This window comes from Pseudomonas sp. C5pp (genome assembly GCF_000814065.1).
Lineage (GTDB): Bacteria > Pseudomonadota > Gammaproteobacteria > Pseudomonadales > Pseudomonadaceae > Aquipseudomonas > Aquipseudomonas asiatica.
Genome location: NZ_JWLN01000033.1, coordinates 1 through 55761, shown reverse-complemented (window position 1 = coordinate 55761; position 55761 = coordinate 1). Strand labels below are relative to the sequence as shown.

The window sequence follows — 55761 nt, the reverse complement described above, 5'->3', positions numbered from 1 at the left end:
ATTCTCGAACAGGACGACCAGTTCGCCCTGCCGATCTACATGGAAACCCTGTTCGACGCCTTCGGCATCGACAGCGAAGACCATTCCGAGAACGCCCTGATCCTCAAGCCGAGCGAAAAGATGCTCGACGCCAGCTTCCCGCTGGGTGACGACGAAGGCGTGACCATCACCTACGACCGTGGCCAGGCGCTGTCGCGCGAGGACATGCAGTTCCTCACCTGGGAACACCCGATGGTACAAGGCGGCATGGATCTGGTGCTGTCCGGCTCGATGGGCAACACCGCCGTGGCGCTGATCAAGAACAAGGCGCTCAAACCCGGGACCGTGCTGCTTGAACTGCTGTTCGTCAGCGAGGTGGTGGCACCGCGCAGCCTGCAACTGGGGCGTTACCTGCCACCGGCGGCATTGCGCTGCCTGCTCGATGCCAACGGCAACGACCTGGCGTCCCGCGTGGCCTTCGAAACCCTCAACGACCAGCTGGAAAGCGTGCCACGCGCCAGCGCCAACAAGTTCGTCCAGGCCCAGCGTGACGTGCTGGCCCAGCGCATCGGCAGCGGCGAGGCCAAGGTCATGCCGGCCCACGTCGAGCGCGTGGCCGAGGCCCAGCGCCGCCTTAAAGCGGAGGCCGACGAAGAACTGGCCCGTCTGGTCGCCCTGCAAGCGGTCAACCCGAGCGTGCGCGACAGCGAGATCGAAGCGCTGCGCAAGCAGCGCGAAGAGGGCCTGGCGATGCTGGAAAAGGCCGCCCTGCGCCTGGAAGCCATTCGCGTGCTGGTGGCTGGCTAGTCTTTCCCCGCACCCGTGTAGGAGCGGCCTTGTGTCGCGATGGGCTGCGCAGCAGCCCCAGCATTTTTGCGGTAGTGCAGAAATCTGGGGCTGCTGCGCAGCCCATCGCGACACAAGGCCGCTCCTACAAAATGCGAGCCAATATTCTTGGCGGCGATTGATTCCATAACCAAATCGTAGGAATCAATGTGCCATTAGTCAGGAAGGCTTAAACACCTCTTCCTATACTGCCTCTGGACAGTCTGCACAGGGTTTAGCGCAGACGAGTGAAAACTCGATCATGAGGCATTCCATGGAATGGCTGGGGCTGCAACTGTTCGCCGACCTGCCGGCAACCGGGCGCATCGTCATCGATTGCCGGCATGAACCGTTCCTGGTTCTGCTTGCCTACCTCGTCGCCTGTGCGGCCTGCTTCGCCACGCTGGACATGGCCGAGCGACAATCCCACAGCGAAGACCCCACCGCCCACCGACAATGGAACATGCTTGGTGCCTGCTGCCTGGCAGGAGGTATCTGGGCCATGCATTTCATCAGCATGCTGGCCTTCCAGGCGCCAGTAGAAATGCACTACGACGCGTCCCTGACCATCCTTTCGCTGCTCATTGCACTGGCCGTCGCCTGGCTGGCCATGCACAGCCTCGACCGCAGCCAGATGCGCACAATCCATTACCTGCGAAGTGCAGTACTGATCGGCCTGGGCATCATCCTGATGCACTTCGTAGGCATGGCCGCCCTGGAAACCGGTGCCCGCCAGTACTACCAGACCGGCCTGCTGCTGGCCTCTGCCACCATTGCCCTGCTCACCAGCCTGACCGCGCTATACCTGGCCCGCTACTTCCGGCAGGGCAGCGGTACCTTGCACCAGGCCATGAAATACGGCGCCAGCCTGCTGATGGCTGGTGGTATCGTTGCCACCCACTTCACCGCGATGTCGGCCATGACCCTGGTCATCCCGGCCGACACCGCCCTGCGCCTGCCCTCTGGCGACAACAGCCTGCAACTGGCGCTGGGCATCGGCTTCATCACCATGCTGATCAGTGCTGCCAGCATCAGTAGCGCACTGGCCGACAAGAAGCTGCAAAGCAAGGAGCACGACCTGCGCCGGGTCAGCGTGCTGCTCAGCCAACTGGACCAGGCCCGCGCTTCGCTGCAGCAGGCCGCGCACTACGACGCCCTGACCAACCTGGTCAACCGCCGCGGTTTCAACCAGGTGTTCGCCGAACGCCTGGCCGAGCACCAGGCCACGGACAGCCACCTGGCGGTGATGTTCCTCGACATCGACCATTTCAAGCGCATAAACGACAGCCTCGGTCACGACGCCGGCGACGAACTGCTCAAAGTGATCGCCGGACACATCAAGGCCGCCACCCGAAACCACGACCTGGTCGCACGTCTGGGCGGCGACGAGTTCTGCGTGGTCACCAGCCTCACCAACCGCGACGAAGCCCGCCACCTGGCCCAGCGCATCATGCAGAGGATGAAAGAGCCCATAAACCTGGGCGGCCGGCGCATGGTCATGACCACCAGCATCGGCATCAGCATCTTCCCCGACGACGGCACCACCGCCGAAGAGCTGCTCAAGCATGCAGACCTTGCGCTGTACCAGTCCAAGGGTAACGGGCGCAACAGCCTGAACTTCTTCAACGACAGCCTGAAGACCCAGGCCTCGATTGCCCTGCAACTGGAAGAGGAACTGCGGGTGGCGCTGCTCGAGGAGCATGGGCTATGCGTGCACTACCAGCCGATCTTCGACCTGCGCAGCAGGCAAGTGGCCAAACTGGAGGCCCTGGTGCGCTGGCAACACCCGCAACACGGCCTGCTCGGGCCTGATCGTTTTGTCGCCATCGCAGAGGCCAACGGGCTGATCATCGACCTCGATCTGTGGGTGCTGCGCCACGCCTGCGCCGACCTGGCCTATCTGCAGCGCCACGGTCATGGAAACCTCAAGGTCACGGTCAATTGTTCGGCCGTCACCCTCAGCCACGACGAACTGCCCAACGAAGTGGAAAAGGCGCTGTTCCACGCCGGGCTCGCACCCCGACAGCTGGAACTGGAAGTGACCGAGAACGCCTTGATGGGTGACATCCAGCGCACGGTAAACCTGCTCACGCGCATACGCGCCCTGGGCGTGGCGCTGTCGATCGATGACTTCGGCACCGGCTACTCGTCGCTGGCCTACCTCAAGCGCCTGCCGCTGGACGTGCTTAAGGTCGACCGCAGCTTCCTGCAGGATGTGCCGGGTAGCCAGAAGGATCGCGAAATTGTCCAGGCGATCATCGTCATGGCGCATACCCTGCATCTGCAGGTGGTCAGCGAGGGCGTGGAAACCGCCGAACAGCTGGCGTTTCTCCAAGCCCACGGCTGCGACTACCTGCAGGGCTACCTGCTGGGCCGCCCGGAGCCGCTGGCCGAACTACGCTCGCTACTGGAGCGGGTTCGGCACAAGGGCGGCGTGTTCAGCCCTTGCTGCGATACAGCTCAACCAGTGTCGCCGGATCCTTTTGCAGGTACCCCTGGCTTGCGTGCAGGCGCATCAATTGTGCGGCAAGGCCACTGAGCGGCGTCGCCGAGCCTTGCTCGCGGGAGAATTTGACCGCGCCGTCGAGGTCCTTGAGCAGCGTGCGCACATGCCACTTGATCGGCTCGAAGCGGCTCTCGGCCATTTGCGGAGCGAGGATCTGCAACGGTCTGGAGTCGGCAAAACCGCCCGCCAGCGCTTCGGCGATCAGCGTCGCGTCGACACCGGACTGTTCAGCCAAGGCAACCACTTCGGCGATTACCAGAGCATTGCAGGCCACGATCATCTGGTTGCAGGCCTTGGTCACCTGGCCTGCGCCCACCGCGCCCATATGCGTCACGCGCTGGCCAAGTACCTGCAGTACCGGGCGCGCACGCTCCAGGTCGGCTGCCTCGCCACCGACCATGATCGCCAGGGTGCCGGCTTCGGCCCCGGGGGTGCCCCCGGACACTGGCGCGTCCAGCCAGGCCATGCCGCACAGCGCTGCCAGTTCGGCGGCCATTTCACGAGTGGCAGTTGGCTCCAGGCTGGAGAAATCGACCAGTAACTGGCCGCTGCGTCCGCCTTGGGCAATGCCTTGCTCGCCGAACACCACCTCGCGGACCACGGCCGTGTCGGCCAGGCACAGCAGCACCATGTCGCTGTCGCGGCACAGTTCGGCAGGGCTGCTGGCCAGGCGCGCGCCAGCCGCGACCAGTGCAACGCACTTGTCCGGGCTGCGGTTCCATACCGTCAGCGGGTAACCCGCTGCCAGCAGGCGCCGACACATGGGCAGGCCCATCAGGCCGATGCCGGCGAATCCAAGCGAAGGTAGTTTTGAGTTCATCAATGACTCCGGACAAATTCGATATCGATCCGGGCCGCTTTGCGGCCTTCGCGGGCGCGCCCTCTCCCACAGCACCAGCGCTGGTCTGAAGAGCAACATCTGACCTGTGGGAGCGGGCATGCCCGCGAAGGGCTGCAAGGCAGCCCCCCATTACGCATCCCGTAAACTGTTACCGCCACGCCGAATTGTTACTTCCCTCTACCCGCCTTGAACGCCTTCAAGCACCAAAACGGGGCTGCTGCGCATTTTCGCGCACCAAAAACGATCACGCCTCTGTCGGGCGCTTTGCCTGAATCACGATGAACGGCGAAACCACCACCGCCCAGATCTCTGGATCGCGGCTTTGCAGGTCCAGGGCTTGCTCGGCGGTTACCGGACCAACAGTGCCATCACTACGCCACTTGGCGAAGATCTCGCTGCGATTCTCGGCCATCGCCTCGGCAACGGCAATCAGGTCGAGGCTCGGGTCGACCCAAATCAGGTCACCCTTGGCCCAGAAACGCTCCAGCGCTTTCCACTCGATGATTGCCGTCTCGCCAAGCAATTTGGCATAGAGGGTGCTTGTTTGATCAGTCATGGGTGGTTTCCGCAAAAAATCGGCCAATAAAAAAGGTCGGCATTTTTGCAGAAAAACCCGGTTTCAAATATGTAATTTGGTCGATTGATCCCGAACTTGTGGGGCGGGGTCGCAGATGCAGGCAGTTTGATGGCGCCTTTCTGTATCTTTGTGTCGACCATGCGACAACCCAGGAAGCAGGCACTTTTCGACCGCTTTTCAAGCGCTCGAACAGCGCTCTACACTGTACCGGTACAGTTCCGGGACATGTTCCGGGGGAAGGTGGGCTTGCGCGTTGGCATGGCCACGCCGCAAATCCCGCCCGGTCTGTAGCCCTGGCCGCCAGGACTATAAGAATTACAACAGAATGAGTGGAGCACTATGATCAAGATTTCCAAGCTGTTCGCCGCAATGGTTCTGGCAGGGGTAGCCAGCCATTCGTTTGCCGCCGATACCATCAAGATCGGGATTGCAGGTCCCAAGACCGGCCCTGTGACCCAGTACGGCGACATGCAGTTCATCGGCGCAAAGCAAGCCATCAAGGATATCAACGCCGCGGGCGGCGTGGATGGCAAGATGCTCGAAGCCAAGGAATACGACGACGCCTGCGACCCTAAACAGGCCGTTGCAGTCGCCAACAAAGTGGTCAACGACGGCGTCAAGTTCGTCATCGGTCACCTGTGCTCCAGCTCCACCCAGCCTGCGTCCGACATCTACGAAGACGAAGGCGTGATCATGATCACCCCGGCCGCGACCTCCCCGGAAATCACCGCACGTGGCTACAAGCTGATCTTCCGCACCATCGGTCTGGACAGCGCCCAGGGCCCGGCTGCCGGCAACTACATCGCCGACCACGTCAAGCCGAAGGTTGTCGCCGTCCTGCACGACAAGCAGCAGTACGGTGAAGGCATCGCCACCGCGGTCAAGCAGACCCTGGAAGGCAAAGGCACCAAGGTTGCCGTGTTCGAAGGCCTGAACGCCGGTGACAAGGACTTCTCCTCGATCATCCAGAAGCTCAAGCAGAACAACGTCGACTTCGTCTACTACGGCGGCTACCACCCAGAGCTGGGCCTGATCCTGCGCCAGGCTCAGGAAAAGGGCCTGAAAGCCAAGTTCATGGGCCCGGAAGGCGTGGGCAACGACTCCATCTCGCAGATCGCCCAGAACGCCTCCGAAGGCCTGCTGGTGACCCTGCCGAAGTCGTTCGACGCGGACCCTGCGAACAAGAAGATCGTCGACGCCATCAAGGCTGACGGCAAGGACCCAAGCGGCCCGTTCGTGTTCCCGGCCTACTCGGCTGTCGAGCTGATCGCCCAGGGCATCAAGGAAGCCAAGTCCGAAGATGCCGACAAGGTGGCAGCCGCCATCCACAAAGGTACCTTCAAGACCCCGACCGGTGACCTGTCGTTCGACGACAAAGGCGACCTGAAAGACTTCAAGTTCGTGGTCTACGAATGGCACTTCGGCAAGCCGAAGACCGAAGTCTCCCCTCAGTAACTGCGTGACTAATAGCTGACCGTAGAAGCCCACTGTGCGAGCAGTGGGCTTTGTTTTACGAGGTTCATGGGCCTGATCCCCGCGATCCGGGGGCGGGCTCACCTGAAAATCTTAAAACCGTCACCCGCGGTTTCCTGGCCTACCCCCGCCAGCGAAATGCAAATCAGGTTTTTAGGAGCGCTGTAATGCCTGAGATCTACCATTTCTTCCAACAACTGGTTAATGGATTGACCATCGGCAGCACCTATGCCTTGATCGCCATCGGCTACACGATGGTGTACGGCATCATTGGCATGATCAACTTCGCCCACGGCGAGGTGTACATGATCGGTTCCTACGTGGCCTTCATCGCCCTGGCGGGCCTGGCCATGATGGGTATCCATTCGCTGCCTGTCCTGATGACCGTCGCCTTTGTCGCGACGATCTTCGTCACCAGTGCCTATGGCTACAGCATCGAACGGGTTGCCTACCGCCCCCTGCGCAACAGCAACCGCCTGATCCCGCTGATTTCCGCCATCGGCATGTCGATCTTCCTGCAGAACACCGTCCTGCTGTCGCAAGATTCCAAGGACAAGTCCATCCCCAACCTGATCCCCGGAAGCTTCTCGTTCGGGCCAGGCGGCGCGGAGGAAGTACTGATCAGCTACATGCAGATCCTGGTGTTCGTGGTCACCCTGGTGGCCATGACCTGCCTCACCCTGTTCATCTCCCGTTCCCGCCTGGGCCGCGCCTGCCGCGCCTGCGCCGAGGACATCAAGATGGCCAACCTGCTGGGCATCAACACCAACAACATCATCGCACTCACCTTCGTCATCGGTGCCGCCCTGGCGGCGGTGGCGGCCGTGCTGCTGAGCATGCAGTACGGGGTGATCAACCCCAACGCCGGTTTCCTGGTGGGCCTGAAGGCCTTCACCGCGGCGGTGCTGGGTGGCATCGGCAGCATTCCGGGCGCCATGCTCGGCGGCCTGGTGCTGGGCGTGGCCGAAGCGTTCGGTGCCGATATCTTCGGCGACCAGTACAAGGACGTTGTGGCATTCGGCTTGTTGGTTCTTGTCCTGCTATTCCGGCCGACCGGCATCCTGGGCCGCCCGGAGGTTGAAAAAGTATGAACAGAAATCTCAAACAGGCGTTCTTCAGCGCCTTGCTGGTATGGGCCGTGGCCTTCCCGGTACTGGGCCTGAAACTGAGCATCGATGGCATCAGCCTGGTAGTGCACAGCCAGGGTTCGTTCACCATCGGCATCATCGCAGTGTGTTCGGTGCTGATGTTCCTGCGCGTGCTGTTCGACAAGCAGTGGAGCTCGGTAATGGGCCGCCGCTCGGATCGCAAGCTGATCCCGCCGGCGGTCAGCAACTATCTGACCCTGCCGAAAACCCAGCGCTACGTGATCATGGGCCTGATCGTCGCGGCACTGGTGTGGCCGTTCTTCGGCTCGCGCGGCGCGGTCGACATTGCCACGCTGATCCTGATCTACGTGTTGCTGGGCCTGGGCCTGAACATCGTGGTCGGTTTGGCAGGCCTGCTCGACCTCGGTTACGTCGGCTTCTACGCGGTCGGTGCCTACAGCTACGCCATGCTCTCGCACTACCTGGGCTGGAGCTTCTGGGTATGCCTGCCGATCGCCGGCCTCATGGCCGCTACCTTCGGTTTCCTGCTCGGCTTCCCGGTGCTGCGCCTGCGCGGTGACTACCTGGCGATCGTGACCCTCGGCTTCGGCGAGATCATCCGCCTGTTCCTGCGTAACCTCACCGACTGGACCGGCGGCCCCAACGGCATCAGCAACATCCCCAAGCCAGAGTTCTTCGGCCTGACCTTCGAACGCCGTGCCGCCGAAGGCATGCAGACCTTCCATGAGTTCTTCGGGCTGGAATACAACTCGATCAACAAGGTCATCTTCCTCTATCTGGTGGCCCTGCTGCTGGCCCTGCTGGCGCTGTTCGTGATCAACCGCCTGCTGCGCATGCCGATCGGCCGCGCCTGGGAAGCCCTGCGCGAAGACGAGATCGCCTGCCGTGCTCTGGGCCTGAACCCGACCGTGATCAAGCTGTCGGCATTCACCCTAGGCGCCTGCTTCGCCGGTTTCGCCGGCAGCTTCTTCGCTGCGCGCCAAGGCCTGGTGACGCCGGAGTCGTTCACCTTCATCGAGTCGGCGATCATCCTCGCCATCGTCGTGCTCGGCGGCATGGGCTCACAACTGGGCGTGATCCTCGCGGCCATCGTGATGATCCTGCTGCCCGAGCTGATGCGTGAGTTCAGCGAATACCGGATGCTGATGTTCGGTGCGCTGATGGTGTTGATGATGATCTGGCGTCCGCAAGGCCTGCTGCCTATGCAACGTCCACACATGGAGCTGCGTCGATGAGCCGCGAAATTCTGCAAGTCAGCGGCCTGAGCATGCGCTTCGGCGGCTTGTTGGCGGTCAACGGCGTGGGCCTGACCGTCAAGGAAAAACAGGTGGTGGCACTGATCGGCCCGAACGGCGCCGGCAAGACCACCGTGTTCAACTGCCTGACCGGCTTCTACAAGCCCAGCGGCGGCACCATCCTGCTCGATGGCCAGCCGATCCAGGGCCTGGCCGGGCATCAGATCGCCCGCAAGGGCGTGGTGCGGACATTCCAGAACGTGCGCCTGTTCAAGGAAATGACAGCGCTGGAAAACCTGCTGATCGCCCAGCACCGCCACCTCAACACCAACTTCTTCGCCGGCCTGTTCAAGACCCCAAGCTTCCGCCGCAGCGAGAAGGAGGCCATGGAGCGCGCGCAGTACTGGCTGGAGAAGGTCAACCTGACCGAGTTCGCCAACCGTACCGCCGGCACCCTCGCCTACGGGCAGCAGCGCCGCCTGGAAATCGCCCGCTGCATGATGACCCAACCGCGCATCATCATGCTCGACGAACCGGCTGCGGGCCTGAACCCGAAGGAAACCGAAGACCTCAAGGCGCTGATCGCCTACCTGCGTGAGTCGCACAACGTCACCGTGCTGCTGATCGAGCACGACATGAAGCTGGTGATGAGCATTTCCGACCATATCGTGGTGATCAACCAGGGCACACCCCTGGCCCACGGCACACCGGAAGAGATCCGCGACAACCCTGATGTGATCAAAGCCTACCTGGGGGAAGCGTAAATGCTGAAGTTCGAGAACGTTTCCACCTTCTACGGCAAGATCCAGGCGCTGCACAGCGTCAATGTGGAGATCAACCAGGGCGAGATCGTCACCCTGATCGGCGCCAACGGCGCCGGCAAGTCGACCTTGCTGATGACCCTCTGCGGCTCGCCGCAGGCGCACAGCGGCAGCATCAAGTACCTGGGTGAAGAACTGGTCGGCCAGCCATCCTCGCACATCATGCGCAAGAGCATCGCGGTGGTACCGGAAGGCCGCCGCGTGTTCTCCCGCCTGACCGTCGAGGAAAACCTGGCGATGGGTGGTTTCTTCACCGACAAGGGCGATTACCAGGAGCAGCTGGACAAGGTGTTGCAGCTGTTCCCGCGCCTGAAGGAGCGTTATATCCAGCGTGGCGGCACCATGTCCGGTGGCGAGCAGCAGATGCTCGCCATTGGCCGGGCGCTGATGAGCAAGCCCAAGCTGCTGCTGCTCGACGAGCCATCGCTGGGTCTGGCGCCAATCATCATCCAGCAGATCTTCGACATCATCGAACAGCTGCGCCGTGATGGCGTGACGGTGTTCCTGGTGGAGCAGAACGCCAACCAGGCGCTGAAGATCGCTGACCGGGCGTATGTGCTGGAGAACGGCCGGGTGGTGATGCAGGGTACTGGGGAAGCACTGTTGACCGACCCGAAGGTGCGCGACGCGTACCTGGGAGGTTGACCAGAAAAAGGGCCATCTACTGGCCCTTTTTTCTACCTGTCAGAAATGTGTTGCCTGTACTGGCCCTATCGCCGGCACAGGCAACCATTAACTTGTGATCCAGCGCCAGCCTGAGTAACGTGGCCGGCTTTCATGGCAAAGATTTCCCCGGAGCCCGCCCCATGCGCCTCACCCCCACCCTGCTGCTCACCGCCCTGCTGCCCCTGTTCGCCGGCTGCCAGCTCATGGCTGACGCCCCCAGCGACCCGAACATCGGCACTACGCGCCTGCAGGGCGAGTTGCGTGCCGGCGGTGGCCAACTGCTGTTCAAGCCGTGTAGCGAAAACCGCACTTTCGTGATCAGCGACGTCGCCGCAACCGGCATCCTGCAGGAAGCCGCCAACCTCGCCAAGGACGCCAACGACAAACTGTTCGCCGACGTCCGTGGCCGCCTCACCGGCAGCAGACAGGCCAACAACGACGGCCAGCTTGAAGTTCGCCGCCTGTACCGCCTGGAACCTTCCACCCGGGCCTGTGAAGACCCCAACTTCAAGCAGCTGACCCTGCGCGCCAACGGCCATGAGCCGGAATGGGACATCAAGGCCAGCGGCAAAGGCATGGTGCTCAACCGCGTCGGCCAGGCCCCCCTGCCCCTGCCCTTTCTGGAAGAAGAAGTGCCCGGCGGCGGCCTGACCCTGACCAGCGAAGCCAACGGCCAGCACGTGGAGCTGTGGGTCGCGCCACAACGCTGTGTAGACACCGCCACCGGTGCCATCCACCACTTGCGTGCCGAACTGCGCATCGACGGCAAGACCCTGCTGGGCTGCGGTTACTATGGCGGTGCACGCGACAACTGATCGCCGGGCGCTTTTATCCTGCCAGTCGGGGCGGCGAACAGCTTATACTTGGCGGTTTGTGTAAAGCCGCCGGCCGCCCATGGCCGGGATACTGGACCCTGCCATGCTACGAATCACCGAACTGAAGCTGCCCCTGGACCATCCCGACGAAGCCCTGCGTGAAGCGATCGTCCAGCGCCTGGGCATCCGCGACGAGCAACTGCTCAGCTTCAACCTGTTCAAGCGCAGCTACGATGCGCGCAAGAAGAACAGCGAACTGCTGTTCATCTACACCATCGACCTGGAAGCCAGCAACGAAGCCGAGCTGCTCAGCAAGTTCGCCGACGATCGCAATATCGGCCCGGCGCCAGACGTAACCTACAAGTTCGTCGGCAAGGCCCCTGCCGATCTGCAGGAGCGCCCGATCGTGGTCGGCTTCGGCCCGTGCGGCATCTTCGCCGGCCTGTTGCTGGCACAGATGGGCTTCAAGCCGATCATCCTCGAGCGCGGCAAGGAAGTACGTCAGCGCACCAAGGACACCTGGGGCCTGTGGCGCAAGAGCGTGCTCAACCCCGAGTCCAACGTGCAGTTCGGCGAAGGCGGCGCCGGCACCTTCTCCGACGGTAAGCTGTACAGCCAGATCAAGGACCCGCAGCACCACGGCCGCAAGGTGCTGGAAGAGTTCGTCAAGGCCGGTGCGCCGGACGAGATCCTGTACATCAACAAACCGCACATCGGCACCTTCCGCCTCACCGGCATGGTCGAGCAGATGCGTCAGGACATGATTGCCCTCGGCGCCGAAGTGCGCTTCCAGCAGAAGGTCACCGACCTGCTGATCGAGGATGGGCAACTGACCGGCGTGGTGCTGGAGAGCGGCGAACAGCTGCACTCGCGCCATGTGGTGCTGGCGCTGGGCCACAGTGCTCGCGACACCTTCCGCATGCTGCACGCCAAAGGCGTGTACATGGAAGCCAAGCCGTTCTCGGTGGGCTTCCGTATCGAGCACCCGCAAACGCTGATCGACAAGGCTCGCCTGGGCAAGTACGCCGGTCACCCGAAACTCGGTGCCGCCGACTACAAACTGGTGTACCACGCCAAGAATGGCCGCTCGGTGTACAGCTTCTGCATGTGCCCGGGCGGCACCGTGGTCGCAGCAACCAGCGAGCCAGGTCGGGTGGTTACCAACGGCATGAGCCAGTACTCGCGTAACGAGCGCAACGCCAACTCCGGCATCGTCGTCGGCATCGACCCCGAGCGCGATTACCCGGGCGGCCCGCTGGCCGGCATCGAGCTGCAGGAACGCCTGGAAGCCCACGCCTACGTGATGGGCGGCAGCAACTACCAGGCCCCGGCACAGCTGGTGGGTGACTTCGTCGCCGGCCGGCCGTCGACTGCACTGGGCAGTGTCGAGCCGTCCTACAAACCGGGCGTGACCCTGGGCGACCTGGCGCCGAGCCTGCCGGACTTCGCCATCGAAGCCATTCGTGAGGCGCTGCCAGCGTTCGACCGGCAGATCAAGGGCTACAACCTGCATGATGCAGTGCTGACCGGGATCGAGACCCGCACCTCCTCGCCGCTGCGCATTACCCGCGGTGAGGACTTCCAGAGCCTGAACCTCAAGGGGCTGTTCCCGGCGGGTGAAGGGGCCGGGTATGCGGGCGGGATCCTGTCGGCGGGTGTCGATGGGATTCGCATCGCCGAGGCGGTGGCGCGGGATATGCTCGGCCTCTGAGCCTTTTACATGCCAGGGCCTCTTCGCGGGTAAACCCGCTCCCACAGGTACTGCACGGTATTGAAGACTGTGAAGTATCTGTGGGAGCGGGTTTACCCGCGAAAGGGCCACTGCAGACATCAAAAAAATCCACAACAATCATCAGATTTCCCCTCCCCACTCCTTCCCCATCTGCGTCTAGGCTTTCCCGCAGCCCAGCCGGCAATACCATATAACAAAAACGAATATGGTTTTTGTTTGAAAGCATATCGCCAAAGGCTAGGGTGTACGCCCGTTCCATTGTCAACTGCTCATGGAGAGCCTATAGCCCGTGCGTAGCCTGTTCACCCGCTTCTTCCAGCTCGAAGCCGCCAGTGGCCTGTTGCTGATCGCTGCGGCCATCCTGGCCCTGATAATCAACAACTCGCCGCTGTCCTACCTGTACAGCGGCCTGCTCGACGTTCCCGTCGCCGTTCAGGTCGGTGCGCTGCACATCGCCAAACCGCTGTTGCTTTGGATCAACGACGGCCTGATGGCCCTGTTCTTCCTGCTGATCGGCCTGGAGGTCAAGCGCGAGGTGGTCGACGGTCACCTGTCCAAGCCCTCCCAGGTGATCCTGCCAGCCACCGCCGCCGTGGGCGGCATGGTGATACCGGCACTGATCTACTGGTTCATCAACCGTGACAACCCTGCCGCCATAGCCGGCTGGGCTATCCCCACAGCCACCGACATCGCCTTCGCCCTCGGCGTACTGGCCCTGCTGGGCAAGCGCGTGCCGGTGTCGCTGAAACTGTTCCTGATGACCCTGGCGATCATCGACGACCTGGGTGCGATCATCGTCATTGCCCTGTTTTATTCGGGCACCCTGTCGAGCATGTCGCTGCTGCTGGCTGCCGCCTGCCTGGTATTGCTGGTGTCGATGAATCGGCTTGGCGTGGTCAAGCTTGGGCCGTACATGGTCGTTGGCCTGATCCTGTGGGTCTGCGTGCTCAAGAGCGGCGTGCATGCCACCCTGGCCGGCGTCGCCCTGGCCCTGTGCATCCCGCTGCGCACGCGCCATGCCGAACGCTCACCACTGCTCGCCCTGGAACACGCCCTGCATCCTTGGGTTGCCTACGCCATCCTGCCGCTGTTCGCTTTCGCCAACGCCGGTGTATCGCTGGCAGGCATGACCGTAGAAAGCTTCACCCACCCGGTGCCACTGGGCATCGCCGTGGGGCTGCTGCTGGGCAAGACCGTGGGTGTCTTCGGCCTGACCTGGATCGCGGTCAAACTGCGCCTGGCCGCGCTGCCTGCAGGCGCCAGTTGGGGGCAATTGCTGGGTGTGGCGATACTTTGCGGTATCGGCTTCACCATGAGCCTGTTCGTCGGCTCGCTCGCCTTTGTGCCTGGCAGCAGTGATTACGCCGGGATGGACCGCATGGGTATTCTCACCGGCTCGTTCTTCGCCGCCGTGTTCGGCTATGCGGTAACCGCCATGGCCAGCCGCAAGTCCAACGTCGGCTGACCTGGCCGCAGCATGAAAAAACCCCGACTGGCGAGCGCCATGTCGGGGTTTTGTCTTGTTGGGCTACGGTCAGTGCGTGACGCGGCTGGTGCCATCGACGGTCATGATGCGCACGCGGTCGCCAACGCGGAAGATCTCGTTCTGCTGCACGGCCTGCACATAGGCACGCATGCTGCCATCGTCCTCACGCACGGTGATTTCGACACCCTGGGTACGGGTCAGGCCCTCTTCGGCTGCGGAACCGGCCAGGCCACCGGCAACGGCACCGATCACGGCGGCGACGATGCTGCCACGGCCACCACCCACGGCGCTCCCGGCCACGCCACCGACGATGGCGCCAGCACCGCCACCGATCGGGGTCTTGGTGCCTTCGATCTTGACCGGACGCAGGGACTCGATAGTGCCCATGCGCACGGTTTGCACGCGGCGGGCCTCATCACGGGAGTAGCTGTCACCGGTCAGGCTCGAGGCACAGCCACCCAGCAACAGCGACATGGTGGTAAAGGTCGCCACCAGCAAAGCGGATTTACGCATGGGTAAGGTCTCCATAAGTCAGGTGCTCATTAGACGCTGCACGTTGACGGCTGTCACGGTACAAACGTAATAAAATTGTTTTCATTCAGCCAAGGGACAGCCTGCACGGCTGTGTCGAGGCCTTTCAAAGTGAGACCAAGGATAGCCATGGATTACTTCATCGTCGTGGTCACCACCGTTGCGGGGCTGTATTTCCACTGGTGGCTGTATGTGCGCATGCGCCGCTGGATGGACCGTGACCTGGCGTTGTCGCTGGCAGGGTCGGACCCGGAAAAACGCGCGTATATGCTGCGAAGGCTGGAGCAGGCGCGGGTGGAGAAGGTGGGGCGCAAGCAGTTGGCGGGGTGGCTGGAGCGGGAAGCTGCGGGGTATCCTGGGTAGCCTGATGGAGTGCCGGGGCTGCTGCGCAGCCCCCGGAATCTCAGGGCGCCAACCGCTCCCGCAGCCATTGCCCATCCACCAGCCGGTAGTTCAGTCGGTCATGCAGGCGGCTGGCCCGCCCCTGCCAGAACTCGATGCGCTCAGGTAGCAAACGATACCCACCCCAATGCTCCGGACAATGCGGCTGGGTGTCGGAAAAGCGCGCCTCAGTGGCCTTGACCAGCCCCTCCAGCTCCTCACGGCCGGCAATCACCCGGCTCTGCGGCGAAGCCCAGGCCCCCAGGCGGCTGCCCAGCGGGCGCACCTGGTAGTAGGCGTCCGACTCCTGGGGCGTGACCTTTTCCACCCGCCCTTCGATGCGCACCTGGCGCTCCAGTGCCGGCCAGAAGAAGGTCATGGCGGCGAAAGGGTTGACCTGCAGTTGCTGGCCCTTGGCACTATCGTAGTTGGTGAAGAAGGTGAAACCACGCTCATCGAGCCCCTTCAGCAGCAAGATACGGCAGTGAGGGCGGCCTTCACCGTCGACAGTGGCCAAGGTCATGGCGTTGGCTTCCACCGGCACCTGCTCGGTTTTCACCGCTTCGGCGAACCACTGGTGGAACAGGGCGAACGGCTCTCCCGGGGCCTGGGATTCGGCCAGGCCATCACGGGTGTAGTCGCGGCGCATATCGGCCAGGGATTGGGTCATTGCTGCGCTCCTTGACGATCAGTTGGTCTTCGCAGGGCTGTTGGCAGCTACTTTCTTTTCAGTGGTAGCTTTCTTGGCAACCGGCTTGGCCGGTGCAGCTTTTTTCTTGGCCGTGGTCTTGGCTGGCGCCTTGGCCTTGGCTTTGGTCACAGGCTTCTTCGCCACAGCCTTGGTGGCCGGCTTGCTGTCGGCAGGCTTGGCAGCAGGTGCTTTGACATCTTGCAACGCCACCATTGGCGCGCGCGCCGGGGCGGCTTGCTGGTACTTGGCCAGCAGGGCGACCATGGTGTTCTGCGGGGTCAGCAGCATTTCCACACGGCGGTTCAGGGCACGGCCCTCGGCGCTGTCGTTGGCGGCGCGCGGCATTTCCGAGCCCATGCCCTTGAGGTTCAGGCGATCACGCTGCAGGCCGCTGAGGCGGAAGATGGCCGACACCGAAGCGGCGCGCTCCAGGCTGAGCTTCTGGTTGGCGGCAGCGACACCGCTACTGTCGGCATGGCCGAGTACCAGCACGGCGGTCTTGGCATCGCCTTCGACAGTCTTGGCCACACGGGTGATCGGGCCCAGGGTCATCGGCAGCAGCATGTTCGGGCGATCGGGGTTGTACGAACTGTCCACCGGGATGGTTACGGCCAGCACGTTGTCACGACGCTCCAGCTCCAGCTTGCTGCCCTTGATCGCCTCACGCAGCTTTGGCTCGTACTCGTCCAGCCAGGCCTGGGTGGCCTTCTGGTCGACCTTCGGCACCACCGGCCCCTTGGCCTGCTTCTCTTCACCGCCGAACGGCCACCACCAACGGCTGGCGTTGTCGGACTTGGCGTCGGCCTTGGCCACATTTTCCGTGACGGCTTGCTTCACTTCCTGCTCGGCAACCTTGTCCGAACCGAAGGGCCACCAGCTCGAGGCGCTGTCCTTCGAGCCGTCCTGGGGGTGACTGGCGCAGCCGGTAACGGCGGTCAGGCACAGGGCGAGTGCTAAGGTTTTGTGTGAAGACATCAGCGATACACCATGAAATAGAAAGAAATTTTGCTTACGCCCTTCAGGCGTTGGCATTGAGGATAGTCAAAGGGCTGGGGCAATACCCGCATTAGCCGATCAAAGGCAACTGGCAAGGACGCGTACCAGTTTCTGGGCTCGCGGGTCCATGAGCACATAAGGGCCAAGGGTATTGACCACGAAACCGAAGGCCACATCGTGTTCCGGGTCAGCGAAACCAACCGAGCCGCCGGCGCCTGGGTGGCCGAAGGCGCGGGCCCCGAGGCCGAACGTGGCATTGGCCACGTCGGGCTGGTCGAGCATGCAGCCCAGGCCAAAACGGGTCTGGGTGAGCAGAGTACGATCCTGGCCGAGGCTGTGCTCACGGGTGAGTTCGTCGAGCAGCTCTGATTCGAGCAGGCTACCGTCCAGCAGCCCGGCATAGAAGCCCGCCAGGCTGCGCGCATTGCCATGGCCGTTGGCGGCTGGCTGCTGCATGCGCCGCCACTCCGGCTTGTTGGTACTGGTCAGGATCGCCGGCGGGTTGGTGAAGGCGCGGGTCGACAGGGCCTCGGGCTCGCGCATGGTCACCTGCAGCAGGCGCTGAGCTGCAGCGTCCCCGGCGTTGCCCTTGCCACGGGCGATATGCGCTACGCGATGAAACTCATCGTCCGCCAGGCCGATATGAAAATCCAGCCCCAACGGCCGAGCGGTACGGGCCACGATCGAGTCGCCGGGGCCACGGCCGTCGGCACGGCGGATCAGCTCGCCGATCAGCCAGCCGTAGGTAATGGCGGCATAGCCATGCTCGGTGCCGGGTGTCCACCAGGGCGTTTCGGCAGCCAGCGCATCGACCATGGCCTGCCAGTCATACAGTGCCTCGGCCGGCAGCAGCTCACGGATGGCCGGCAAGCCGGCGCGGTGGCTGAGCAGCTGGCGCAGGGTGATCGCCTGTTTGCCTGCCTGGGCGAACTCGGGCCAGTAGTTGGCCACAGGCGCATCAAGGGCCAGCTTGCCCTCGCCGACCAGTTGCAGGGCGGTGACAGCGGTGAAGGTCTTGGTGCAGGAGAACAGGTTGGCAATGGTATCGCTGTGCCAGGCCTGCTGGCCGTCCTTGTCGGCACTGCCGGCCCACAGGTCGACCACGGTTTCGCCACCAACCTGGATGCACAGCGCCGCGCCACGCTCCTGGGGATCTTCGAACAGCGCGGCGAAGGCTTCGCGCACTGCTTCGAACTTCAGCTCATAGTGACCCTGGATCTGCACCCGCTGTTCTCCGTACGACCAATTCCGAAAATGGTGTGCATTGTTTCAGTAGTTTGGCGTTTTGCAAACTGGCTTGGGCTGGGTGGTCACTGTGGGAGCGGCCTTGTGTCGCGATGGGCTGCGCAGCAGCCCCGGCAATTTATGCAGCGCCGCTGAATTCAGGGGACTGCTTCGCAGTCCTTTCGCGACGCAAGGCCGCTCCCACAAAAAGACCGCGTCGTCCTGGGCTAGGGCGCCGGTTTTTCCAGTTGGACGCGCAGCTGGCTCATTGCCTGGAAGTTGCTCTTGCGCACGGCATCGACAAACCCCGGGTATGGCATATCGGTGATCGCCACCAACCCTAGGTGACCGTTCTCGCCATCGAGCAGGCGGCCGCTGGCCGGCTGGTCGAGGTACTGGAACCAGTGCGCGCCAACGATCATCGGCTGCGCCAGGGCCGCCTTGAGGAAGTTGCCGTAGGCCGGGCCACGGTCTTCTTCCCGCGCCACTTCCAGCGGCCCCGGCCAGAACGGCCCGCGATCGCGCGAGCCGAACTGGAACTCGGACACCAACACCGGCTTGTCCAGCTCGGCCAGGCGGGTGAAGTCGTAGCCGTCCTGCGGCTTGAGCGTATAAAAGTTGAAGCTGAGCACATCGCAGAACTCGGCGCAGGCCTTGACCGCCTCCGGCGTGCTGACGGCATAGCGGCCACCCAGCAGCAGGTGATTGGGCGCATGCCACTTCAACGAGTCGGCAATGGTCCTGAAGTAGGTTTCGGCGAACACCTGCTGGAAGTGCTGGTAGTCACGCTCGATTTCCGGGTGCTCCGGGTTCGGCAACGGTGCCTCGAAGCCCGGGTCCTCCATCAGTTCCCAGGCGCTCAGCTCGATGCCCCAGGCCTTGGACAACCCTTCCTGGTTGCGGTACTTGTCACGCAACTGCTTGAGGAAGGCGCGCTTGGCCGGTACATCGGTAGTCAGACGCAAGGTTCCGTAGGCCAGGCCGTAACGCGCCTTCGGGTCGCTACCGGGGGCGGCCCAGGACAGTTCGTTGTCGGCGAAATAGCCGATCAGCCAGGGGTCGTCACGGTGATCGCGGGCGGCAATGGCCACGGCGCGCTCGGTGGCCATGGCAAAACGCGGGTCGAACGGGTCGGGCATGCGGCCCCACCAGTCCATGCCGGTGCTGATGCTGGCGTAATCCCCCACGATCGATAGCGGCAAGGTGTACGGCATGCGCCTGGCCTGGCCCAGGGCCGGCTCACTCCAGTTGCCGACCGTGTTGAAACCCCAGGCCTGCAGGCGGTCGAGCGCATGCGCCTGCCAGCGGGCGGTATCCAGCGCCAATGGTGGGCAGCTTGCCGGCTGCCCCTCTACCGCGGGCGGGCAGGGTTTGCCATAGGTGCGCTGCAGGTTGGCGGCATAGAAATCGAACCAGCGCCCCTGTTTGAAGTTGCGCCCTTGCGACGAGGGGTTGCCATCGTCGTTGTTGCCATCACCATAGAATGCGGCCAGTGCATCCTCCTCACCCGGCAACCCCTTGAACATCCCCTCACGCCCGGCGACGTAGGTACGCCCGCCATCCGCGGCGACGGCATTCACCCCCAGGGAATAGAACGGATGCCCCTCGGGCGTTACCAGGTACCAGCGGCCGTCACGCTTTTCGGTGCGGAAGAAGCCTTTGGCCTCGAACGCCGGCCCGGCCAGCAGGCCTCCGTAAGCGTCCAGCTGCTGCTTGCCACGCTCTGCCAACCAGCCTTTGAGCTGTTGCTGCTCGCGTACATCGGCCGCCTTGAGCTGCTCGTCATTGGTAACCTTTTCTGGCCAATGGCCGCGGGTGGACTGGCCATAGGCATCGATCAGCTCCTGGTAGGCCGCCTTGTATGCCTGGTCGTCATCCTGGATGCCCACCCGCTCGATCAGCAGGTTCTGCGCCACCTTGGGGTTGGGGATACTCAGGCTGACCGACGTCACCTGCTTGAGGTCGACCGCACCGGCGCTGCTGGTCAGCAGCAGGCGCTGGCCGCTATGGTTCCAGGGCATGGGCGGGCCGGCGCGCATGCCTTGGCTCAACGGCGAACTGGCCGTCAGCGGTACCATCACGGTTTGTGCAGGACCGGCCGGAAGGTCGATGCGGCTGGTCAACGTGCGCCCATCACTGCCCTGCACCACCACGTCCACGGTCAGCGCCCAATCCATCGCGCTTTGCAGGCGCAAGGTCAGGAACTGACCGCCGGACCAGTCCCACACACCGCTTTGCGGGCTCAGGCGCAGGGTCGGCCGCAGGGCCGGGTTGAACACCACGCGCCGCAACACTTCGCCTTCGGCCGTCTGCTCCGCGTTGTACTGCGGCATGCCGGCATCCTCGGTCGCCACATTGACCACCGAGGCCGGGCGCACGAAGCTGAAAAGCGTCTGCTGCCCAGCCAGCAACGGCGAGCTGAACAACAGGGCAAAAACGGCGGGCAGGGTACGGCGGACCATAAGGCTGGGGCTCTCCTTCAGGGCCCTCATGGCCCACGACTGAGTAATGGACAACGCGCCGGAGCAAGTGTGCTCCGGCGGTCAGGAAATCTCCCGCCGGAACGGCGGCAGCGCATTGAGAATAGCCTTGCCGTAGCGCTGGGTGACCAGGCGCCGGTCAAGCAAGGTGATGACACCGCGGTCCTGTTCGGTTCGCAGCAGGCGGCCACAGGCCTGAATCAGCCGCAGCGAGGCGTCGGGCACGGCAATTTCCATGAACGGGTTGCCACCGCGAGCCTCGATCCACTCGGCCAACGCCGCTTCGACCGGGTCATCAGGCACGGCAAAAGGAATCTTGGCGATCACCACGTGCTCGCAGTAGGCACCCGGCAGGTCGACACCCTCGGCAAAGCTGGCCAGGCCGAACAACACGCTGTGCTGGCCGTCGTCGACCCGTGCCTTGTGCTTGTTCAGGGTTTCCTGCTTGGACAGGTTGCCCTGGATCAGCACTAGCTTGCGCCAGTCACGGTCCAGGCCATCGAACACGTCCTGCATCTGCTTGCGCGAGGAGAACAGCACCAGCGCGCCACGGGCATCTTCGACGATGTTCGGCAGTTCGCGGATGATCGCTGCGGTATGCGCCGCCGCATCGCGCGGGTCGGCCTTTAGGTCGGGGACCCGCAGCAGGCCGGCATCGCCATGCACGAACGGGCTGGGCACCACGCAAGTGACCGCGTCACGGGGCAACCCCGAGCGCATGCGGAAGCGGTCGAACTTGCCCAGCGCAGTCAGCGTCGCCGAGGTCACCAGTGCGCCATGTGCCACGCTCCACAGGCTGCGGCGAAGCATTTCGGCGGCCAGGATGGGGCTGGCATTGACTTCGATGTCGAACAGCGCACCGCTCTCGGCCAGGGTCAGCCAACGGGCCATGGGTGGGCTGTCTTCCGGATCTTCGGCGGTAAAGGCCGTCCACAGTTCCCAGTTGCCCTGGGCACGGGTGACCAGGCTACCGAACAGCGGGTACCACTCCTCGGCCTGGTGGCTGGCGATGCCGATGTTGACCTCACCGTCCATGCCTTCCTTGAGCAGGTCGGCCAAGCGGGTGAACAGGTCGTTGAGGCGGGCAAAGCCTTTTTTCAGCTCGATGCCCACTTCGCGAATCTGCTCCGGCACCACGCCGCCTTCGAAGCGGTAGCGCGGGCGCTCACGGCCTTCGTTGTCCTCGCTGGGGCGGAAGTCGGCAACCTGCTCGCACAGGGTGAACATGAACTGCTGCTGGGTGCGCACTTCCCGCGCAAGCTCCGGCACCTGCTCGATGTACTTGCCCAGGTCACCGGGCAGCGGGTGCTGGGCCAGCAGCTTGGTCAGGTTCTTGGCGGTCTGCTCCAGCCAGTCGGCGGTTGAGCGCAGGCGCGAATAGTGGGCGAAATGGCCGATAGCCTTGTCCGGCAGGTGGTGGCCTTCGTCGAACACGTACATGGTGTCGCGCGGGTCGGGCAATACCGCGCCGCCGCCCAGGGCCAGGTCGGCCAGCACCATGTCGTGGTTGGTGACGATCACGTCGACCTTGCCCATGCCTTCGCGGGCCTTGTAGAACACGCACTGCTGGAAGTTCGGGCAATGACGGCCGGTACACTGGCTGTGGTCGGTGGTCAGGCGTGCCCAATCCTGGTCTTCCAAGGCTTCGGGCCAGCTGTCGCGGTCACCGTCCCAGCGGTTGCCGGCAAGCTTCTCGATCATGCTGTTGAACAGCTTCTGGCTGCGCTCGTCGACTTCGATGTGGAAGCCTTCTTCCTCGAACAGCTGGGCGGTGGCCGACTGGGCGTGGCCCTCCTGCAGCAGGATGTCGAGCTTGGACAGGCACAGGTAGCGGCCACGGCCCTTGGCCAGGGCGAAGCTGAAGTTCAGCCCGCTGCTGCGCATCAGGTCGGGCAGGTCCTTGAAGACGATCTGCTCCTGCAGCGCCACGGTGGCGGTGGCGATCACCAGGCGCTTGCCGGCGGCCTTGGCGGCCGGAATGGCAGCCAGGCTGTAGGCCACCGTCTTGCCGGTACCGGTGCCCGCCTCCACTGCCACCACGGCAGGCTCGCCGGCACGGCGGCCTTCTTCGTCGCAGGCGATGTCGCCGAGCACCTTGGCCACTTCGGCGATCATCAGGCGCTGGCCATAGCGCGGCTTGAGGCTCTTGGCTTCGAGAAAACGCGTATAGGCGCCCTGGATGGTGGCTTTGAGTTCGTTGCTGATCATGGTCTGCAAGCGCCCGGAGGGCTGGATATATTTTCAGTGTTTCGCATGGGGCGGCTATCATACCCCGCTATTGCCCTTTATGCCGCATGGAGATCCGGATGCTTGCCTTTGCCCTGCCCTACACACTGCATGTCCTGGCCGCCCTGGTGTGGGTCGGCGGCATGTTCTTCGCCTGGCTGGTGCTGCGCCCGGCAACGGTTGCAGCCCTTGAAGGGCCTGCCCGGCTGCGCTTGTGGGTGGAAGTTTTCCGACGCTTCTTCGGTTGGGTCTGGCTGGCCGTGGCGATTTTGGCGATAAGTGGTATCGGCATGTTGCACATGCGCTTCAGCGGCTTCGAGACTGCACCAAAATATGTGCAGATGATGATCGGTGGGGGCATCGCCATGTTTGCCCTGTTCATGCGCATCCAGGCGCTGCTGCTGCCGGAGTTGAGGGCGGCAGTGCAGGCCGAGGACTGGCCGGCAGGTGCGGCAGTGCTGGGACGGATTCGGCGGATGGTGGGGATCAACCTGCTGCTCGGTCTGGCGGTGGTAGCCGTGGCCAGTTCGCGGTTGATGCTCTGACAGGATCTGCTCGGCCCCTGTAGGAGCGGCCTTGAGTCGCGATGGGCTGCGCAGCAGCCCCGGCAATTTGTGCGAAGGCGCTGAAATCCTGGGGCTGCTACGCAGCCCATCGCGACACAAGGCCGCTCCTACAGGGGGCGCGGCAAGGCTTCAGAGGCGCTGCAGAATCAGCTCACCTGCAGCGCCGGCCAACCCAGGTTGGCCCGGCTGCCCCGGCCGGCCGTTGGCGCCGGCGTCTGTGCGGTACACCAGGCAACCCTTGCTAGCGCCGCCCTTGCCGGCCTTGCCAGCAGCCCCGGCCTTGCCCGGTGCGCCGCCGTCCAGGCGGACCACGATGCGTTCCTGCGGGAAGCCCTGCGGCACGCTCAGGCGGATGCGCCCACCCGGCGCGCCATCGTGCCCGTTGCCGCCGTCATCGCCGTTGGCACCGCGGCTGGCCTGGCCCCAGGTGCAGCCACCGGCCTGGCCGTTGGCGCCATCCAGCCCCACGTACCCCGGCGCACCGGCACCGCCACGGGCATCGATGGCCAGGCGCTCGGCATCCACTTCAGCCAGTTTCAGTTCCAGGCTGCGGCCTGACCGGGCTCCCCGCTGGTAAGTACCCGCCGCTCCCGGCGCACTGAATTCGCTACCCTCACCCAGCCGCGCACTGCGCGCCTCGATCAGCAACGGGCTATCGGAAGGTGCAATGGCGATACGCGCATCGCGCCCCAGCTCCAGCTGGTCAACCTTCAATTCCGCGAGCGTGGCAGGCAGCAGCAGGGTTGCGGCATCGGCGACACGCAACTGTGCCAGGTGCACGCTGGCAGACTTGTCGGGCAGGCGCAGCATGGAATTGGCAGCGACCTCCAGGCTTTCGGCCTGGGCCAGGGGAGCGGCCAACATGGCCAATAACATCAGATTACGCATTTCGCGGCGCCTCCTGCACACGGGGGATGGACATGACATGGAAGATACCCGTCAACAGGATCTGCAAACGATCGAACCAGCGGTGGCTGCGGCCGCGCAAGCTGCCATTGAAGAACAGCACTTCAAGCAGGTGCAGGCCCAGCAAGGTGATGCCGGCGGCGTTGATCAGCAGGTTGAAGGGCAAGGGTTGTGGCATGAACTGATTGAACAGCACCACCCCCCAGAAAGCGACAGTCAGGACCTTGCCCAAGCCCAGGATGAACTTCATATCCCGCCCCCATGGATTGTTGTTATGTCGAGACGGCCCGTTCGAGCGGGCCGTGCGACCAACATTAACTGCAATGCCCGGACAGGCGCCAGCACCACTCAGTTGAGGTGCAGTTCCACCCGTCGGTTGCGGGCACGGCCCTCCTCGCTTTCGTTGTCGGTGAGCGGCTCACTCTCGCCGCGCCCCTGGCTGGTGACCTTGCCCGCCTCCAGCCCCTGGCCAATCAGGTAAACGGCCACGCTGCTGGCGCGGCGTTCGGAAAGTGCCTGGTTGTAGCTGTCGGAGCCGACGTTATCGGTATGCCCGATCACGCTTACCTTGGCCACCGTCGGTGAATCGAGTTTTGCCACCAGGCCTTGCAGGCGCTGCTGGGCCGCAGGGGTCAGCTCGGCGGAATCGAAGGCGAACATCACCGCGCCGTTGTCATCCAGAATGATCACCTCCGGCGAGGGTTCAGGTTCAGTGGCAGGCGGTGATGCGGGGTACACCTTCAACGGGCAACCCATGTGGTCGACCGCAGTGTTGGCGGGGGTATCTGGGCAACGATCGCGACGGTCGAAAATACCGTCACCATCTTCGTCGCCATCCTGGGCGTAACAGATCAGGCCCCCGGCAATGGCGCCAAGGGCACCGCCGCCAGCCGCCCAACTCGAACTTTCGATGGCGCCAAGGCCACCACCGACCAGGCCGCCGAGCAGGCTGCAGATGGGCCAGGTCCTCTGGTTGAGCGGCGCGCTGCCATCGCTGTGGGTAGCGCAGCCCGCTAGCAGGCTGGCAGCCACCAACAGCGGCAGCGCCGCCTTCGACGTCACACTCATGCTGAATGCTCCTGTGTCATTGGCCACGGGCGGCTGACCGCCGTGAAGACGCGCCCGTGCCACTGCTCAAGGCACGGGCGCACGCCGGTCTACCGCTGGATCTTGATCTCGGTACGGCGGTTCATGGCACGCCCCTCGGCCGTGGCGTTGTCTGCCACCGGCTGGGTTTCACCAGCACCGACCACCGACACGAAGCTGCTGCGCGGCACACCGCTCTCGACCAGGTAATCGGTCACCGAGTGGGCACGGCGCTCGGACAGTTTCTGGTTGTAGCTGTCGGAGCCGACGCTGTCGGTATGGCCGCTGACGCTCAGGCGGGCGGACGGTGCCTCCTGTTTCAGCCGCGTGGCAATGGTGTTGAGGCGCTCCTTGTCGCTGGCGGTCAGGCGCGCAGAGTCGAACTCGAAGTGCACATCGCGGATGACGATGACTTCTTCCTTCTGCACCACCACTTCCTCGACCACCGCGGCCGGCTCCGGCGGGCAGCCGTTGGCATCGACCTGCACACCGCGCGGGGTGCCTGGGCACTTGTCACGGCTGTCCGGCACACCGTCACCATCCTCGTCGCCATCGCCATGGGCCCAGCAATAGCCCGCCGCCAGGCCACCGCCCAGCAACGCGCCCCAACCAGCCCAGCTGGAGCTCTCGATGGCGCCCAGGGCAGCGCCGCTTACACCCCCGACGGCGGCACATTTCGGCCAGTCGGTCTTTTGCAAACCTGCACAACCAGTCAACACACTGGTGAGCAGAACCAGGGGTATCGCTGTGCGTACTATGCTCATTTCATTGCTTCTCCTAGGGGGAATCGGCATAAGGCCGATTTCAGGGAGTAAAGACCGAGCATCTGATCCCTGCCACCAATAAGCCACGACACAGTCACATGCCTCTTTGCCCGCACGCTGCGGCCCGCTAGTCTTGGACGACTTCAACGAGGATTGGCAATGACCGACGGTTTTTCCCAGCGCACCCCGCAGCAGGCCCTGGCGGCCCTGCTCGAGCGCTTCACCCCGCAACGCCTGCTGCTGGTGGGCACGCGCTTCCCGGCGCTGGACGCCTTCGCCCAGGCGCACCCACAGGTAACCATCGCCATGTCCGCCCCAGGCCCGCTGCCGGCCGAACTGGCAGCCCAGCGCTTTGACCTGGCGGTACTGGTGGACTGCCTGGAGCACCTGCCAAAACGCACCGGCCTGGAATTGCTCGGTGGCATTCGCAACCTCAATGCCAGCCGGGTCGCGGTGCTGGCCGACCTGGCCGCCTGTGGCTGGCAGGACACCGATTTCTTTGCCCTTGCCCTGTCGGCCAGCGAGAAATTCCGCCGTGACCAGCAGGTATTGAGCCTGTTCACCTATGATCTACATGACTACAAGCAGGTACCGGACTGGCTGAATGCCAAGTTCTGGGCCAACCCTGAAAACTTCGGCAAGTACTGGTGGTGATGATGAGTGTCTCGGTCTGCCCTTGTGGCAGTGGAAACCTGCTCGACGCCTGCTGCGGGCATTACCACGCCGGTACCCCGGCGCCGGATGCCCAGGCGCTGATGCGCTCACGCTACAGTGCCTACGTGCTGGGCCTGGTCGACTACCTGGTGGCCACCACCCTGCCGGCCCAGCAAGCCGGCCTGGACCGTGCCGCCATGGCCGCCTGGAGCGCCCAGAGCACCTGGCTGGGCCTGGAGGTGGAAAGCGCTGAGGTGCTGGGCGGCCAGCCGGAGCACGGTTTTGTCACCTTCACTGCACGCTGGCACGACCAGGAGGGTGACCATCAGCACCGCGAGCGCTCGGCATTCGTCCAGCACGCCGGGCGCTGGTACTTCATCGACCCCACGGTCGGGCTCAAGGCCGGGCGCAACGACCCCTGCCCCTGCGCCAGCGGTCAGAAGTTCAAGAAATGCTGCGCCAGTTACGTGGGTAGCTGACCATGATCGCCCGCACCCGCCCGCTGCTGCTCGCCACCCTGATGGCATGGCTTGCACTGCTGGCGGGCTGCGCCAGCTGGGGCGGTGACGACTGGCGCGAACCCGAGGTGCACCTGGTCAAGGTGGAGACAGTCAAGGCCAGGTTGCTGGAGCAGGAGTTCGTGCTGCATCTGCGAATCGACAACCCCAATGACAGCCGCCTGTTCATCCGCAACCTGTCGTATGCCATACGCCTCAACGACCTGTTGCTGGTGCAGGATGAAACCAGCGTGTGGCGCAGTGTCGGCGGGCATGCCCGGCGTACTTTCAAGATCACCGCACGGACCAACCTGTGGCAGCACCTGAAACCGCTGGCCAAGCTGCTGAAAAGCGAACAACCACTGCATTACAGCCTGCAGGGCGAGCTGGCGACCGGGTTGCTCATCCATCGGGACCTGCACTTGTCGCGCAGTGGTGAGATAATCCCCGGCGATTACAAACCGGAGTGACCCTGCAATGTCCCAGCAACCCCACGTTCATGGCCCTGACTGCAACCACGATCATGATCACCACCACGATCATGGCCATGTACACGGCCCGCACTGCAACCACGGCCACCAGGAGCCGGTACGCAACGCCCTGAAGGACGTTGGCCGTAACGACCCATGCCCGTGCGGTAGCCAGAAGAAGTTCAAGAAGTGCCACGGCGCCTGACCTGAACAGCACTCGCGCGTCCCTGCTGCGGGCCGCGCGGAGGGTAGCCGGGGTCTAACTGGCCCTGGCAGGCCCTGAAACCTTGCGCTGCAGCAACCCTGCGGTGGCCATGAGCAGCACGATGCAGAGGGCCATGCAAATGGCATTGGTGCCATCCCAGCCGACCGTACCCAGCAACAGCGATGGGCTGAATGCACCAACGGTCGCGAACACCGCAATGGCCAGATCGTTCTTCCCTTGCATCTGCATCGCTGCCGGGCTGTTTTGCAGCGTCTGCGCCAACAGCGCCCCACCGCCCACGTAGGTCAGGTTCCAACCCAGGCCCAGGGCTATCAGCGACAAGGTCATCATCGCGTAGCTGTGCGACCACATGTTCATGGCCGTGCAACCGATCAGCAGGCACAGGCCGAGACAGATGGTGGCCCTGATGCCGAGCTTTTGGATGATGGCGCCGGTGAAGAACGACGGCGCAAACATGGCAATCACATGCCATTGAATCGCCAGGCGAACGTCGGAAAAGTCCTCATGCATGTGTTTCATGTGCATGGACGCCTGGATCATCAGCAAATTCATGATCCCATAGCCCAGCGCGGCTACTGCCATGGCCACGGCAACCACCGGGCTCAGCGGCTCGGCGGTCGTGCCAGCCGGTTTCGCTGCACGGTCGTTACTGGCGGTGCCGGTATCGCCGGGCAGGCAGGCCGCTGTCAGCAACGACATCACCGCCAGGCCGACAAAAGCGGCGTAGCACAGCGAAAACAGCGGATACCCACCAACGTCCCTCAGCCACTCGGTGAGCGCCGGCCCGACCACGGCTGCGATCACCCCACCGGCCACCACCAGGGAAAGCGCCTTGGGCTTCAGTTTCTGGGCCAGATTGTCGGTGGCCGCGAAGCGATTGAAGTTGGCAAACGCAATGTAGATGCCCAATGCCGAATGGCTGATCACCAGCGTCGGGAAGTGCTGGTACTGCACCGCCAGGTAACCACTGATGCCAGACACCGCCAAAGGGATCGAGCCCAGCATGAAGGCGCGCTTGCGGCCAATACGGCTCATCAGCCTGGAGACCGGATAGGTGGCCAGCATCAGGCAGAGGAACTGGAAACCATAGGGCACGGTAGACCACGTGGCGGCAGGCGCCAGCGCCGCCCCGACAATAGCCGCCATGGTCACGGACATGACCGCAGTCGTCAGGTTGATCGATTGCGCGGTGAAATACAGGTACGTGCGCCGCGGGAGTGTGCTCGACATAGCGTGTGCTCACGGTTGGTGGACGGGTCGATTTCGGTATTGGGAAAGATGCCGACAGGTGCATGGTCGCATCTGTCGCGCCCTGAAGCTCGAACAGTCGACGCGCTTTCCGGTTAACTGTTAGGCTGTTTTTTCTAACAGCTGCTGGACCCGCCATGCGCCCGCACAGCCTTCATGACCAGTTGAAACAGCGCCTCGAAGCCGGCGAATGGCTGCCTGGCCAGCGCATGCCGTCCATCCGCAAGTTGACGGCGGCGGTTGGCTGCAGCTACCACGATGTCGTCTCCAGCTATGCCCGATTGGTAAGCGAAGGTGTGTTGACCGCCATTCCTGGCCGCGGCTACTTCGTCGCCAGCCACACACGGCAAACCGGCACAGTGGATACGCCCGCAGGCATGGCCGACGACCCGCTGTTCAAGTTGTTGCAGGGGGGCCAGCACTACACCAAACTGGGCAGCGGCTGGCTGCCACCCGCCTGGCGAGACACCGAGCTGCTGGCCAGGGCAATTCGGCGCACGGCACGCCTGGAGCAGAGTTCGCTGGCAGAATATGGCGACATCCAGGGCTACCTGCCCATGCGCAAGCAGTTGTGCGTGCACCTGAAACGCCTGACCCGTGTCGATGCCCGGCCAACTCAGTTGCTGACTACGCTGGGCGCCACACAAGCGCTGGACCTGGTGGCGCGGTTGTTGATCAAGCCAGGCGATCACGTGTTCGTCGACGAGCCCGGCAATGGCAACCTGATCAAGCTGATCCAGTTGGCCGGGGGCCATGTGGTCGGGGTGCGCCGAACCCAGGACGGACCGAGCGTGGAAGACATGAAGGAGCACCTGGCCAGGCACAAGGTCAAGGCATTCTTCTGCAACAGTACCTTCCACAACCCGACCGGCGGCAACATCAGCCCGCACAATGCCTTCAGCGTCCTGCGCCTGGCGGTGGAACACGACTTCTTCGTGGTCGAGGACGATGTCTACGGCGACTTCAGCCCGGGTGTGCGCCAGACCTTTGCCGAACTGGACGACCTTGAGCGGGTCATCTACATCGGCAGCTTCTCGAAATGCCTGTCCGCCTCATTGCGCGTAGGCTACATCGCCTGCTCGGCAGAGCTGATGGAGCCGCTGACACGCCTGAAGCTGCTGACCTGCGTGGCGGTACCGGCGTTTTGCGAGCGCTTCGTCAACACCATTTTGTCCGATGGCACCTATGCCCGGCACATGCAAGACCTGCAGCAGCGCCTGATCCGGCAGCAGGCGCAGACCCAGCAGTTGTTGCGGACGCGTGGCTGGCAATTCGACATAACGCCCCAAGGTGGCATGTTCCTGTGGGTCTACCACCCCGAACTGGCCGACCTGAAGCCCTTCATGCGTCGCCTGGAACAGCACAAGGTGCTATTGATGCCAGGCTCTGCCTTCGCCGTCAGCCGTGACTATCAACGCCTTGCTCGCATCAATTGCACGCACTTTTCCGACGCCGTGGCCGAACATTTCAAGGTTTGAGTCGGCACTGGCAAATAAAGCGCCCAGGGACCTTGCACGGCGCCTGCGCGCTCACTACCTTAGCGCCTTTCGAAACCCGCCACGCCTTGCAGGAGCCCTTGTCATGGCCGCCCCCGCCTTTCCTCCATTCCGCCCGCGGTTCGCAACCGCTGCCACGCTGCTCGGCATGCTCGTGCTGGCCGGCTGCCAGACGGGCGGCTACCAGGACAGCGTGCCGCCGACCAGCGGTGTGCAGCCACTCAAGGGCCTGGCGCAGAACGTCTCGGTACGGCGCAACGCAATGGGCGCACCACTGATCGAAAGCAGCAGCTTCCATGACGCCCTGTTCAGCCTGGGCTATGTGCATGCCGGCGACCGCATCGAGCAGATGGTCGCCATGCGCCTGCTGGCCCAGGGCCGCCTGGCAGAACTGGCCGGCAGCGACGCGCTGGACATCGACCGTTTGATGCGCGCGGCCAACCTCAAGCAGAGCGCCGCCCAGCAGTACGCCGACGCCTCGCCACGGCTCAAGCGCTTCTTCGAAGTGTATGCACGCGGGGTCAACGCCTACCTGTTCCGCTACCGCGACAAGCTGCCCGCCGGCCTGGCCAGCAGTGGCTACCGCCCCGAATACTGGAAGCCAGAAGACTCGGCACTGATCTTCAGCCTGTATGCCTTCAGCCAGTCAGTGAACCTGCAGGAAGAACTGAGCGCCCTGACCCTGGCGCAGAAAGCCGGCAGCGACAAGCTGGCCTGGCTGCTACCCGGTGCCCCGGACGAGCCGTTGGCCGAAGCCGAAGTGGACAAGCTCAAGGGCCTGAACCTGGCCAGCCAGTTGCCGGGGCTGCCAGCCCTGGCAGCCGCCAGCCAGAAGCTGGCCGACCTCGACCTTCTGGGCAGCCCGGGCTCGGCCAACCTGGCCTTGGCGCCGCAGCGCAGCCGCAGCGGCAAAAGCTTGCTGGCCAGCGACAGCCGAGCCGCCTGGGCCCTGAGCCCGGTGCAGATCCACACCGGCAAGTACCAGGTCGCCGGCCTGTCGTTGCCTGGCCTGCCGATCGTGCTGGCCGGCTACAACGGCAAGCTGGCCTGGAGCAGCAGCGCGGTCATGGCCGACAACCAGGATTTGTATCTGGAGCAACTGCGCTACCAGGGCAGCCAACTGAGCTACCTCGCCGACGGCAAATGGCTGCCGGCCCGTGCCCGTAGCGAAACCTTCTTCGTCCGCGGCCAGCGCCCGCTGCGCGAGGTGATGTACGACACCCGCCACGGCACCCTGCTGGCCCAGCCAGGCAATGCCAGCCTGGGCCTGGCGCTGAACCTGCCACAGTTCAAGGGCGACCGCAGCCTGGATGCGCTGTTCGACCTGACCCGTGCCAAGAGCGTGGAGCGTGCCTTCGACAGCACCCGTGAAGTGACCGCCGCCGCCCTCAACTTCATCTTCGCCGAACCCGAGCACATCGGCTGGCAAGTCAGTGGCCGCTACCCCAACCGCCGCGAAGGCCAGGGCCTGCTGCCCTCGCCGGGCTGGGACGGGCGCTACGACTGGGACGGCTATGCCGACCCGATGCTGCACCCTTACGACCAGGACCCGCCCGCCGGCTGGATCGGCCACGCCAACCAGCGCAGCCTGCCGCGCGGCTATGGCATGCAGCTGTCCAGCACCTGGTACTACCCAGAACGCGCCGAGCGCCTGGCCCAGCTGGCCGGCAATGGCCGCCACGACAGCCGCAGCCTGATGGCCCTGCAGAACGACCAGACCACCCTGCTGGCTGATAAGCTCAAGCAGATGTTCGACGCCCCGGGCATGGCCCAGCCGCTCAAGCAGGCGATCGATGCCCTGCCCGCCGCACAGCGTGACAAGGCCCGCGACGCGCTGGCCCGGCTCAAGGCCTTCGATGGCCGCCTGAGCCCAGTGTCGGCCGATGCCGCACTGTACGAACTGTTCCTCCAGGAAATGGCCCGGCAAACCTTCCTCGACGACCTGGGCCCGGAATCCGGCCCGGCCTGGCAGGCCTTCGTCAGCAATGCGCGGTTGTCGTTCTCGGCGCAGGCCGACCACCTGCTGGGCCGCGACGACAGCCCGTTCTGGGATGACCGCAATACCCCGCAGAAAGAAGACAAGCCGGCCATTCTCGCCCGCAGCCTGGCGGGCGCTGTGGATGCCGGCACCGCGCAACTGGGCGCCGACCGCCGCGCCTGGCAGTGGGGCAAGCTGCACCAGTACCGCTGGCCTGCACCGGCCTACCATGGCCTGGGCGATGCCCTCGGTCGCCCGCCGCTGGCTGCCGGTGGCGACTTCACCACCCTGGCCCTGACGCCATATGCCTGGGGCAGCGAATTCGACACCCGCCTGCCGGCCTCGGCACGGATGATCGTCGACTTCGGCCAGGCCGAGCCGTTGCAGGTGCTGACCAGCAGCGGGCAGTCCGGCAACCCGGCCAGCACGCATTACAGCGATGGGCTGGATGCCTGGTTCCAAGGGCGCTTCATGAGCCTGCCACTGCAGCAGCAGAACTTCGGGCGGGCGTATGGAAACCAGCGTTTGACGTTGGTGCCTGGGCGCTAGTGGAGCCTTTCCTGCTTACCGGCAGCCGCCCAGCTACCTAGCATCCTCGGTGCCGCACTGTTCCCGGACAGGTGCGGCGCACTTTCCATCAAGAGGATGATGAACATGGCTACAGAAACCCTGAAAATTGAAATTTCCTGGCCTGATACGCTCAAAGTTCCAGCTGGCGCTACCATCAATGCACAACTTTGGGTGGGAACCGCAATCGCCGACTACCGCATGATCAGCGACGGAGATGCCAGCGCCCCTGCGGTTTCTTCACCTGTCACCCTGGAAATCGCTTATGACACCGAGGACCTGCTGCCCGACAGCGTCGATACCACTTGGGATCACTTCCGTGCTTCGCCATATCTGATGCATGACGGCAAACGCCTGAACATCGCCCGCGTCGCCAAGATCAGCATCGAAGAAGCCCGAAAATCGGGCTGGAAGGTCGCTATTTCCTGACGCGGGTCTGGCAGCCCTCGGGAGGGCTGCCTCACACATAGAACTTGTCGCAGGCCTCGCCACTCTGACCTAGCAAGCCCTACTCCAGACGTTGAGCCATGGACCTCGTCATCGCCCGCCCCGAAGGCCTGTACTGTCCGCCCGGTGATTTCTACATCGACCCCTGGCGGCCGGTGGAGCGTGCCGTCATCACCCACGGCCACGGCGACCATGCCCGCGTCGGGAACCGCCATTACCTCACCGCCGCCCCAGGCGCCGGCATCCTGCGCAGCCGCCTGGGCCAGGACATCGACCTGCAAACCCTGCCGTACGGCGAACGCCTGCTCCACCATGGCGTAACCCTTAGCCTGCACCCGGCCGGGCATGTACTGGGCTCGGCGCAAGTGCGCCTGGAGTATCAGGGCGAGGTCTGGGTCGCCTCTGGCGACTACAAAGTGGAGCCCGACGGCACCTGCACGCCGTTCGAACCGGTGCGCTGCCACACCTTCATCACCGAATCGACCTTCGGCCTGCCCATCTATCGTTGGCCCAGCCAGGGCGAGATTTTCACCGGCATCAATGCCTGGTGGCGCGCCAATTGCGAACAGGGCAAAGCCAGCGTGCTGTTCTGCTATGCCTTCGGCAAGGCCCAGCGAATCCTCCACGGGCTGGACGCCAACATTGGCCCAGTCCTCGTGCATGGCGCTGTCGAACCGCTCAACCGGGTTTACCGGGACGCTGGCGTCTACCTTCCGCAAACCCACTATGTGGGCGATATCCCTCGCAACGACCCGCTGCTGCGCCAGGCTCTGGTCCTGGCACCGCCTTCGGCGGGTGGCAGCAGCTGGATGCGCCGTTTCGGCGACTACAGCGATGCCTTTGCCAGTGGCTGGATGCTGTTGCGCGGCACCCGACGCCGGCGTGGGGTAGACCGAGGTTTCGTGCTCTCGGACCATGCCGATTGGCCGGGATTGCTCTGGGCCATCGGCCAGACTGGCGCAGAACGCGTGATGGTCACCCATGGCTCGGTCAATGTGCTGGTGCGCTACCTCATCGAACAGGGCCTCGATGCCCGCGCCTTCGTGACCGAGTACGGCGAGGAAGATGACGTGGTAGCCGCGGAGCCAGACGCATGAAAGCATTCGCCGAGCTGTACCTGAGGCTGGATGCGACTACCTCCAGCACTGCAAAGCTCACGGCGCTACGCGAATATTTCAGCACCGCCCCGGCTGGGGATGCCGCCTGGGCGGTGTACTTCCTGGCAGGTGGCCGCCCTCGCCAACTGGTGCCTACACGCGTGCTGCGGGAGCTGGCCGGCAGGTTGGCGGGGCTGCCTGACTGGCTGTTCGAGGAATGCTACCAGGCCGTTGGCGACCTGGCCGAAACCATTTCCCTGCTGGTACCGGAAAGCCGCCACCCTGGCGACGATGGCCTCGCCCGCTGGGTCGAAGCCCATCTGCTGCCATTGCGCGGCCTGCCAGTCGAGGAGATCCAGCAACGCCTGCCGCCTCTTTGGGCCCAGCTGGACCGCCCCAGCCTGATGCTCTGCCTGAAACTCATCACTGGCAGCTTTCGCGTGGGCGTATCGAAGCTGTTGGTCACTCGCGCCCTCGCGCAACTGGCGGGGCTGGATGCCAAACGCGTGGCCCAGCGCCTGGTTGGCTACACCGACATCAGCCACCGCCCGACGGCAGCCAGCTATCAACGGCTGATAGCCCCGGAATCAGACGATGAACATAGCTTGCGTGGCGGCCAGCCCTACCCGTTTTTCCTGGCCCACCCCCTGCAGGTATCAACCGAACAGCTCGATATACTGCTCGGGCCGCCGAGCGAATGGCAAATCGAGTGGAAATGGGACGGCATTCGCGCCCAGGTGGTCAAGCGCGAAGGCCAGCTGTGGGTCTGGTCGCGCGGTGAGGAACTGGTCACCGAACGCTTCCCCGAATTGCACAGCCTGGCGCAGACGTTACCCGACGGTGTCGTGCTCGATGGCGAGATCCTGGTTTGGAAACCTGGTGGCTCAGCGGCTGAGCTGGCTGTGCAGCCATTTGCCCTGTTGCAGCAGCGCCTGGGACGCAAGACCTTGGGCAAGAAGCTGCTGAGCGACGCACCGGTCGTGCTGCAGGCCTACGACCTGCTGGAATGGCAAGGCGAGGACTGGCGCAGCCGCCCGCAGCATGCACGCCGCCAGCAGCTGGAGCTGGTACTTGAGCAGCACCCATTGGCCCCGGTATTGCTCTCGCCTCTGCTCGAAGGCCAGGACTGGGCCGACCTTGCCCGCCAGCGCGAACAGTCCCGCAGCCTGGGGGTGGAAGGGCTGATGCTGAAACAGCGAGAGGCGTTGTATGGCGTGGGGCGCACCAAGGACATGGGCACCTGGTGGAAATGGAAGATCGACCCGTTCAGCGTCGATGCCGTGCTGATCTATGCTCAGCGCGGCCACGGCCGGCGGGCCAGCTTGTACAGCGACTACACCTTCGCCGTGTGGGACGCGCCAGCCGGTACGCCGGGTCGGGCACTGGTCCCATTTGCAAAGGCCTATTCAGGGCTCAGTGACGAAGAAATGCGCAAGGTCGACGCCATCATCCGCAAGACCACCGTTGAAACCTTCGGGCCGGTGCGCAGCGTGACGCCGACGTTGGTGTTCGAGTTGGGCTTCGAGGGCATCGCCCTGTCCAGGAGGCACAAGAGCGGCATTGCCGTGCGTTTTCCGCGAATGCTGCGCTGGCGGCTGGACAAGCCAGTGGAAGAAGCGGATGACCTGGCTACATTGCAGGCGCTGCTGGCCTGAAACAATTTCTGGACCGTGCTGGCTTTTTCGCGGGTAAACCCGCTCCCACAGGTCATGCACAAAAGCTGAGTTTTGTGCGATCCCTGTGGGAGCGGGTTTACCCGCGAAGAAGCCAGCGCGGTGGCCAGGAGGGCACCGATGCAGGCGCAAGGCCAAAAACTGTGCTTCTATCTGTGTGCCGCCCCGTGTCGCAGACCGTTTTCGCCACGCACCCAGGACCACCATGCACCACTCAACTCACGACCTGCTCTCGCCCGTTCCGGGCATCACCCGCCAGTTGCACAGCTTCCACTTCGGACCTCGCGGTGGCGGCAAAGTCTATATCCAGGCCTCGCTGCATGCCGACGAGCTGCCCGGCATGCTGGTGGCCTGGCACCTCAAAAGCCGCCTGGGTGAACTGGAACAGCAAGGCCGCCTGCAGCGCGAGATCATCCTGGTGCCGGTGGCCAACCCGGTCGGCCTGGAACAAGTGCTGCTGGACGCGCCGCTGGGGCGATTCGAACTGCAAAGCGGCGAGAACTTCAACCGTAACTTCGTCGATCTTTCCGACAGCATCGGCGACCAGATCGAAGAACACCTGACCGAAGACCCGGCACACAACCTCGCGCTGATCCGCGAATACCTGCGGCGGGGGCTGGACGCACACCCGGCGCGCACACCGCTGCAGGCCCAACGCCTGATATTGCAGCGCCTTGCCTGCGATGCCGACATGGTGCTGGACCTGCACTGCGACTTCGAGGCGGTCGAGCACCTGTACACCACGCCAGACGCCTGGCCGCAGATCGAACCGCTGGCCCGCTACCTGGGTGCCCAAGCCAGCCTGCTTGCCACCGACTCTGGCGGGCAGTCGTTCGATGAATGCTTCAGCCTGGTCTGGTGGCAGCTGCAACAACGCTTCGGCAAACGTTTCCCGATTCCGCTGGGCTGCTGCTCGGTCACCGTCGAGTTGCGCGGCCAGGCCGATGTCAGCCACGACCTGGCCAGCAAGGACTGCCAGGCGATCCTCGACTTCCTTACCCATGCGGGGGTCATCGAAGGCGCAAGCCCGGCCCTGCCCGCCTTGCGCTGCCCGGCCACGCCACTGGCCGCAGTAGAACCGGTGATAACGCCACTGGGCGGGTTGCTGGTGTACCACGCCCGGCCAGGCCAGCACCTGGAGGCGGGCCAGCTGATCGCTGAAGTCATCGACCCGCTCAACGACCGGGTCACGGCCATCCGCAACAGCCAGCCCGGCCTGCTGTATGCACGTAACGTACGGCGCATGGCTACCGCAGGCATGGTCATCGCCCACGTCGCAGGCGAGCAGGTGTGCCGCAGCGGCTATCTGCTGGCAAACTGATCCGGTAAAACCATTGCGCCTGGCTGGTTGTCTGTAGAAACACAGCCACCGAAGGACCCTATGCCCCATGCCCGCCGCCACCGACCTCGCCAAGGCCTGGTTCGCCAAGCGTGGCTGGAAGCCTTTCGCTTTCCAGCGCCGTGTCTGGGCCGCCGTGGAACGGGGCGAATCCGGCTTGCTGCATGCCAGTACCGGTGCCGGCAAGACCTACGCGGTATGGCTCGCCGCACTGAGGGCCTTCAAGGCCGAAGCCCAAGGGCGTCATGCTGCACCCTTGCAGGTGGTGTGGGTTACCCCCATGCGAGCCTTGGCCGCCGACACCGCCCGCGCACTGCAAATGCCGCTGGACGACCTGGGCCTGCCCTGGAGCGTGGGCATTCGCAGCGGCGACACCGGCAGTGCCGAACGTGCCCGGCAAGCACGGCGCCTGCCCAGTGTACTGGTCACTACCCCTGAAAGCCTTACGCTGCTGTTGACCCGGGCACAAGCTCGCGAAGACTTCGCCACACTGCGCCTGGTAGTGGTGGACGAATGGCACGAACTACTGGGCAACAAGCGTGGGGTACAACTGCAACTGGCTTTGGCCCGCCTGCGCCACTGGCACTCGAGCCTGCCGACCTGGGGCCTGTCCGCGACCCTCGGCAATCTCCAACATGCGCTGGACGTATTGCAGCCACAAGGAGGCCTGCTGGTACAAGGCCGACAGGACAAGCAGTTGCAGATCGATACCCTGCTGCCAACGGCCATCGAGCGCTTCCCCTGGGCCGGGCACATGGGTTTGAAGATGCTCGATCAGGTCAGCCGGGAGATAGATGCCAGCACTAGTTGCCTTGTCTTCACCAACACTCGGGCGCAGGCCGAACTCTGGTACCAGGCGCTGCTCGAGGTACGCCCCGAGTGGGCCGGGCTGATTGCCTTGCACCATGCCTCACTGGCCCGCGATACCCGTGACTGGGTCGAGCGCAGCCTCAAGCAAGGCAACCTGAAGGCAGTGATCTGCACCTCCAGCCTGGACCTGGGGGTGGACTTCCTTCCCGTGGAGCGCGTACTGCAGATCGGTTCCGCCAAGGGCATTGCCCGTCTCGTGCAACGGGCCGGGCGCTCCGGCCATGCGCCGGGGCGGCGCTCCCGGGTTACTCTGGTGCCCACCCACAGCCTGGAACTGGTGGAAGCAGCCGCCGCCAGGCACGCCCTGGCAGCCGGGCACATCGAAGCCCGGCATTCGCCAAGCTTGTGCATGGACGTGCTGGTGCAACACTTGGTAAGCATGGCTTTGGGCAGCGGCTTTCACCCGCAGCAGTTGCTGGCCGAAGTGCGCAGTACCTGGGCCTTCAGCGAATTGCGCGACAGCCAGTGGCAATGGGCGCTGGACTTCGTCTGCCATGGCGGCAGCTCACTCAGCGCCTACCCAGACTACCAGCGCGTCGAGCGCCAGCCCGACGGCACGTACAAGGTTGCCAGCGAACGTTTGGCACGTCGCCACCGCATGAGTATCGGTACCATCGTCAGCGACGCCAGCCTGCAGCTCAAGTACTGGAGCAAGGGTGGTGGGGGCAAGGCGCTGGGCAGCGTCGAAGAGGCGTTCATTGCCCGTTTGCGCCCTGGCGATACCTTGGTGTTCGGCGGGCGAGTGCTGGAATTGGTGCGCGTGGAAAACATGACGGCCTACGTACGCCGCAGTACCGCGCGCAAGGCAGCGGTTGCACGCTGGAATGGTGGCCGCATGCCGCTCTCCAGCGAACTGGCCGACGCACTGGTCGAGCAGCTCGGCGCAGCATCCCAAGGGCGCTTTCAAAGCCCGGAGATGCGTGCAGTGCGCCCCCTGCTTGCCTTGCAGGCGCAATGGTCGGCGCTGCCCACCCCCGAAACGCTGCTGGCAGAAACCTTCAAGTCGCGCCAGGGTTGGCACCTGTTCCTGTATCCGTTCGCCGGGCGCATGGCCAACCTTGGCCTGGCCAACCTGATCGCCTGGCGGGTGAGCCGCGTGCAGCCGCTTTCGGTTTCGATTGCGGTCAATGACTACGGGTTCGAACTGCTCAGCCCGGGCAACGTGGACTGGGCCACACACCTTCCGCAGGCACTTGGTACCGAACACCTGCTGGATGATGTACTGGCCAGCCTCAACGCAGGAGAAATGGCGTTGCGTCGTTTTCGCGAGATCGCACAGATTGCCGGGTTGGTGTTTGGCGGGTATCCGGCGGCGCAGAAAAGCCTCAGGCAGATCCAGGCCTCCAGCGGCTTGTTTTATGAGGTATTTCGCAAGCATGACACCGGCAACCTGCTGCTGGCCCAGGCACGGGACGAGGTGCTGAATGAGGAACTGGAGATCGAGCGGTTGCACCGGCAATTGCTGAAGATGGGCCAGTTACAGCTGGAACTGCGACCACTCAAACGGCCCGGACCGTTGGCATTTGCCTTGCTGGTGGAAGGCATGCGCGAAACGTTGAGCACCGAGAGACTGGCGGACCGGATTGCGAGGATGGTCGCGGAGCTGAACAGTGCGGCGGACGCTACGGAATGACCAACCTTTTACCCATCGAACACCATGGCCAAGTGCTATGGCTGCTTTCGGACAAGGCCATCTACTGGCCAGCCCGTCATGCCCTGCTGGTGGCCGACCTGCACATCGGCAAGGCAGCAAGCTATCGCGCCTTGCACCAACCGGTACCGCGCGGCACCACCGAGGCGACACTCGCTCGCCTGGATGCATTGCTGGCAAGGCATGATTGCGAGCAACTGATCATTCTTGGCGATTTTCTGCATGCGCGCGCAGCGCAGGCACCGGCAACCTTGGCAACGCTGCAGGCCTGGCGAGAGCGCCACAGAACCCTGAAAATCGTGCTGATCCGCGGCAATCATGATCGAAACGCCGGTGACCCACCCGCGTCACTCGGTATCGAAGTCGTGAGCGAACCCTGGCTGTTGGGACCCTTTGCGCTACAGCACGAACCCCGCCCCCACCCGACCCAACCGGTGTTGGCAGGGCACGTACACCCGGTATTCGTCCTGCGCGGCAAGGCTCGGCAACGCCTGCGATTGCCCTGCTTCCTGATCGATGGACAGGTCAGCCTGCTGCCGGCGTTCGGTGAATTTACCGGGGGTTGGGAAATTGCCCCCACGGGCGCCAGCCGGGTGTTCCTGACCGGTGCAGACCGCGTCTGGCCGCTCTAGCCCGGATCACTCAGGCTACAGGTGCCGGTGGAGGCTCGTCCGGCAGGGTCGGCTCGCCCGGCTCCATGGGCGGTGTTTCACCGGGCTCCGGCGGTTGCGGGGTATCCGGGTCAGGCTGGTGGGGCACGCCCCCCGCCTGCATCGGCAGCGGGTGTGCCAGCAGTGACCATGGTAGCAACCCGACGTGGTTGGGCTGCAGGCCTGCCAGCTTGGCACTGATTGCGGGGTGGAGTTTCATTGGCTGCTCCTGGCAAGGCCGCTACGCGTCATGCGTACCGGCGTTATCCAGTTGGAGTGCCAAAGGCGCGGGGAATTCCCCGCGCTTGTCGGCTCAGGTACGCGGCAGGGTGACGCCGCGCTGGCCCTGGTACTTGCCGCCACGGTCCTTGTACGACACTTCGCATTCTTCGTCGGACTGCAGGAACAGCATCTGGGCCACACCTTCGTTGGCGTAGATCTTCGCCGGCAGCGTGGTGGTATTGGAGAACTCCAGTGTCACATGGCCTTCCCACTCGGGCTCGAGCGGGGTGACATTGACGATGATGCCGCAACGGGCGTAGGTGCTCTTGCCCAGGCAGATGGTCAACACATCACGCGGAATGCGGAAATACTCGACGGTACGCGCCAGGGCGAAGGAGTTCGGCGGGATGATGCACACGTCGCTCTTGATGTCGACGAAACTGCCTGCATCGAAGTTCTTCGGGTCGACGGTGGCCGAGTTGATGTTGGTAAACACCTTGAATTCGTCGGCGCAGCGCACGTCGTAGCCGTAGCTGGAGACGCCGAAGGAGATCACCCGGCTGTCCTGTTCGCCGCGCACCTGGCGCTCGACGAACGGTTCGATCATGCCGTGTTCCTGCGCCATGCGGCGAATCCACTTGTCCGATTTGATGCTCATGGCGGGGTGTCCTGAAGAGTTGCGAGGTGAAAATTCGAGACGCGCATCTTACCGGTCCCGGCGCCCAGGTTAAAGTTCCATGCCTCATCCCGCGCCGGGCGGGGGCTTCAGCCGCCGTCGATCCGAATTTGCGTAAAGCGCCTTCTGACCATTGGCAGGTTGCGGAAAGTGGGGTAAGGTGGCGCCACTGTGCTGCACGTGACACCGAGAATCTCTAGTTTGATGCACGATCCTGATCGGCCCATCGCTGAATTTTCTGCTCTCTTTGCGCTCAGTCCCGGCCAGGGTTTTTCCTGACCGTTATCAAATTGTCCAAGGAGACAGAAAAATGTCCAACCGTCAATCCGGTGTTGTTAAGTGGTTCAACGATGAGAAAGGCTACGGCTTCATCACCCCTCAGTCGGGCGACGACCTGTTCGTGCACTTCAAAGCCATCCAAGCTGACGGCTTCAAAACCCTGAAAGAAGGCCAGGCTGTTACTTTCGTCGCTACCCGCGGCCAGAAAGGCATGCAGGCTGAAGAAGTTCAGATCGCCTAAGTCGATCGAAGCTTCCTAGCTTTCAAAAAACCCGCCTTCCGGCGGGTTTTTTTATGCCTGGTCGAAAGACCGAGTCTGCCTCTTCGCGGGTAAACCCGCTCCCACAGGGACAGCGCGGTACTTGAAGTCTGCGCTGTACCTGTGGGAGCGGGTTTACCCGCGAAGCAGGCGACTCGGTCTGCCAGTCAATCTTCGCTGATGGTAATGCTAGGCATCGCCGGCGCAGCAGCTTCCTGCAGCACGATCCGCGCGCCCACCTGACGGGCCAGCTCCTGATAGACCATCGCAATCTGGCTTTCCGGCTCGGCGATCGCCGTCGGCTTGCCACTATCGGCCTGCTCGCGAATCAGCATCGACAGCGGCAACGACGCCAACAGGTCGACGCCATACTGGCTCGCCAGCTTCTCGCCACCGCCTTCGCCGAACAGGTGCTCGGCATGACCGCAGTTCGAGCAGATGTGCACGGCCATGTTCTCCACCACGCCCAGCACCGGGATATTGACCTTGCGGAACATCTCCACGCCCTTCTTGGCATCCAGCAGGGCCAGGTCCTGCGGGGTGGTGACGATCACCGAACCGGCAACCGGTACCTTCTGCGCCAGGGTCAGCTGGATGTCACCGGTGCCCGGCGGCATGTCGATCACCAGGTAATCCAGGTCGTCCCAGGCAGTCTGGGTCACCAGCTGCAGCAGCGCGCCGGAAACCATAGGGCCACGCCATACCATCGGCGTGTTGTCGTCGGTAAGGAACGCCATGGACATGACTTCCACGCCATGGGCCTTGATCGGCACGAACCACTTCTGCTCGCGAATCTGCGGGCGGGTGCCTTCGGCGATGCCGAACATCACGCCCTGGCTGGGGCCATAGATATCGGCATCGAGAATACCCACCCGCGCGCCCTCGCGAGCCAGCGCCAGGGCCAGGTTGGCCGCGGTGGTCGACTTGCCCACACCGCCCTTGCCCGAGGCCACGGCGATGATGTTCTTGACGTTGGCCATTGCCGGCACCTGAGCCTGGGCCTTGTGCGCAGCCACCACGCAGTCGATCGACACCTGGGCACTGCTGACGCCCTCCAGGTTGCCGATGGCGGTCTGCAGCACCTGGGCCCAGCCGTTCTTGAACAGCCCTGCGGCATAACCCAGTTGCAATTGCACGCTGACCTGGCCGCCCTGGATATCGATTGCGCGCACACAGCCGGCGCTGATCGGGTCCTGGTTCAGGTAGGGGTCGGTGTACTGGCGAAGCACGCCTTCGACGGCGGCACGGGTGACGGCACTCATGGAGACTCCCAATGGCAAACTGAATGTAAAACAGACGCCTATCCTAACCCGTCAATCGTCAGCAGATGCGCATGCGGGGTGAAATATCTTCGCCAGCCCTTTATAGTGGCCGATCAACCTCATTTTTACCCCGTCGCCAGATAAGTAGCCGAGCCACCATGTCCGAGCCACGTCAGATTCTCGTCACCAGCGCCTTGCCCTATGCCAACGGATCGATCCACCTTGGCCATATGCTCGAGTACATCCAGACAGACATGTGGGTCCGCTTCCAGAAGCTGCGCGGCAACCAGTGCATCTACGTCTGCGCCGACGACGCCCACGGTTCGGCCATCATGCTGCGCGCCGAGAAGGAAGGCATCACCCCGGAACAGCTGATCGCCAACGTCCAGGCCGAACACAGCAGCGACTTCGCCGACTTCCTGGTGGACTTCGACAACTTCCACTCCACCCACAGCGAAGAAAACCGCGAGCTGTCGGGCCTGATCTACGCGCGCCTGCGAGACGCCGGGCACATCGCCACCCGTTCGGTAACCCAGTATTTCGACCCGGAAAAGGGGATGTTCCTCGCCGACCGCTTCATCAAGGGCACCTGCCCCAAGTGCGCGGCCGAAGACCAGTACGGCGACAACTGCGAGAAATGCGGCGCCACCTACGCGCCCACCGAGCTGAAGAACCCCAAGTCGGCCATCTCTGGTGCCACCCCGGTATTGCGTGATTCCCAGCACTTCTTCTTCAAGCTGCCGGACTTCCAGGCCATGCTGCAACAGTGGACCCGTAGCGGCACGCTGCAGGACGCGGTAGCCAACAAGCTGGCCGAATGGCTGGACTCGGGCCTGCAGGAGTGGGACATCTCGCGCGACGCGCCGTACTTCGGCTTCGAGATCCCAGGCGAGCCAGGCAAGTACTTCTACGTGTGGCTGGATGCACCGATCGGCTACATGGCCAGCTTCAAGAACCTTTGTGCACGCCGCCCGGAGCTGGACTTCGACGCGTTCTGGAACGAAGGCTCCAAGGCCGAGCTGTACCACTTCATCGGCAAGGACATCGTCAACTTCCACGCCCTGTTCTGGCCAGCCATGCTCGAAGGCGCGGGCTTCCGCAAGCCGAGCGCGGTCAACGTGCACGGCTACCTGACCGTGAACGGCGCCAAGATGTCCAAGTCGCGCGGCACCTTCATCAAGGCCCGCACCTACCTCGACCACCTGCAGCCGGAATACCTGCGCTACTACTACGCCGCCAAGCTGGGCCGTGGCGTCGATGACCTGGACCTGAACCTCGAAGACTTCGTGCAGAAGGTCAACTCCGACCTGGTTGGCAAGGTGGTCAACATCGCCAGCCGCTGCGCCGGTTTCATCCACAAGGGCAATGAAGGCGTGATGGTGGCTGGCGATGCTGCAACGGAGCTGACCGAAGCCTTCCTGGCGGCCGCCCCGTCGATCGCCGACGCCTATGAAGGCCGCGACTTCGGCCGTGCCATGCGCGAAATCATGGCGCTGGCCGATCGCGCCAACGCCTGGATCGCTGACAAGGCCCCATGGTCGCTGGCCAAACAGGAAGGCAAGCAGGATGAAGTTCAGGCCATCTGCGCCCAAGGCATCAACCTGTTCCGTCAGCTGGTGATCTTCCTCAAGCCGGTGCTGCCGGTACTGGCTGCCGACGCCGAGGCCTTCCTCAACGTGGCACCACTGACCTGGAACGACCACCTGTCGCGCCTGGAAAACCACCAATTGAACCCGTTCAAGGCGCTGATGAGCCGCATCGAACCGGCCAAGGTCGAAGCCATGGTCGCCGCCAGCAAGGAAGACCTGCTGGCCGCCGAAGCCAAGGCCCCGGCCGGCAATGGCGAGCTGGCCAAGGACCCACTGTCGGCGGAAATCGAGTTCGACACCTTCGCTGCCGTCGACCTGCGCGTGGCGCTGATCGTCAAGGCCGAGGCCGTACCGGGCGCGGACAAGCTGCTGCAACTGACCCTGGACATCGGTGACGAGCGCCGCAACGTGTTTTCCGGCATCAAGTCGGCGTACCCCGACCCGTCCCAGCTGGAAGGCCGGCTGACCATGATGGTGGCCAACCTCAAGCCACGGAAGATGCGCTTTGGGGTGTCCGAAGGGATGGTCATGGCGGCCGGGCCTGGCGGTGAAGAGATCTACCTGCTGAGCCCGGACAGCGGTGCCAAGCCAGGCCAGCGCATCAAGTAACAAAACCTGCTGGACCTTGTGGGAGCGGGCGTGCCCGCGAAACTGACTACTCGGTGCATGGCACCGGCGTTGCCGGTGTTCGCGGGCACGCCCGCTCTCACAATGACTCCGGCACCTTGATGCCAAACCCGGACAATCGCCCCGATTCCCGGCTATCGTCATCTCATGAGCGACTACATCCTGGTCCTGATCAGCGCTGCGCTGGTCAATCACCTGTGCCTGCAACAACAGCCATTCCCAAGGCTGCACCTCCACGTGCACGGCCTCGCCTGCGCACTGTGCATTGCCTTGGGCGTGATCGGCGCACAACTACTGGTGCGCGGGGTGCTTGCCCCACTGCAAGCCCAGGACCTTGCCCTGTTCCTGTTGTTGCCCTGGCTGGCCGTGCTTGCCTGGGGCCTACCATGGCTACTGACAAGATGGCGCCCGAGCTGGCCGGTGACGCAACTGCCCGCGCTGCTGTTGAGCAACGCGGTAGTACTGGGCTTGACCCTGCAACAGGCAAGCGACGAAAGCACATGGCTCGCTACCTTGCTGCAAGGCCTGCTGGCCGGCGGCGGCTTCTGGCTGGCGTTGGTGCTGTTCGCCGACCTGCGCCAGCGCAGCGCTCATGCCGACGTCCCCGGGGCAATGCGCGGCCTGCCCATCGAACTGCTTGGGGCCGGAGTAATGGCCATGGCGTTTTCCGGCTTCAACGGGCTGTTCGCCCAATGACCGCCAAGCCCGACCCGCGGCTACGCACCAGCATGGGCCTGGTGTTGCTGGCCTGCGTACCTGGCCTGCTGGCGCTGTTCTGGCTGCATGGCTGGAGTTTGCTACTGAACCTGTTGCTGTGCGCAAGCACCGCGCTGCTGTGCGAGGCGCTGTTGCTTACCTTGCGAGCACAACCGCTGCGCACGGCGCTGAACGACGGCAGCGCGCTGGTGACCGCCGTGCTGCTGGCCGCCGCCCTGCCCACCTTGGCACCCTGGTGGTTGCCGGTGGTCGCTACCAGCGTTGCCATCGGCATCGGCAAGCAGGCCTTTGGCGGGGTTGGGCGCAACCTGTTCAACCCGGCCATGGTCGGCTACGCCTTCGTGCTGCTGAGCTTCCCGTTGCAGATGAGCCATTGGCCGGGGCCGGCACCAGGCCTGCTCGACAGCCTGCAGCTGGTGTTCGCCGGCGGCGAGCAGATCGATGCCTGGGCCAGGCCGACGCTGCTCGACGGCCTTCGCCACAACCACAGCCTGACCATCGATGAACTGTTCGCCGGTCACCCGGGCTTCGGCAGCATCGGTGGGCAGGGCAGCGAATGGGTCAACCTGGCGTTCCTGCTGGGCGGCCTGTTTTTGCTGCAACGCAAGGTGATCAGCTGGCATGCGCCGGTTGGCCTGCTGGCAGGGTTGTTCCTGTTCAGCCTGCTGGGCTGGAATGGCTCGGGTTCGGACTCCAACGGCTCCCCCCTGCTGCACCTGTTCTCCGGCTCGACAATGATGGCGGCGTTCTTCATTGCCACCGAACCGGTGTCCGGGCCCCGGCAGGAGTGGGCGAAGCTGGGTTTCGGCCTGGGGGCGGGCCTGCTGATCTATCTGATCCGCACCTGGGGTAGCTACCCGGACGGTACAGCGTTCGCCGTCCTGCTCATGAACCTGATGGCGCCGAGCCTCGAACGCCTGGCTCTGCAGCGCCAGCAGGTTGCACGATGAAGCGCCTGGTACGTGATGTGGGCCTGTTGCTACTGACCGGGGGACTGGCACTGTCGGCCACCCTGGCCTGGCGACACTGGACCAGCGCGGCCATCGCCGACGCCGAGAAACAACTGAATAGCCGTCAGCGGCTGGCAGTGCTGCCAGACGGCAGTTACGACAACCAGCCCTTGGACAGCCCGCTGCCCAGGCCCGCCGCACAGCGGCCAAACAGCCGTATCCTGGCAGCTTACCGGGCAACGCTGGCGGGTATACCGGCCGCCGTCATACTGGTCACAAAGGCCCAGGGCTATGCCGGGCCTATCGTGCTGAGCGTGGCCATCGCAGCGGACGGCCGACTGATCGGCAGCCAGGTGGTCGAGCAACAGGAAAGCCCTGGGCTGGGTGCACGCCTGGGTGATGCGCAGCTGAACTGGCTGGGGCAATTTGCCAATCGTCAGCTGGGCGACCACTGGGCGCTGAAGCGCGACCAGGGCGACTTTGACCAGTTGGCCGGCGCAACCGTGACCTCACGTGCAGTGATCGTCGCGCTACAGGAAGCGCTGAGCTACTTCGATGAGCAGCGCAGCGTATTGCTGGAGGGCGCCACGCATGAATAGGCTCTACCTGCTCGGCGCAAGCCTGGTGCCTCTGCTGGGCGCCACCCGAACACTGAGCGAAGGCGCCACCATAGGCGTGTGCGCAGTGCTGCTGAGCAGCCTTCACCAGCTATTAATGGCCCCCCTGCGCCGACGGTCTGTCACCTGGACCTATGTACTGGCCAGCCTGCTGGTTCTGGCGGCCCTGGCCAGTTGCTTGCAACTGGCACTGCGTGCCTGGCTGCTGCCAGTGGCACTCTCCCTCGGCCACTATCCCGCACTGCTGTGCCTGCAATGCCTGGCCATTGACTACCTGCTACCCGATCAAGGGCGCTGGCGCCTGCTCGCCGGCCACCTTTGCGCGCTGCTTGCCACATGCCTGCTGCTTGGTGCCAGCCGCCAATGGCTGGCCGACGGTATCGGCCTGCACCTGGCCAGCCTGGCCCCGGGCGCCTTGCTACTGCTCGGACTGCTGTTGGCCTTGTACAATCGCCTGCGTCCGGGCCCTGCCCAATCACGTCATCAAGGAAAGCTCTGATTTCATGAATGCCGCCAAACGCCTGGAGATCTTTCGCAGGCTGCACGAAGACAACCCCGACCCGAAGACCGAACTGGCGTACACCACCCCGTTCGAGTTGCTGGTCGCCGTGACACTGTCTGCGCAATCCACCGATGTCGGCGTCAACAAGGCCACCGCACGCCTGTTCCCGGTCGCCAACACCCCCGAGGCCATCTATGCGCTGGGCGTCGAAGGCCTGAGTGAGTACATCAAGACCATTGGCTTGTACAACAGCAAGGCGAAGAACGTTATCGAAGCCTGCCGGCTGCTGATCGAACGCCATGACAGCCAGGTCCCGCAGACTCGCGAAGCCCTGGAGGCGCTACCCGGCGTTGGCCGCAAGACCGCCAACGTAGTGCTCAACACAGCGTTCCGCCAGCCGACCATGGCGGTGGATACCCATATCTTCCGGGTCAGCAACCGTACGGGCATTGCGCCAGGCAAGACGGTGCTGGAAGTGGAGAAAAAGCTGATCAAGTTCGTACCAAAGGATTACCTGCTCGACGCCCACCACTGGCTGATCCTGCACGGGCGCTATGTGTGCCAGGCACGCAAGCCACGCTGCGGCAGTTGCCGGATTGAAGACTTGTGCGAGTACAAGCACAAGACCTCCGACGATTGAGTCGATAGCTCGAAACCACCCACTGCGATTGAAAAAATCTTTTTTACCAGCGTCTGCTTTCTGGTTATAAGGACGGCCAATGGCCCCTTGGCTTGGAGCGACTCATGAGTAGCGATAAAGACGACCTGTCGATCGAAGATGATTTTGTTGCCGCAGATGACGAAGCGGAACCCCAGGTGGAAACCGCAAAGACCAACCTGAGCAAGCGCCGCACCATCGACAATATGCTGGAGGAAAGGCGCCTGCAGAAGCAGTTGGCCGACTTCGACTACGATCTGTAACCTTGGCAAAGCCTCCTGGCTGGAGGCTTTACGGCCTTGGCGATCAACTCAACCCTTGCCGTTGCGCCAGCTCGATCAAGTCGACCAGCGACCGTGCATTGAGCTTGAGCAACAGGCGCGACTTGTAGGTACTGACCGTCTTGTTGCTGAGGAACATGCTGTCGGCAATTTCCTTGTTGGAACGCCCTCGCGCCAGCTGCTGCAACACGGTCATCTCCCGTGCCGAGAGGCGGTTGACCATGTCCGTCTCGCTCCCCCCCCTTCCACGTGATACATGCAGGGCCTGGTTGGGGAAGTAGCTGTAGCCCGACAGTACGGCCTTGATGGCGCTCAGCAGTTCGGTGAGTTCCTGCTGCTTGCACACATACCCCGCCGCCCCCGCCTGCATGCAGCGCATCGAGAAGTTGCCGGGGGCCTGCGATGTCAGCACCAGCACCTTGCTGCCCGGGCTGAAGGCCGTCATGCGGGTGATTACTTCCAGGCCATCCAGCTTGGGGATGCCGATATCGAGCACCACGATATCCGGCAGGTGTTGCCGTGTCAGTTGCAGCGCAGCCACTCCGTTGTCGGTTTCCGCCACGACGTCATACCCATGCCGCTCCATCAGCATGCGTACGGCCAGGCGTATGACCGGATGATCATCCACGATAAGCACTTTATTCATGCGATATCCATTCATTGCTTTTGCTTTGGCCCGCCAAGATAACCTACAGAGCGCCTGCTGGCGCGGTGATTTACCGGCGAAATATATGAACAGATGGAACCTACAACACTTACAGAAATTTCCTACACTCAACTGATGTACTTGTAACAATCAAATTCCCTGTTACCGAATGAACGGTATCACCGGCCTGTAAAAGTGCACCAGTTGAAAACCGGTCGATACCTCGGGAAATGTTCAATTCAAATGCCTGAACAGGCAACATCACCAGGATTTCGAGCGATTATTCTCACGGGAAACAATCCAGTCTTTAGTTGAGCAGCGCGGTAAGGCAAAGATATGCAAAATCGCTGGAGACGACCCATATGCACCAAGTACAACCTGTCGCCCCGCTGACGATCATTGCCATCTTCGCAGGGATTATCGAAGCCTCCGCCCTTGCCACATTGCCGTTTCTCAGCGAGTCCAGTCAAAAGCTCTATACTTGGTTCCTGGTGGGCTTCCCATTCTTCCTGACGGCACTGTTCTTCCTCACGCTCAACTTCAATTACAAGTCGTTCTACGACCCGTCGCCAAACAGGACGCCAAACGACAACACATCGACACCGAGTGATGTGGCCAAGCATGCAATGCCCGGTAGTACCGGCGAAGCGCTGCAGGGCGAGCCTGTCACGTTCATGTTTTCCGGCCCCGATGCCTATCGCATGATGGAGCAGCAATTGCTGTCCGCCCTCGCCCAACCGCCTCAGCAATCTCGCACCTGGCGCTTTTGCAACCTGGACAGACGCCAGTGCGCGCAACTATCGATCAGCGCGCTTGATGAACAGGTGGCAAACGACGGCCATTGATTCCACAGACAAAAAAAACCCCGGCCTGAGCCGGGGTTCTTGCTGCACATGACGGTAATCAGAGCAGCGAGCGGCCCTTGTTGGCAGCAATGCGCATACGCAGGGCGTTGAGCTTGATGAAGCCAGCTGCATCCGCCTGGTTGTAGGCGCCGCCATCTTCCTCGAAGGTAGCGATGTTGGCGTCGAACAGCGAGTCGTCCGACTTGCGGCCGACAACGGTGACGTTGCCCTTGTACAGCTTCAGGCGTACCACGCCGTTCACGTTGACCTGCGAAGCGTCGATCATCTGTTGCAGCATCAGACGCTCCGGGCTCCACCAGTAGCCGGTGTAGATCAGGCTGGCGTACTTCGGCATCAGCTCATCCTTCAGGTGAGCGACTTCGCGGTCCAGGGTGATCGACTCGATGGCACGGTGGGCCTTGAGCATGATGGTGCCACCAGGGGTCTCGTAGCAACCGCGCGACTTCATGCCGACGTAACGGTTTTCGACGATATCCAGACGGCCGATGCCATTGGCACCACCGATACGGTTCAGGTCGGCCAGGACGGTGGCCGGAGTCTTCTCGACACCGTCGATGGCAACGATGTCACCGTTGCGGTAGGTCAGCTCGATGTAGGTAGCCTGATCCGGGGCGTTCTCAGGCGAGACACTCCAGCGCCACATGTCTTCTTCGTGCTCGGTCCAGGTATCTTCCAGGACACCGCCTTCGTAGGAGATGTGCAGCAGGTTGGCGTCCATCGAGTACGGCGACTTCTTCTTGCCGTGGCGCTCGATCGGGATGCCGTGCTTCTCGGCGTAGTCCATCAGCTTCTCGCGGGACAGCAGGTCCCACTCACGCCATGGGGCGATTACCTTGACGCCTGGCTTCAGCGCGTAGGCACCCAGTTCGAAACGCACCTGGTCGTTGCCTTTGCCGGTGGCGCCGTGGGAAATGGCGTCGGCGCCGGTTTCGTTGGCAATTTCGATCAGGCGCTTGGCGATCAGCGGACGGGCGATGGAAGTACCCAGCAGGTACTCGCCCTCGTAGACGGTGTTGGCGCGGAACATCGGGAACACGAAATCACGCACGAATTCTTCGCGCAGGTCGTCGATGTAGATCTCTTTAACGCCCATTGCCTGGGCCTTGGCACGAGCCGGCTCGACCTCTTCGCCCTGCCCCAGGTCAGCGGTGAAGGTCACCACTTCGCAGTTGTAGGTATCCTGCAGCCACTTGAGAATCACCGAAGTATCAAGGCCGCCGGAATACGCCAGTACGACCTTTTTTACGTCCGCCATGCCATCACTCCACGGGGTTGTACGGAAAGGGATCGATTCTAACGACGTTACGGATAAATTTACAGTGGGGCGACAGCTTCTGACGACAAAGCGACAAGAAGTTTCGGAAGGGCGACTTACCGTCGGAAATTATGAAATGCCCTGTGGGAGCAGCCTTCAGGACTTGGCAGGTGTTGGCTCAGGGGCCTTTTCGACAGGCTTCTCAGCCGGCTTCTCGATGACCGCCACCCGATCCAGTTCGATATTCACCCGACGATTACGCGCCCGGTTGGCAGCATTGGTGTTCTTCGCCAATGGGTAACGCTCGCCATGGAAACGCACGGTAATCTGCTCTTCCGGAACGCCGTGGGCCTTGAGGTAGTCGGCTACCGCCAGTGCCCGGCGGCGCGACATGTCGCGATTGGTCAGGCGATTGCCACTGTTGTCGGAGTGGCCGTTGAGCTCTACATGGTTAACGGTCGGGTCAGCCTTGATGTAGTCGAGGATCACATCCAGCCGTGCCTTGGCCGCGCCATCCAGCTCGAAGCCTCCCCCGGGGAAGCCCACCTGGGTCTGACGCACCTGATCGTAATTCATCGGCAGCAGCTTGCCGGCACAGGCCTGATAGTCGTTGTAGGCCTTGGCGAAGCTGACCGGCAGCACACGCACTTCCATCGGCCTGCCCGCCTCGCCGGCATAATTGCGTACCACCGTGCTGCGCCCATCGAGCAGGCCGTTGATCAGGCGACTGGCCTGGCCTTGGGAAGAACTGAACAACACCCCGGTACGGGCCATGCGCACGCTGCCCAGATTGATGTCGCTGCGCCCAGGCTGCCACGGCGCAGCAGCTGCCAGCAATGTGGCCGTGCCCGCCCCCAGTACGTTGCTGTCCGAGCGCAACTGGAACACCGGCTGCTCGCCCGCGCGGCGCACGAACTCGCCACTGCCGAAACCATCGATCGGCTGGATCAGCCGGCATTCGAACTGGTCACCCTCGACCTTCCAGGCAATGTTTTCCATGCGCGTCTGGAAGGTCAGCGCACCGGCCGGCAGGCTGGCGAACAGGGTCAACAGGGCTAGGTAACGCTGGCGCACGGGCGGCTCCACAAATTCTGACGGCTTACCTGCAGGCTATCGGACGCCTGGCGGAAAACTTGATAGCCGTGCTCCACCCAGGGTTTTCCGGTAGCATTGGGGCTTGAGTTCGACCCGCCTGGAATCCCCAATGTCCGATCGCCTGACCCTCCTGCGTCCCGACGACTGGCACATCCATCTGCGCGATGGTGCCGTCCTGCCCCACACCGTTGGCGATGTGGCGCGTACTTTCGCCCGTGCCATCATCATGCCCAACCTGGTTCCGCCGGTACGCAATGCCGTAGAGGCCGGCGCCTACCGTGAGCGCATCCTGGCCGCCCGCCCGGCTGGCAGCCGCTTCGAGCCGCTGATGGTGTTGTACCTCACCGACCGCACCAGCCCCGAGGACATCCGCGCGGCCAAGGCCAGCGGTTTCGTGTATGCCGCCAAGCTGTACCCTGCTGGCGCCACCACCAATTCCGACTCGGGCGTGACCAGCATCGACAACATCTTCCCGGCCATCGAGGCGCTGGCGGAAGTTGGCATGCCGCTACTGGTGCATGGCGAAGTGACCCGTAGCGAGATCGACGTGTTCGATCGCGAGAAGCGCTTCATCGACGAGCATATGCGCCGTGTGGTCGAGCGCTTCCCGACACTGAAGGTGGTGTTCGAGCACATCACCACCAGTGATGCCGCGCAGTTCGTCACCGAGGCCCCGGCCAACGTCGGCGCGACCATCACCGCGCAGCACCTGCTGTACAACCGCAACCACATGCTGGTTGGCGGCATTCGCCCGCACTTCTACTGCCTGCCGATCCTCAAGCGCAACACCCATCAGGTGGCGTTGCTGGATGCGGCCACCAGCGGCAACCCGAAGTTCTTCCTGGGTACCGACTCGGCCCCACACGCCCGACACGCCAAGGAAGCCGCCTGCGGTTGCGCCGGTTGCTACACCGCGTACGCAGCCATCGAGATGTACGCCGAAGCGTTCGAGCAGCGTAACGCGCTGGACAAGCTGGAAGGCTTTGCCAGCCTGCACGGCCCGGCGTTCTACGGCCTGCCGGCAAACACCGACACCATTACCCTGGTCCGCGAAGAATGGACCGCCCCGGATAGCCTGCCGTTTGGCGAGCAGACCGTGGTCCCGCTGCGCGCCGGCGAAAAACTGCGCTGGCGCCTGCTGGAGGAAAACGCGTGAGCGAAGACCTCTACGAAGACGACCTCGACACCCAAGGCAGCAGCGGCTCGCGCCACCCGATGGCCGAGCGTTTCCGCGGCTATCTGCCGGTAGTGGTAGACGTTGAAACCGGCGGCTTCAACAGCGCTACCGATGCCCTGCTGGAAATTGCCGCAGTCACCATCGGCATGGACGAAAAGGGCTTCCTGTTCCCCGAGCACACCTACTTCCACCGCGTGGAGCCATTCGAGGGCGCCAACATCGAGGCGGCCGCGCTGGAATTCACCGGGATCAAGCTGGACCACCCGCTGCGTATGGCAGTCAGCGAAGAAAGTGCGCTGACCGACATCTTCCGTGGCGTACGCAAGGCGCTCAAGGCCAATGGTTGCAAGCGGGCGATCCTGGTCGGCCACAACAGCAGCTTTGACCTGGGCTTCCTCAATGCGGCGGTGACGCGCAATGACCTGAAGCGCAACCCGTTCCACCCGTTCTCCAGCTTCGACACCGCTACCCTGGCGGGCCTGGCTTATGGCCAGACCGTACTGGCGCGGGCCTGCCAGAGCGCCGACATCGACTTCGACGGGCGTGAGGCGCACTCGGCGCGCTATGACACCGAGAAGACGGCCGAGCTGTTCTGCGGCATCGTCAACCGCTGGAAAGAGATGGGCGGCTGGCGCGATTTCAACGATTGATCTGCAAAAGCGTTCGCGGGCATGCCCGCTCCCACAGGTACTGCAGTGGCCTCAGCCATTGTGCGATTCCTGTGGGAGCGGGCAAGCCTGCGAAGAGGCCGGCACAGGACGGCACAAAAAAACCGGCCACAAGGGCTAATGCCAGTCAGTTAAGCTGACTGGCATTTTCATTTTCGGGTCGGATATTTTGCAGGGCGCTGCTTCACCACTCTGGGGAACCATCGATCGGGTCGCCGATGGGGTAGGACATACTGAGCCGCTGACGCCTGCAGATCTGCCAAAAAACCTGGCAAGTTGCCGGGATGGTTTAATGACGTGCCATGCAGCAAGCCCAGAATCGCCCAGCTACAAGCGGTAAAGCTCATCTCGCATGGGTACACGCCTGGGCACTGTCTCGACATCTGCACCATCTGATAACGCAATAGGTTGTAGCCCAACAGCACGCCCCACAGCTCTTGCGCAATCATCTCCGGCGTCTTGCTTCTCAGGGTGTATTCGCCCCCCAGAAGTCCTTGTTTGATCTCCCGATAACCCAGCTCGATTTCCCAGCGCTGACTGTAAAGATCAACGATCTCATCGCCAGGGAAGCGCTGCGCATCGGTCATTGAGGTCAAGACACTCACAACCTTTCCTTTGATTGTTTTGCTCAGCAGT

General features: G+C 63.3%; 55 protein-coding genes (1 of these 55 only partly in view). 35 read left to right on the top strand and 20 right to left on the bottom strand.

Annotation, left to right across the window (positions count from 1 at the left end):
- On the top strand, positions 1–786 hold the 3' end of the coding sequence (rapA, locus tag RR51_RS22900) for an RNA polymerase-associated protein RapA (RefSeq protein WP_039614773.1). The gene continues 2061 nt to the left of window position 1, outside the view; 786 of the gene's 2847 nt are visible here — the last part of the coding sequence; its start codon lies beyond the left edge, outside the window; its stop codon occupies positions 784–786.
- A 292-nt stretch (positions 787–1078) separates the two neighbouring features.
- The gene (locus RR51_RS22895) at positions 1079–3343 is read left to right on the top strand and encodes a putative bifunctional diguanylate cyclase/phosphodiesterase (RefSeq protein WP_039614772.1); all 2265 of its coding nucleotides are present in this window, start codon (positions 1079–1081) and stop codon (positions 3341–3343) included.
- Here RR51_RS22895 and RR51_RS22890 read toward each other — a convergent pair.
- A complete protein-coding gene (locus RR51_RS22890; protein ID WP_039614771.1) occupies positions 3243–4130 on the bottom strand; it encodes an NAD(P)-dependent oxidoreductase in 888 nt (295 codons plus the stop codon). The genes RR51_RS22895 and RR51_RS22890 overlap by 101 nt on opposite strands.
- Positions 4131–4395: 265 nt before the next feature.
- Entirely contained in the window at positions 4396–4707 is a 312-nt protein-coding gene (locus RR51_RS22885; RefSeq protein WP_003258939.1) for a DUF2288 domain-containing protein, read from the bottom strand.
- 360 nt (positions 4708–5067) lie between these two features.
- On the opposite strand from RR51_RS22885, the gene RR51_RS22875 reads away from it, so the two are divergent.
- The 8 genes from RR51_RS22875 to nhaA all read left to right on the top strand — a co-directional run bounded on the left by RR51_RS22875 (position 5068) and on the right by nhaA (position 14044).
- Complete coding sequence (locus tag RR51_RS22875; RefSeq protein WP_024087643.1) at positions 5068–6183, top strand: branched-chain amino acid ABC transporter substrate-binding protein; 1116 nt, start codon at positions 5068–5070, stop codon at positions 6181–6183.
- Between the two features lie 185 nt (positions 6184–6368).
- Positions 6369–7292 carry a high-affinity branched-chain amino acid ABC transporter permease LivH gene (gene livH / locus RR51_RS22870; RefSeq protein WP_013973918.1) on the top strand — a complete coding sequence of 308 codons (924 nt, stop codon included), beginning with the start codon at positions 6369–6371 and terminating at the stop codon, positions 7290–7292.
- A complete protein-coding gene (locus RR51_RS22865) occupies positions 7289–8545 on the top strand; it encodes a high-affinity branched-chain amino acid ABC transporter permease LivM (protein WP_015271529.1) in 1257 nt (418 codons plus the stop codon). Before livH ends, RR51_RS22865 begins: the two co-directional genes overlap by 4 nt.
- Positions 8542–9309 (top strand): high-affinity branched-chain amino acid ABC transporter ATP-binding protein LivG, encoded by a 768-nt coding sequence (gene livG, locus RR51_RS22860; protein WP_013973920.1) that lies wholly within the window; start codon positions 8542–8544, stop codon positions 9307–9309. Before RR51_RS22865 ends, livG begins: the two co-directional genes overlap by 4 nt.
- On the top strand, positions 9310–10011 hold the full coding sequence (locus RR51_RS22855; protein WP_013973921.1) for an ABC transporter ATP-binding protein: 702 nt from the start codon (positions 9310–9312) through the stop codon (positions 10009–10011).
- A 161-nt stretch (positions 10012–10172) separates the two neighbouring features.
- Positions 10173–10847 carry a COG3650 family protein gene (locus RR51_RS22850; RefSeq protein WP_039614770.1) on the top strand — a complete coding sequence of 225 codons (675 nt, stop codon included), beginning with the start codon at positions 10173–10175 and terminating at the stop codon, positions 10845–10847.
- Between the two features lie 103 nt (positions 10848–10950).
- Positions 10951–12558 (top strand): NAD(P)/FAD-dependent oxidoreductase, encoded by a 1608-nt coding sequence (locus RR51_RS22845; RefSeq protein ID WP_015271531.1) that lies wholly within the window; start codon positions 10951–10953, stop codon positions 12556–12558.
- Between the two features lie 310 nt (positions 12559–12868).
- A complete protein-coding gene (nhaA, locus tag RR51_RS22840; protein ID WP_039614769.1) occupies positions 12869–14044 on the top strand; it encodes a Na+/H+ antiporter NhaA in 1176 nt (391 codons plus the stop codon).
- Positions 14045–14113: 69 nt separating this feature from the next.
- Here nhaA and RR51_RS22835 read toward each other — a convergent pair whose 3' ends face one another.
- A complete protein-coding gene (locus RR51_RS22835) occupies positions 14114–14578 on the bottom strand; it encodes a glycine zipper 2TM domain-containing protein (protein ID WP_013973925.1) in 465 nt (154 codons plus the stop codon).
- A 147-nt stretch (positions 14579–14725) separates the two neighbouring features.
- On the opposite strand from RR51_RS22835, the gene RR51_RS22830 reads away from it, so the two are divergent.
- Entirely contained in the window at positions 14726–14959 is a 234-nt protein-coding gene (locus RR51_RS22830) for a hypothetical protein (protein WP_039614768.1), read from the top strand.
- 40 nt (positions 14960–14999) lie between these two features.
- On the opposite strand, the gene pdxH is transcribed toward RR51_RS22830, so the two are convergent.
- The 5 genes from pdxH to dinG form a co-directional block, all read right to left on the bottom strand.
- The gene (pdxH, locus tag RR51_RS22825) at positions 15000–15647 is read right to left on the bottom strand and encodes a pyridoxamine 5'-phosphate oxidase (protein ID WP_039614767.1); all 648 of its coding nucleotides are present in this window, start codon (positions 15645–15647) and stop codon (positions 15000–15002) included.
- Positions 15648–15665: 18 nt separating this feature from the next.
- Positions 15666–16643, bottom strand: coding sequence for an OmpA family protein (locus RR51_RS22820; RefSeq protein ID WP_039614766.1), 978 nt, complete (start codon positions 16641–16643; stop codon positions 15666–15668).
- Between the two features lie 99 nt (positions 16644–16742).
- Entirely contained in the window at positions 16743–17888 is a 1146-nt protein-coding gene (locus tag RR51_RS22815; protein WP_023660953.1) for an EstA family serine hydrolase, read from the bottom strand.
- A gap of 227 nt (positions 17889–18115) precedes the next feature.
- Entirely contained in the window at positions 18116–20350 is a 2235-nt protein-coding gene (locus RR51_RS22810; protein ID WP_039614765.1) for a beta-galactosidase, read from the bottom strand.
- 81 nt (positions 20351–20431) lie between these two features.
- The gene (dinG, locus tag RR51_RS22805) at positions 20432–22576 is read right to left on the bottom strand and encodes an ATP-dependent DNA helicase DinG (RefSeq protein ID WP_013973931.1); all 2145 of its coding nucleotides are present in this window, start codon (positions 22574–22576) and stop codon (positions 20432–20434) included.
- Positions 22577–22674: 98 nt separating this feature from the next.
- On the opposite strand from dinG, the gene RR51_RS22800 reads away from it, so the two are divergent.
- Entirely contained in the window at positions 22675–23139 is a 465-nt protein-coding gene (locus RR51_RS22800) for a CopD family protein (RefSeq protein WP_039614764.1), read from the top strand.
- 150 nt (positions 23140–23289) lie between these two features.
- On the opposite strand, the gene RR51_RS22795 is transcribed toward RR51_RS22800, so the two are convergent.
- The 4 genes from RR51_RS22795 to RR51_RS22780 all read right to left on the bottom strand — a co-directional run bounded on the left by RR51_RS22795 (position 23290) and on the right by RR51_RS22780 (position 25916).
- Complete coding sequence (locus tag RR51_RS22795; protein WP_039614763.1) at positions 23290–24048, bottom strand: hypothetical protein; 759 nt, start codon at positions 24046–24048, stop codon at positions 23290–23292.
- Entirely contained in the window at positions 24041–24316 is a 276-nt protein-coding gene (locus tag RR51_RS22790) for a DUF1145 domain-containing protein (RefSeq protein ID WP_013973933.1), read from the bottom strand. The genes RR51_RS22795 and RR51_RS22790 overlap by 8 nt, the downstream gene beginning before the upstream one ends.
- 98 nt (positions 24317–24414) lie before the next feature.
- On the bottom strand, positions 24415–25134 hold the full coding sequence (locus RR51_RS22785) for an OmpA family protein (RefSeq protein WP_024087647.1): 720 nt from the start codon (positions 25132–25134) through the stop codon (positions 24415–24417).
- 89 nt (positions 25135–25223) lie between these two features.
- A complete protein-coding gene (locus tag RR51_RS22780) occupies positions 25224–25916 on the bottom strand; it encodes an OmpA family protein (protein ID WP_003258902.1) in 693 nt (230 codons plus the stop codon).
- A gap of 159 nt (positions 25917–26075) precedes the next feature.
- On the opposite strand from RR51_RS22780, the gene RR51_RS22775 reads away from it, so the two are divergent.
- Genes RR51_RS22775 through RR51_RS22760 form a run of 4 tightly spaced genes read left to right on the top strand, consistent with a single transcriptional unit; the run spans position 26076 to position 27742 of the window.
- Complete coding sequence (locus RR51_RS22775; protein ID WP_039614762.1) at positions 26076–26570, top strand: DUF6231 family protein; 495 nt, start codon at positions 26076–26078, stop codon at positions 26568–26570.
- Positions 26571–26572: 2 nt separating this feature from the next.
- Positions 26573–27049 carry a YchJ family protein gene (locus tag RR51_RS22770; protein ID WP_015271542.1) on the top strand — a complete coding sequence of 159 codons (477 nt, stop codon included), beginning with the start codon at positions 26573–26575 and terminating at the stop codon, positions 27047–27049.
- 2 nt (positions 27050–27051) lie between these two features.
- A complete protein-coding gene (locus tag RR51_RS22765; RefSeq protein WP_039614761.1) occupies positions 27052–27537 on the top strand; it encodes an LEA type 2 family protein in 486 nt (161 codons plus the stop codon).
- A 7-nt stretch (positions 27538–27544) separates the two neighbouring features.
- Positions 27545–27742: an SEC-C metal-binding domain-containing protein gene (locus tag RR51_RS22760; RefSeq protein ID WP_003258907.1), complete on the top strand. Its 198-nt coding sequence runs from the start codon at positions 27545–27547 to the stop codon at positions 27740–27742.
- Between the two features lie 54 nt (positions 27743–27796).
- Here RR51_RS22760 and RR51_RS22755 read toward each other — a convergent pair whose 3' ends face one another.
- A complete protein-coding gene (locus RR51_RS22755) occupies positions 27797–28993 on the bottom strand; it encodes an MFS transporter (protein ID WP_039614760.1) in 1197 nt (398 codons plus the stop codon).
- A gap of 155 nt (positions 28994–29148) precedes the next feature.
- On the opposite strand from RR51_RS22755, the gene RR51_RS22750 reads away from it, so the two are divergent.
- The 8 genes from RR51_RS22750 (at position 29149) to pdeM (ending at position 40761) form a co-directional block, all read left to right on the top strand.
- The gene (locus tag RR51_RS22750; protein WP_039614759.1) at positions 29149–30489 is read left to right on the top strand and encodes an aminotransferase-like domain-containing protein; all 1341 of its coding nucleotides are present in this window, start codon (positions 29149–29151) and stop codon (positions 30487–30489) included.
- A gap of 103 nt (positions 30490–30592) precedes the next feature.
- The gene (locus RR51_RS22745) at positions 30593–33034 is read left to right on the top strand and encodes a penicillin acylase family protein (protein WP_039614758.1); all 2442 of its coding nucleotides are present in this window, start codon (positions 30593–30595) and stop codon (positions 33032–33034) included.
- A 105-nt stretch (positions 33035–33139) separates the two neighbouring features.
- Complete coding sequence (locus tag RR51_RS22740; RefSeq protein WP_039614757.1) at positions 33140–33481, top strand: hypothetical protein; 342 nt, start codon at positions 33140–33142, stop codon at positions 33479–33481.
- 98 nt (positions 33482–33579) lie between these two features.
- Positions 33580–34596 (top strand): ligase-associated DNA damage response exonuclease, encoded by a 1017-nt coding sequence (locus RR51_RS22735; RefSeq protein ID WP_039614756.1) that lies wholly within the window; start codon positions 33580–33582, stop codon positions 34594–34596.
- Entirely contained in the window at positions 34593–36251 is a 1659-nt protein-coding gene (locus RR51_RS22730; RefSeq protein ID WP_039614755.1) for an ATP-dependent DNA ligase, read from the top strand. Before RR51_RS22735 ends, RR51_RS22730 begins: the two co-directional genes overlap by 4 nt.
- 223 nt (positions 36252–36474) lie before the next feature.
- Complete coding sequence (locus RR51_RS22725) at positions 36475–37590, top strand: succinylglutamate desuccinylase/aspartoacylase family protein (RefSeq protein WP_039614754.1); 1116 nt, start codon at positions 36475–36477, stop codon at positions 37588–37590.
- A gap of 67 nt (positions 37591–37657) precedes the next feature.
- Entirely contained in the window at positions 37658–40111 is a 2454-nt protein-coding gene (locus tag RR51_RS22720; protein WP_039614753.1) for a ligase-associated DNA damage response DEXH box helicase, read from the top strand.
- Positions 40108–40761, top strand: coding sequence for a ligase-associated DNA damage response endonuclease PdeM (gene pdeM, locus RR51_RS22715; protein ID WP_024087661.1), 654 nt, complete (start codon positions 40108–40110; stop codon positions 40759–40761). Before RR51_RS22720 ends, pdeM begins: the two co-directional genes overlap by 4 nt.
- 10 nt (positions 40762–40771) lie before the next feature.
- Here the strand turns inward: pdeM and RR51_RS22710 are convergent, their stop codons facing one another.
- Both RR51_RS22710 and dcd read right to left on the bottom strand, forming a co-directional pair.
- Positions 40772–40999: a hypothetical protein gene (locus RR51_RS22710; RefSeq protein ID WP_003254918.1), complete on the bottom strand. Its 228-nt coding sequence runs from the start codon at positions 40997–40999 to the stop codon at positions 40772–40774.
- A 93-nt stretch (positions 41000–41092) separates the two neighbouring features.
- A complete protein-coding gene (dcd, locus tag RR51_RS22705; RefSeq protein WP_003258001.1) occupies positions 41093–41659 on the bottom strand; it encodes a dCTP deaminase in 567 nt (188 codons plus the stop codon).
- 328 nt (positions 41660–41987) lie between these two features.
- On the opposite strand from dcd, the gene RR51_RS22700 reads away from it, so the two are divergent.
- Complete coding sequence (locus RR51_RS22700) at positions 41988–42197, top strand: cold-shock protein (RefSeq protein ID WP_003254922.1); 210 nt, start codon at positions 41988–41990, stop codon at positions 42195–42197.
- Positions 42198–42382: 185 nt separating this feature from the next.
- Here the strand turns inward: RR51_RS22700 and apbC are convergent, their stop codons facing one another.
- Complete coding sequence (gene apbC, locus RR51_RS22695; RefSeq protein WP_015271554.1) at positions 42383–43477, bottom strand: iron-sulfur cluster carrier protein ApbC; 1095 nt, start codon at positions 43475–43477, stop codon at positions 42383–42385.
- A 158-nt stretch (positions 43478–43635) separates the two neighbouring features.
- Between apbC and metG the strand changes: the two genes are divergently transcribed.
- From metG to RR51_RS31320, 7 genes are all read left to right on the top strand, one after another.
- Positions 43636–45675, top strand: coding sequence for a methionine--tRNA ligase (gene metG, locus RR51_RS22690; RefSeq protein ID WP_039614752.1), 2040 nt, complete (start codon positions 43636–43638; stop codon positions 45673–45675).
- 165 nt (positions 45676–45840) lie between these two features.
- Positions 45841–46389, top strand: a complete 549-nt coding sequence (locus RR51_RS22685; protein WP_039614751.1) for an Rnf-Nqr domain containing protein — start codon at positions 45841–45843, stop codon at positions 46387–46389.
- The gene (locus tag RR51_RS22680; RefSeq protein ID WP_039614750.1) at positions 46386–47360 is read left to right on the top strand and encodes an RnfABCDGE type electron transport complex subunit D; all 975 of its coding nucleotides are present in this window, start codon (positions 46386–46388) and stop codon (positions 47358–47360) included. Before RR51_RS22685 ends, RR51_RS22680 begins: the two co-directional genes overlap by 4 nt.
- A complete protein-coding gene (locus RR51_RS22675) occupies positions 47357–47959 on the top strand; it encodes an RnfABCDGE type electron transport complex subunit G (protein ID WP_039614749.1) in 603 nt (200 codons plus the stop codon). The genes RR51_RS22680 and RR51_RS22675 overlap by 4 nt, the downstream gene beginning before the upstream one ends.
- Positions 47952–48476, top strand: a complete 525-nt coding sequence (locus tag RR51_RS22670) for an NADH:quinone oxidoreductase (RefSeq protein ID WP_039614748.1) — start codon at positions 47952–47954, stop codon at positions 48474–48476. The genes RR51_RS22675 and RR51_RS22670 overlap by 8 nt, the downstream gene beginning before the upstream one ends.
- 4 nt (positions 48477–48480) lie before the next feature.
- Entirely contained in the window at positions 48481–49119 is a 639-nt protein-coding gene (nth, locus tag RR51_RS22665) for an endonuclease III (protein ID WP_013973953.1), read from the top strand.
- 104 nt (positions 49120–49223) lie between these two features.
- Entirely contained in the window at positions 49224–49400 is a 177-nt protein-coding gene (locus RR51_RS31320) for a PA3496 family putative envelope integrity protein (RefSeq protein ID WP_003258006.1), read from the top strand.
- A gap of 43 nt (positions 49401–49443) precedes the next feature.
- Here the strand turns inward: RR51_RS31320 and RR51_RS22655 are convergent, their stop codons facing one another.
- A complete protein-coding gene (locus RR51_RS22655) occupies positions 49444–50064 on the bottom strand; it encodes a response regulator transcription factor (RefSeq protein ID WP_015271559.1) in 621 nt (206 codons plus the stop codon).
- Positions 50065–50426: 362 nt separating this feature from the next.
- Here RR51_RS22655 and RR51_RS22650 point away from each other — a divergent pair, with 362 nt between their 5' ends.
- Entirely contained in the window at positions 50427–50909 is a 483-nt protein-coding gene (locus RR51_RS22650; protein WP_003258008.1) for a hypothetical protein, read from the top strand.
- Positions 50910–50967: 58 nt separating this feature from the next.
- Here RR51_RS22650 and RR51_RS22645 read toward each other — a convergent pair whose 3' ends face one another.
- Entirely contained in the window at positions 50968–52185 is a 1218-nt protein-coding gene (locus RR51_RS22645; protein WP_013973956.1) for an argininosuccinate synthase, read from the bottom strand.
- A 156-nt stretch (positions 52186–52341) separates the two neighbouring features.
- Positions 52342–53259: a flagellar protein MotY gene (locus RR51_RS22640; RefSeq protein ID WP_024087665.1), complete on the bottom strand. Its 918-nt coding sequence runs from the start codon at positions 53257–53259 to the stop codon at positions 52342–52344.
- Between the two features lie 130 nt (positions 53260–53389).
- Between RR51_RS22640 and pyrC the strand changes: the two genes are divergently transcribed.
- Entirely contained in the window at positions 53390–54436 is a 1047-nt protein-coding gene (pyrC, locus tag RR51_RS22635) for a dihydroorotase (RefSeq protein WP_015271562.1), read from the top strand.
- 59 nt (positions 54437–54495) lie between these two features.
- Entirely contained in the window at positions 54496–55107 is a 612-nt protein-coding gene (gene rnt, locus RR51_RS22630; RefSeq protein ID WP_230388460.1) for a ribonuclease T, read from the top strand.
- A 167-nt stretch (positions 55108–55274) separates the two neighbouring features.
- Here the strand turns inward: rnt and RR51_RS22625 are convergent.
- Positions 55275–55761, bottom strand: a 487-nt coding sequence (locus RR51_RS22625; protein ID WP_039614747.1) for an IS4 family transposase, incomplete at its 5' end; no start/stop codon positions are given.

What these genes read in the sequence shown, in the direction of transcription:
- RR51_RS22895 (WP_039614772.1), top strand. Translation starts at nt 1,079, where the DNA reads ATGGAATGGCTGGGGCTGCAACTGTTCGCCGACCTGCCGGCAACCGGG.
- RR51_RS22890 (WP_039614771.1), bottom strand. Translation starts at nt 4,130, where the DNA reads ATGAACTCAAAACTACCTTCGCTTGGATTCGCCGGCATCGGCCTGATG.
- RR51_RS22885 (WP_003258939.1), bottom strand. Translation starts at nt 4,707, where the DNA reads ATGACTGATCAAACAAGCACCCTCTATGCCAAATTGCTTGGCGAGACG.
- RR51_RS22875 (WP_024087643.1), top strand. Translation starts at nt 5,068, where the DNA reads ATGATCAAGATTTCCAAGCTGTTCGCCGCAATGGTTCTGGCAGGGGTA.
- livH (WP_013973918.1), top strand. Translation starts at nt 6,369, where the DNA reads ATGCCTGAGATCTACCATTTCTTCCAACAACTGGTTAATGGATTGACC.
- RR51_RS22865 (WP_015271529.1), top strand. Translation starts at nt 7,289, where the DNA reads ATGAACAGAAATCTCAAACAGGCGTTCTTCAGCGCCTTGCTGGTATGG.
- livG (WP_013973920.1), top strand. Translation starts at nt 8,542, where the DNA reads ATGAGCCGCGAAATTCTGCAAGTCAGCGGCCTGAGCATGCGCTTCGGC.
- RR51_RS22855 (WP_013973921.1), top strand. Translation starts at nt 9,310, where the DNA reads ATGCTGAAGTTCGAGAACGTTTCCACCTTCTACGGCAAGATCCAGGCG.
- RR51_RS22850 (WP_039614770.1), top strand. Translation starts at nt 10,173, where the DNA reads ATGCGCCTCACCCCCACCCTGCTGCTCACCGCCCTGCTGCCCCTGTTC.
- RR51_RS22845 (WP_015271531.1), top strand. Translation starts at nt 10,951, where the DNA reads ATGCTACGAATCACCGAACTGAAGCTGCCCCTGGACCATCCCGACGAA.
- RR51_RS22835 (WP_013973925.1), bottom strand. Translation starts at nt 14,578, where the DNA reads ATGCGTAAATCCGCTTTGCTGGTGGCGACCTTTACCACCATGTCGCTG.
- RR51_RS22830 (WP_039614768.1), top strand. Translation starts at nt 14,726, where the DNA reads ATGGATTACTTCATCGTCGTGGTCACCACCGTTGCGGGGCTGTATTTC.
- pdxH (WP_039614767.1), bottom strand. Translation starts at nt 15,647, where the DNA reads ATGACCCAATCCCTGGCCGATATGCGCCGCGACTACACCCGTGATGGC.
- RR51_RS22820 (WP_039614766.1), bottom strand. Translation starts at nt 16,643, where the DNA reads ATGTCTTCACACAAAACCTTAGCACTCGCCCTGTGCCTGACCGCCGTT.
- RR51_RS22810 (WP_039614765.1), bottom strand. Translation starts at nt 20,350, where the DNA reads ATGGTCCGCCGTACCCTGCCCGCCGTTTTTGCCCTGTTGTTCAGCTCG.
- dinG (WP_013973931.1), bottom strand. Translation starts at nt 22,576, where the DNA reads ATGATCAGCAACGAACTCAAAGCCACCATCCAGGGCGCCTATACGCGT.
- RR51_RS22800 (WP_039614764.1), top strand. Translation starts at nt 22,675, where the DNA reads ATGCTTGCCTTTGCCCTGCCCTACACACTGCATGTCCTGGCCGCCCTG.
- RR51_RS22795 (WP_039614763.1), bottom strand. Translation starts at nt 24,048, where the DNA reads ATGCGTAATCTGATGTTATTGGCCATGTTGGCCGCTCCCCTGGCCCAG.
- RR51_RS22790 (WP_013973933.1), bottom strand. Translation starts at nt 24,316, where the DNA reads ATGAAGTTCATCCTGGGCTTGGGCAAGGTCCTGACTGTCGCTTTCTGG.
- RR51_RS22785 (WP_024087647.1), bottom strand. Translation starts at nt 25,134, where the DNA reads ATGAGTGTGACGTCGAAGGCGGCGCTGCCGCTGTTGGTGGCTGCCAGC.
- RR51_RS22780 (WP_003258902.1), bottom strand. Translation starts at nt 25,916, where the DNA reads ATGAGCATAGTACGCACAGCGATACCCCTGGTTCTGCTCACCAGTGTG.
- RR51_RS22775 (WP_039614762.1), top strand. Translation starts at nt 26,076, where the DNA reads ATGACCGACGGTTTTTCCCAGCGCACCCCGCAGCAGGCCCTGGCGGCC.
- RR51_RS22770 (WP_015271542.1), top strand. Translation starts at nt 26,573, where the DNA reads ATGAGTGTCTCGGTCTGCCCTTGTGGCAGTGGAAACCTGCTCGACGCC.
- RR51_RS22765 (WP_039614761.1), top strand. Translation starts at nt 27,052, where the DNA reads ATGATCGCCCGCACCCGCCCGCTGCTGCTCGCCACCCTGATGGCATGG.
- RR51_RS22760 (WP_003258907.1), top strand. Translation starts at nt 27,545, where the DNA reads ATGTCCCAGCAACCCCACGTTCATGGCCCTGACTGCAACCACGATCAT.
- RR51_RS22755 (WP_039614760.1), bottom strand. Translation starts at nt 28,993, where the DNA reads ATGTCGAGCACACTCCCGCGGCGCACGTACCTGTATTTCACCGCGCAA.
- RR51_RS22750 (WP_039614759.1), top strand. Translation starts at nt 29,149, where the DNA reads ATGCGCCCGCACAGCCTTCATGACCAGTTGAAACAGCGCCTCGAAGCC.
- RR51_RS22745 (WP_039614758.1), top strand. Translation starts at nt 30,593, where the DNA reads ATGGCCGCCCCCGCCTTTCCTCCATTCCGCCCGCGGTTCGCAACCGCT.
- RR51_RS22740 (WP_039614757.1), top strand. Translation starts at nt 33,140, where the DNA reads ATGGCTACAGAAACCCTGAAAATTGAAATTTCCTGGCCTGATACGCTC.
- RR51_RS22735 (WP_039614756.1), top strand. Translation starts at nt 33,580, where the DNA reads ATGGACCTCGTCATCGCCCGCCCCGAAGGCCTGTACTGTCCGCCCGGT.
- RR51_RS22730 (WP_039614755.1), top strand. Translation starts at nt 34,593, where the DNA reads ATGAAAGCATTCGCCGAGCTGTACCTGAGGCTGGATGCGACTACCTCC.
- RR51_RS22725 (WP_039614754.1), top strand. Translation starts at nt 36,475, where the DNA reads ATGCACCACTCAACTCACGACCTGCTCTCGCCCGTTCCGGGCATCACC.
- RR51_RS22720 (WP_039614753.1), top strand. Translation starts at nt 37,658, where the DNA reads ATGCCCGCCGCCACCGACCTCGCCAAGGCCTGGTTCGCCAAGCGTGGC.
- pdeM (WP_024087661.1), top strand. Translation starts at nt 40,108, where the DNA reads ATGACCAACCTTTTACCCATCGAACACCATGGCCAAGTGCTATGGCTG.
- RR51_RS22710 (WP_003254918.1), bottom strand. Translation starts at nt 40,999, where the DNA reads ATGAAACTCCACCCCGCAATCAGTGCCAAGCTGGCAGGCCTGCAGCCC.
- dcd (WP_003258001.1), bottom strand. Translation starts at nt 41,659, where the DNA reads ATGAGCATCAAATCGGACAAGTGGATTCGCCGCATGGCGCAGGAACAC.
- RR51_RS22700 (WP_003254922.1), top strand. Translation starts at nt 41,988, where the DNA reads ATGTCCAACCGTCAATCCGGTGTTGTTAAGTGGTTCAACGATGAGAAA.
- apbC (WP_015271554.1), bottom strand. Translation starts at nt 43,477, where the DNA reads ATGAGTGCCGTCACCCGTGCCGCCGTCGAAGGCGTGCTTCGCCAGTAC.
- metG (WP_039614752.1), top strand. Translation starts at nt 43,636, where the DNA reads ATGTCCGAGCCACGTCAGATTCTCGTCACCAGCGCCTTGCCCTATGCC.
- RR51_RS22685 (WP_039614751.1), top strand. Translation starts at nt 45,841, where the DNA reads ATGAGCGACTACATCCTGGTCCTGATCAGCGCTGCGCTGGTCAATCAC.
- RR51_RS22680 (WP_039614750.1), top strand. Translation starts at nt 46,386, where the DNA reads ATGACCGCCAAGCCCGACCCGCGGCTACGCACCAGCATGGGCCTGGTG.
- RR51_RS22675 (WP_039614749.1), top strand. Translation starts at nt 47,357, where the DNA reads ATGAAGCGCCTGGTACGTGATGTGGGCCTGTTGCTACTGACCGGGGGA.
- RR51_RS22670 (WP_039614748.1), top strand. Translation starts at nt 47,952, where the DNA reads ATGAATAGGCTCTACCTGCTCGGCGCAAGCCTGGTGCCTCTGCTGGGC.
- nth (WP_013973953.1), top strand. Translation starts at nt 48,481, where the DNA reads ATGAATGCCGCCAAACGCCTGGAGATCTTTCGCAGGCTGCACGAAGAC.
- RR51_RS31320 (WP_003258006.1), top strand. Translation starts at nt 49,224, where the DNA reads ATGAGTAGCGATAAAGACGACCTGTCGATCGAAGATGATTTTGTTGCC.
- RR51_RS22655 (WP_015271559.1), bottom strand. Translation starts at nt 50,064, where the DNA reads ATGAATAAAGTGCTTATCGTGGATGATCATCCGGTCATACGCCTGGCC.
- RR51_RS22650 (WP_003258008.1), top strand. Translation starts at nt 50,427, where the DNA reads ATGCACCAAGTACAACCTGTCGCCCCGCTGACGATCATTGCCATCTTC.
- RR51_RS22645 (WP_013973956.1), bottom strand. Translation starts at nt 52,185, where the DNA reads ATGGCGGACGTAAAAAAGGTCGTACTGGCGTATTCCGGCGGCCTTGAT.
- pyrC (WP_015271562.1), top strand. Translation starts at nt 53,390, where the DNA reads ATGTCCGATCGCCTGACCCTCCTGCGTCCCGACGACTGGCACATCCAT.
- rnt (WP_230388460.1), top strand. Translation starts at nt 54,496, where the DNA reads ATGGCCGAGCGTTTCCGCGGCTATCTGCCGGTAGTGGTAGACGTTGAA.